This window comes from Streptomyces sp. NPDC054794, assembly GCF_053611585.1.
Genome location: NZ_JBSHAQ010000066.1, coordinates 1 through 54795 on the forward strand (window position 1 = coordinate 1; position 54795 = coordinate 54795).

Consider the following 54795-nt stretch of genomic DNA (forward strand, 5'->3'; position numbering starts at 1 on the left):
GCCACCGCCGCTACTCCCGCTACCAGCTGCGCATCGCCGCCCGCGCCCGCGAACTCGTCGACCAGGGCACCCCCATCGAGGCCGCCTGCCGCATCATCATCCTCGAAGACCAGCTCGAAGAAGCCCAGCGCATCAACGAGCAACTGCGCACCCAAAGCCGCGACTCGGAGCCGAAGACCTCGGCCTGATCAGGGCACCGGACGCGGACGCGAGCCGAACCCCGACCGCCGCCGGACAGGGCCGCCCTCAGCGGTCGGCGGGCTGGCCGCGTGTGATCATACTGCCGGTCTCGGTGCTCACTGCGGTGCTGGTAGGGATGCTTGCCTGAACACGGTTGCCCGGTGGACAGCAGGACCAGCCTCGGCACGGAGGTCGCCACGAGGACGCTGAGCACTGCCTTGGGTCACAGATCGGCCGCCCGGCCCAGCCGCAACACACCGCGCACCGGTAGCGGCCGCATATGGATGTTCGTTCTGGAGGGGAGCGGTTGCTCCCTGTGCGTCGCAGCGTCGCACCGCGGCCTGAACTCGCCCGACCACGGACGCGCCCAGGCCGCAACGCCTTGGGACTACGGACTCAGCGGCCGGCGCCCTGGCCGTTACGACCGGCGGCGAGCCGACCCTCCAGGCCCATGATGAGCGTGTCGATCACCAGCCGGAACATGTGGTCCTGATCAGGGGCAGGGCCTGCGTCCATGGACTCGTCCGCGCCGGCAGCGGCACCGGGGAACTCAAGGCTCGCCCACTGCTGGAGCGAGCCGTTGAGTTCGGCGCCGAGGACACCGACGACGACGGCGACCAGGAGAGCGGCGATCTCCGAGACCTCCGACTGCGACACCCCGGCAGCGGCCACGATAGCGGTGAGCGCGGTCCAGAACGGGTCGTCGGGCTGGATGAAGTCCGGCTGGCTGAACGAGTAGGCCATCAACTTCGGGTGACGGTGTGCCAGCGTCCGGAAATCCGTGGCGAGCAGGCGGATCCGCTCCTGCCAGGGAGCGTCCTGAAGCGTCACGGTGCGGAACTGGGCTCCGACCATTCTCGCCACGCCGCGCAGCACGGCTTCCTTGTTCGGCACGTGGTGGTACAGCGACATCGGGTTCGCATCGAGCACGGTGGCGAGTTTGCGCATAGTGAGCGCCTCGGCCCCGTCCTCGTCGATGAGCCGCAAGGCAGCGACATAGATCCCGGCCTCGGTCAGAGGCACGTCTCTCTTCCTCGTTCCCCGCGGGGGACGCCTCACCTTTTTTTCCATACCCCGTACGGTACCAGTTTCATACATTGTACGGAAATGACTTGCATCATGGCGACCGAGTGGGCGGTCTGGGGTTTGCGTCGAGTTTCCATACGCCGTACGGTACTAGTTCCATACGGCGTATGTTTCTGTGAGGCGCCACGGCATCGACCAGCGCTCCTCACCCTTGCCCGCCCCCTCACGCAGAGGAGCAAGTCATGACCACGCACTCCGCGAACGACCTTCGCCCCATCCGGTCCCCGCGCGGGATCCCCCTGCTCGGCCACACGCCGCAGATCCCCGACACCAACCCGGTGGAGTACTTCAACGAGCTGTCCAAGCGGTTCCCCGAGGGCATCTACGGCATGGACATCGCAGGCATCGAGCAGGTCTTCGTCTACGACCCTGACCTGGTGGCCGAGGTCTGCGACGAGACGCGGTTCTTCAAGCAGATCGAGAAGACCCCCCTGAGCCATGTCCGGGACTACACGGGGGCGGGTCTGTTCACGGCCCACCAGCACGAAGAGGAATGGGCCATGGCCCACCGGATTCTGCTGCCGGCCTTCAGCCAGCGGGCCATGAAGACCTACTTCGGTCAGATGCTGGAGATCGCCCAGAACCTCGCACGCAAGTGGGAGAGCCGGGAGGGTCAGCCGGTCGCCATCACCGACGACTACACCCGGCTCACCCTGGACACCATCGCCCTGTCCGGCTTCGGCTACCGCTTCCAGTCCTACGACAAGGAGGAACTGCACCCCTTCCTCAACTCGCTGCTGGAGGCGCTGATCGAGTCGATGCGGCGCTCTCAGGAGCTGCCGATGATGACCAAGCTCCGCAAGGCGGACGACAGGAAGTACCGCCAGAACATCCAGCTGATGCGCGACCTGGTCGACAGCGTGATCAAGGAGCGGCGCGAGGGGAAGGGCACCGGCGAGGAGGACCTGCTCGGCCTGATGCTGGAGGCCACCGACCCGGAGACCGGCAAGCTGCTGGCGGACGACAACGTCCGCGACCAGGTGGTGACCTTCCTGATCGCCGGTCACGAGACCACCAGTGGCCTGCTGTCGTTCGCCACGTACTCGCTGATGCGCAACCCGCACGTGCTGGCGCAGGCGTACGCCGAGGTCGACCGCCTGCTGCCCGGTGACACGGTCCCGGACTACGACACGATCATGCGGCTCGACGTGATCCCGCGGATCCTGGAGGAGACCCTGCGCCTGTGGGCTCCCATCCCGCTGATCGCCAAGGCGCCCATCGACGACACCGTCATCGGCGACCGGTACGAGCTGAAGAAGGGAACCAGGGCCAACATCCTCATGGGCGCGCTGCACTCCCACACCAAGGCGTGGGACCGGCCGGAGGAGTTCGACATCGACCGGTGGCTGCCGGAGAACCGTGTGGAACAGCACCCGCACGCCTACAAGCCGTTCGGCAACGGTGTGCGTGCCTGCATCGGCCGCCAGTTCGCGCTCACCGAGGCCCGCCTGGCGCTTGCGCTCGTGCTGCAGAAGTTCAGGTTCTCCGACACCACCGACTACAAGATGGACGTCCGCGAGGCGCTGACGCGCAAGCCCGGCGACTTCCAGTTGGTCGTCCGCAAGCGTCAGGACCACCAGCGGACCGACTTCGGCGCCGCCGACCTGCAGACCGGCGACACGCAGGCGCAGACAGCGGTCAGCGGCGTCGGTGTGAACCTGACCGTCGCCTACGGCTCCAGCCTCGGCTCCTGCGAGGACCTGGCGCGCACCATCGCCGACCGCGGTGAGCGTTCCGGGTTCGGCACCACGCTGATGAGCCTGGACGAGCTGGGCGACAACCTGCCCACCGAGGGTCTGCTCGTCGTCGTAGCCGCCAGCTACAACGGCAAGGCACCCGACAACGCCCAGCGCTTCGACGACCTGCTCGCCGCCGGCCTGCCCGAGGGCTCGCTGTCCAACGTGCGGTTCGCGCTCCTGGGCGCCGGCAACACCCAGTGGGTGGCCACCTACCAGGCATTCCCCAAGCGGATCACGGACGGTCTGCTGGCCGCCGGCGCCACGCCCGTCGTCGAGCGCGGCATCGCGGACGCCGCCGGTGACTTCGACGGCATGGCGAGTCGCTGGATGGACACCCTGTGGGCCACCCTGGCCGAGGAGTACGCCGCCGACACCTCCGAGGCGAGCGGCCCGCGTTACCAGGTCCAGCTGCTCACCGAGTCCGACGTGCGCCCCGCCATCGTCTCCGAGCAGGCGTACCCACTCACGGTGGTGGCCAACGAGGAGCTCGTGGGCGACGCGACCGGCCTGTGGGACTTCAGCATCGAGCCGCCGCGCCCGTCCGCGAAGTCCATCACCGTCGAGCTGCCCGAGGGTGTCACCTACGACACCGGCAACCACCTGGCCGTCTTCGCCAAGAACGAAGCGGCCCTGGTGGAGCGCGCACTGAGGCGGCTCGGTGTCGAGTACGGCCAGGTACTCCGGCTCGACCAGCCCGGCGGCGGACGGACGCACCTGCCGGTCGGCGTCCCCGTCACCGCCGGCATCCTGCTCACCGAGTTCCTGGAGCTGCAGGACGTGGCCACCCGCTCCCAGATCCAGACGCTGGCCGAGTACACCCAGTGCCCGTGGACCCGGCCGCAGCTCCAGGCGTACGCGGCCGCCACGGAGGAGGCCGAGGAGCACTACCAGAAGGAGATCCTCGGCAAGCGGGTCCCGGTGCTGGGCCTGCTGGAGCGCTTCCCGGCCGTGGAGCTGCCGCTGGCGGTGTTCCTGGAGATGATGGGCCCCATCCGCCCGCGCTTCTACTCCATCTCCTCCGCCCCGTCGGCCAGCCCGCGCCATGTGCGCCTGACCGTCGGCCTGCTGGAGGGTCCGGCCCTGTCCGGCGACGGCCAGTTCCGCGGCACCTGCTCCTCCTACATCGCCGGTCTTGAGCCCGGTGACGTCGTGTACGGCTACGTCCGCGTGCCCTCCCCGACGTTCGCGCCGCCCGCCGACCCCGCCACGCCGCTGATCCTGATCGGCCCCGGCACCGGGATCGCGCCGCTGCGCGGCTTCCTGGAGGAGCGGGCCCGGCAGCACGAGAACGGCACCGAGGTCGGCCTGTCGCAGGTCTTCGTCGGCTGCCGCCACCCGGAGCACGACTACTTCTACAAGCGGGAGATGCAGGACTGGGAGCAGGCCGGGATCGCGCAGGTGCACACCGCCTTCTCCGCGGTGACCGGCCACCCGGCCCGGTTCGTGCAGAACGCCATAGCCAATGCCGCCGACACGGTGTGGCAGGCCATCGAGGACGGCGCGTACATCTACGTCTGCGGTGACGGCCGCCGTATGGCCCCCGCCGTCCGCGAGGCCCTCGCCGCGATCTACCGCCAGAAGACCGGTAGCGACGACGAGGCCGCCCAGCAGTGGCTCGCCCAGCTGGAGGCGGACGAGCGCTACCAGCAGGACGTCTTCGCCTGACCGTCGCACGCCGCAAGGCGTTCTGCCCCCGACGCCGGGAGGCGTGCGGCCCCGTCTTGCCACTCCGCACGCCTCCCGGCCACCACAAGCCCTCCAGACCCCACACGGCACCCATGTCCCGAACCGCGGGCGGTGCCACTCACAGAAAGCAGATCTTCATGGACACCATGCTCGCCGGACGCTTCCACCTGGACAGCAAGAAGTTCGCCGTGGAGGAGGTCCCCATCCCCGTGCCCGGCCCGGGCGAGGTCCTCATCGAGGTCAAGGCCGCCGGCGTCTGCCTCTCCGACGTCCACCTGCTCGACGGCTCCCTCGTCCCGCTGTTCGCCACCTCCGACACGGTCACCGTTGGCCACGAGGTCTCCGGTGTGGTCCACACGCTCGGCCCCGACCTCAAGCGCGGCCTGACCGCCGGCACCCGCGTCACCCTGGAGGCCGGCAAGACCTGCGGCCGGTGCGCCGGCTGCGCGCGGCGGCGCCCCTGCACCCAGATGCTCACCGCCGGCATCGATTACAACGGCGGCTGGGCCGAGTACGTGATCGCCCGGGAGGACACCCTTGTCCCGATCCCCGACAGTCTCCCCTTCGACCAGGCGGCGATCATCCCCGACGCGGTCTCCACTCCCTACGCCGCCGTCGTCGCCACCGCGGGCGTCCGTGCCGCCCAGTCCGTCGGCGTCTGGGGGGTGGGCGGAGTCGGTGCGCACAACGTACGTCTCGCCCGCCTGGTCGGCGCCGCCCCGATCATCGCCGTCGACCCGCTGCCCAGCGCGCGCGAGCGCGCCCTGGCCTTCGGTGCGGACTACGCCCTGGACCCGGCCGCCCCCGACTTCGCCGACCAGGTACGCGTGGCCACCGATGGACGGGGCCTGGACTTCGCCTTCGACTGCGCCGGCGTACCCGCCGTGCGCGAGCAGGCCGCCTCTGTGCTCGGCCTGGGCGGCTCCCTGATCCTGGTGGGCATCACCCCCAGGCCGCTCACCATCACCGAGGGCCTGACCTTCAACTACCTGCAGAAGCAGGTGCGCGGTCACTACGGCGGCTTCCCGGAGTCGGTCTCCGAGCTGGTGCGGCTGACCGCGGCCGGCCGTCTCGACCTGGCCCCCTCCATCACGGACCACATCCCCCTCATCGACGCGGCCGACGCGGTCAGCCGTCTGGAGAACAAGATCGGCGACCCCATCCGCCTCATCCTGGTCCCCTGACGCCTGTCAGCGGGACATCGAAGCCACCTCGGGCAGGGGTGAGTGGGCGCCGGTGCTTGAGGGAGCACCGGCGTCCACGGATTTCCGGCAGCCAGAGCCCCCGGAGGGACGGAGCCATGCAGACGACCGACGCCCTGGGCCGCACTGCGCGGCGCAGCGATGCTCGCTCGAACCGCAGACTCATTCTGGCGATCGCTCGGCACAGACTGCGGGACGACCCCGACGCGGGTCTCGACAGCATCGCTCAGGGGGCCGGCGTCGCCCGGCGCGCCCTCTACGGACGCTTCTCCAGCCGGGAGGCGCTGGTCGCCGAGCTGACGCGAAGCGGACCAAGCGCTCCGGCAGGCGTTCGCCACAGCCGGTGCCCCGGGGGCCGATCCGCTCGAGGCGATGACGCGGATGGTCCTGTCGGGATGGGCGGTGCGCGACCAGTACCGCACGCTGATCTCCTTGGGGCGACGCCACCTCGGCGATGAGGCGATCCGCGCCACCCTGGCACCGGTCCGCGACGAGGCGGTCGCGACCCTACGACGCGGTCAGCGCCAAGGCGTGTTCGCGGACCATGTCCCGGCGCCCGTCCTGGTGGCACTGCCCCCGGTCACCACCCCCTGCAGGGTGGTCGCCCAGATGGTCAACTACCGCAGCCACGCCAAGGATTCCGGGTTCACCGGCGACATCCCGCCCACCTTCTTCCGTAAGGCATCCGGCTCGGTCAGCGGTCCGCACGCGGCGATCGTCCGCCCGGCGCACGTGAGGTTCCTCGACTACGAGGTGGAACTCGGCCTCGTCATAGGCGCAACCCTGCCGCTGGGCACCGACGTCGAGGAGACGGACCTGTCGCACTACGTCGCCGGGCTCGTCCTCACCAACGACGTCAGCGCCCGCGACGTCCAGCTGACCAAGACCCAGTTCTACGAGAGCAAGTCCTACCCGACCTTCACGCCGACCGGCCGTACCTGGCCCTGCTGGAGCCCGAGGACTTCGCCCGTCTGATCGACCTGCGGCTTCGGCTGTCGGTCAACGGCGTGCCGCGCCAGGACCGCACGCTCGCCGACATGATCGTGCGGCCCGCGCAGGCGCTCACCCTGCTGGCCCGCTTCCAGACCCTCGACCCGGGCGACCTGCTGCTCACCGGCACTCCTGGCGGCACGGCCCTGAAGGCCCCGCCCAAGCCGGTCGAGAAGATCGCCGCTCTGCTGCCGCCTGCCCTGAAGTGGAAGGCGTTCTTCAACGGCCAGGCCAAGAACCCCCGCTACCTGCGCGACGGTGACCTCGTCACCGCCACGATCGCCACCCCCGACGGGCGCATCGACCTGGGTGAACAGCGGACCGCCGTGGGGGACGCGACGTGAGCGACGCAGCGCGGAGACCGGTGGTGATCATCGGTGCGGGGCCCGTGGGAGTCACGGCCGCGCTCCTGCTCGCCCGGCACGGAGTGCGCAGCCTCGTCCTGGAACGCCACCGGGAACCGTTCCTGCCACCCGACCCAAACGGCCGTCGGCGGCCGCATCGCGGACTTCGCCCGCTGGGCCGCCCGGCACCAGGACGCCGAAGGTATCCAGGACCCCACCGACTACCAGGCACTGCACCGCTGGTCCGTCACCGACCTGGAAGGTTTCTGGGCCGCGGTATGGGCGTACTTCCACATCGACGCGACCACTTCCTACGAGCGGGTGCTGGCCGAGGAGACCATGCCCGGCGCCCGCTGGTTCCCCGGCGCCACCCTCAACTACGCCCACCATGCCCTGCGCAACCTGCAGCCGGACGTGCTCCTTGCCGATGTCGGCTCGTGACGTGGGCTGAGCGGTGCAGCGGCCACCTGTGACACGCAGGGCCGTCCCGCTCGTCTGCTGCTGCGCGCAGGCGACAGAGGTTCCTGAGTCCTGTCAGCGAGCCCACGCTGGGGCTGGCACACTGAATCTGTGGTTCCGCTGATGACCGCGACCGATCAAGCCGCGTCCTCATCTCTCACAGGCGCCGGCGTGGTGTCGGTCTGCGCACTACTCTTCACCGTCGCGTCGTTCTGGTGGCTCAACGCCAGGCAGGGGCGACTGAAGACGTGGGAGCCTCATGCCTTTGCAGCGATCATCCACTCTTCCACGGCCCGCCTGCGGCTCCCGCTCGTCCTTCACAACACCGGCCCCAAGCCGATCGTCGTACAGGACCTCATCCTGACCTTCCCCGACGAGCCCGCTTCTCACCTGCCGCTGCTGTGGGTGTCCTCACCGTCTCGCCTCCAGCCGGGGCCGGACGAGGATGCGAAGCTGCCGGCCGGCTTCGCTGTGCCCGGCAGAGGAGCACAACAACTCGTCATCGAGTTCGAGGCACCCTTCTCCGGGCTCATGCCCGAAGCCCGTGACTACAAGGTCCAGCTGCAAGCGAGGGTCGGCCACCGCAAGGGGTGGCGCCGCCTGCTGACGTTCACCCTGCGGGCCGCCAACATCATCGATCCGGATCGATACACCGTCTACAACAACGCACCGGTCGAGCTGACGAAAGAAGATCAAAAAAGAGCGGATGCCGCGCTCCTCGAGCTGCTGGAAGAGCAAGGCGACAGCTCCGCTCCGGGCGGCAGGAGGCAGCGGAATTCTCCGAATGACGATGGCGACGCCGACACGGGCCGCTAACGCAGCACCCGCCGGCCGACCGCGTGCCTGAGGCGAGCACGAGATCACGGTTGCTGCGGGTCCGCCCAGCCTGTGGACTCGTACTGGCCGGGCCCCTGGGGGGCGCCGTCCCCGACCACCGGGCAGGCGTCGCCGGCGGGTGTCTCCGCCGCCGCAGGTGGAGTACGCGGCAGTGCTGAGCCGGGTCCTCGAGTCGGGCACCCCGCCGTGGGACGAGACCTGGCAAATACCAGGGGCACGGGTGGAGCGGGCCTGGCAGCGGCTCATCAACAGCGTTCCCGGTGAGACTCGGGAAGCCCTGCTGTATCTGGCAACCAGCGTTTCAGCCGACGTCGCGGCGCTGGAACGGGTGCTGGACATGACCGGGCTGTTCCTGGGCGCGCTCGATGCCGCAGAGGAAGTGGGTCTGGTACGGGCTGTGGCAGGGACCTATGAGCTTGGGCACCCGGTGCTGCGACCGCTGCTCCTGGGGCGCTGCCCAACCTCCGAGCGTCTGCGCGCGTACCAGGCCTGGGCCAAGACCTCCTCGGGCGAGTTGCACACCTGGTACCTGGCAGCAGCCACGGCTGGACCGGACGCTTCCCTGGCCGTAGCCCTCGCCGACACGGCCTGCCGGGAGGAACAGCGCGGCGCCCTCGGGATGGCGGGCCGGGCGTGGCATCGAGCCGCGGAACTGTCGCCGGACGAGCCGGACAAGGCAGTGCGGTTGCTGCGCGCGGCCACGGACGCCTTCCACAGTGGTGACACCAGCGACGCAGCCCCTTGGTGCGACCAGGCGCTGCGTTGGAGCGCCGACCCCCGGCTCACCGCCGACATCGAGCTTCTCCGGGGACAGGCATGCGGATGGCTGGGGATGCCGGGCCGTGCGCACCAGCTGCTGCCCACTGCGGCAAGAGCAGTCGAATCCGTTGACCGGGCGCGGGCCTGCGCACTCTACGGAGCAGCCGCCGTGCCGGCGCTGATGGACGGGCGGATCACGTCGGCGACCGCCGCCGTCACACGCTGCACCGACCAGACCGTCCCGACCTCCCCCTTCCACCCGCGACAAGATCCGCACGCGACCTGGTCCGTGCGCTGGGCACACCTCAAACGCCACCCTCTGCACCTTCCCCTGATCGGTCACACCGGCGGGGTACGGGCGGTGGCAGCATTCACCCCGACGGCGGCCCCCTCCTCGCCTCCGGCAGCTGGGACGGATCCATACGCCTCTGGAACCCCACCGCCGCGCGGCAGATCGGCGAACCCCTGCGCGGTCACACGGACGTGATATCAGCGCTGACGACATTCACCGGCCCCGGCGGACACACCCACCTCGCCACCGGCAGCCGCGACGGGGCGTTGCGAGTGTGGGACCTGGCCTCCGCACGATCGGCAGGTCTGCCGATGTATGGCCACCGCGGCGTGGTCGGGGCTGTGGCGGCGTTCACGAGTCCCGACGGCCGCGCCTTCCTCGCCAGCGGCGGCGACGACGGCTCACTACGTCTGTGGGACCCGGCCATCGCACAAGAGGCCAGGCGACCGCTTCGCAATGACACGGAGGGGGTGTCGTTACTGGTGGCATTCGCCGGCCGCGACCGTCGCACCCTCCTGGCCATCGGCAGCCGGGACGGGTCAATACGGATCTGGGACCCGGCCACGGCACAACCAGTCGGCTCGGTGATGCGTGGGCACACCACCAGAGTGTCGGCGCTGACGGCGTTCACCGGTCCCCGCCGTCGTACCCTTCTCCCCAGCAGCGGCGACGACGGCTCAATACACCTGTGGGACCCAGCCACCACACAGCAGGTCGGCAGAGCCATGCACGGCCACGACGCAGGGGTCTCGGCGCTGACGGCGTTCACCCATCCCGACGGAGGCACCCTCCTCGCGATCGGCAGCTGGGACGGATCCATACGTCTCTGGGACCCGGCCACCAGGCGACCGGCCGGTCTGCCGCTTCAAGGTGCCACCGAGGCGGTGTCGGCGCTGACGGCGTTCACCGGTCCCGGCCGACGCGCCTTCCTGGCCATCGGCCGCGACGACGGGTCGCTGCAGGTCTGGGACACATCCACCGCTCAACCGGGCGACTCGGCAGTCCATGGCCACACGGGCACGGTGTCGGCGCTGGCGGCATTCCTCGGTCCCGACGGCCGCACCCTCCTCGCCTCCGGCGGCCGGGACAAGTCCGTACGGGTGTGGGACCCGTCCAGCGGACAAGCGGTCGGCCCGGGGATGCACGGCCACACCGGCCTGGTGACGACTGTGATCGCGTTCCCGGGTCCCGACGGCACCCCTCTGCTCGCCACCGGAAGCCGGGACGGGGTGGTGCGCGTGTGCCGCCCTGTCACCGGGGACGTCAGCCTTACGGTTCCCCTCGGCATTGAGGTGCTCGCCCTCGCGGCGGTCGGAACGGATCTGGCCCTCGTCACGGCCGAAGGTGTGGTGATGATCCGTATGGAACGCGGCCTGTGCCCGTGATGCGCGTCCTCGGCTCTGCCATCACCCACGTGCCCGGCGACGGCCTCACGGCCGGCTGGCCTCCGGGCGGCCTGCATCGGTCGGCGGCGACTCAACTGCCGCTCGGCTGGGCCCTGCGCGTCGGCGGGATCGGTCTGGGACTCGCCGTCGCCGATCGCCTGGGATCCGCCGACGCCGCGCTCGTCAAGGACCTCCTCGAAGACCCCACCCGATTCCGTTTGGAACTCGTAGAAAGCAGAAGCCGGGGTGTGGGCGGGGGCGGTTCGACGGCGTGCGGATCTTTTGCCTCGCCGGCTCGAGCTCAGTGCGCAGCGTGGTTGTGGGCGTCCTTGTCCATGATGCGCATCCGCTTCATGAAGTTGTTGAAGTTCCCGCCCATCGACTCGTGGTTGTGCATGCCGGAGATGGACGAGCGCCCACACACCTCGTAGAACGTCGGCATCTTGCCGTTGTCGATGTTGTACAGGTGCACCTTCGTCCCGTGCTTCCTGGCGAAGCTCTGCACGCATGCGCTCCCGTTCGGGATACCGGTGGTGCTGCCGGTGGGGACAGCCTCGTTCAGGCCGCCTCCGCTCTTCCTCATGCCACCGCTGTTGTAGGAAGAGGCGAAGGCGAACTCGTCACAGTTCAGTTTGTCCGTCGCATCGTCCAGCGCGCTGGCGTCGCCGTTTTCCGCAGCCCAGTTGGAGGGGCAGATGCGGTCTCGGTTCCTCGTGTTCTGTGCGCTGTCGCCCATGTAGTACAGGGGCTTGTCCTGTGGTTCGGAGTCGGCATGGTTCGGCAGCACGGTCTGGATCAGCCATGGGTGCGCCGCGGCCTGCGGGTACCTCTTGGCGTTGAACACATACGTCGGGGCCGAGTTGTCGAAGACATAGCCCGTGGACCCCCACTTCGTCTTGACGGTGTCGCAGCGGATCTGATCCAGGTCGGGGTGTTCTTCCAGTAGCCCTTGCTCCACTGGTAGTCGACCTTCTGCTCGATGCCGGGAGAATGGACCGTGCCCTCGATCTCGACGTCCGGCTTGTACCAGTACTTCATGTCGGCTGCGGTCGCATTCCACGTGTACTTCGTGGTCAGCGACGCCTTGTGCCTGTCGCCGGGCTTCCAGGTCGGCGTGGCTGTCCAGTCCCCGCCCTGGGGCTTGATCGGCTGCACGAGCCCTGGCATATGTGACCGTTGAAGGCAGACAGGCTGATGCCACCGTCGACATCGGGCGGAATGTTGACCCCCTCGATGGTGAGGCCCAGCCCCTCGTCGACCTGCTTCCAGGCCGGTCCGGCGGACGGCTTCTTGCCCGACACCGGGCGGGCTCCGGCCCTGGCTGCTTCCTCGGGGCCTGCAGCCGGCCGTGTGGACGGTGCGGCGTTGGGGTTGGGGTTGGGGTTCGGATCGAAGGTATCGGCGGATGCGGTGGTCGCAACGCCGGATCCCAGGAGCAGCACGATGGCGGCGCCGCAGGCCAAGCGGGACAGGATGCGACTTTCTCTGGAGGTCCCAGGCAAGAGATGCTTCCCCTCAGTGCTCAAAGGCATACATCCGGCGCCCCTGCAGCCGTCACCACCACGAGTACGAGGAGCGTGCACCGCTCTATAGCAAGGCGTTCAGTCGCCTGGCTGATCGACGATGTCGCGGTCCTCGACTCGAACGGCCCGGAAGTGCATCTGCCCCACCGGAACCGTTAGCAACGAATTAGGGAACCAACGAGACTCCTGTACCGGTGGGTTGAGACTTCGAACATCTCCCTCAACGGCACGGGAGCCTCGTGCATTGCGGGCCCCCTCACGGTCACTCGATCAGTGGCCACGTTGACATTGCTCAGTAAATACCAAGCTCAGTACCAGCCGATCCATGGGCCCTGAGATGGTGCGGTTTGACGCTTGAAGTGCTCGATTCCATCCGGCCCCCAGGCACCGACCCAAATGCGGCCGTCCGAGAAATAGCCGTTCCGTGGAGAGCTTACGAGGTTTCCGCCGAGGTCTTCCCAGCCGGACCAGCCCCCGCTCGCTGCAGAATCCTGCCACTTGTGGAACATCTCGTGGTAGATGCCGATCACGAATACATCCAGACGGCAGTCCGAGTTGCGTGCTGCCGAGGGGTTGTAGATTATTGCCCCGCCGAGGCTCACCCAACCACTCCATGAACTGGTGTCATAGGGGCGGTTTTCCCACCGGTGCCACAACGCGTTGTCGCTTCCGCGAGTGAACTCCTCCCGACGTCCGTCACAGTTGTTGATGCCGAACACCGGATTCGGGAGGGTGACACTGGCCAACGGTACAGCGCTGTGGCTCACCGGCGCGGTAGTGGCTTGCTGGCGGGACGCGCCCACGGATGCGGCTCCCGCGACATCGATCGACAACGGCGCGGCTGCCCGGGAGACGGGAGGCGGAGCAGCGGCGACCGCCGGGGATGAGGTACCGACCGTCAAGGCCGCGCCCACCATCGCCCCAGCCGCCAAGGGTGTAGCAAGTCGAGCGATGGGCCTCTTCCTGTTCATGCGATTCTCGCTTTCTGCCGTTGTCGCAGGGGCATGACATGGCCCCCGGTCCTGTGTACTCCGGGCGTGAGCGTTACTCGTGGGGCCCCGTCCCGGCCGGCTGTTACGGCTTGCTTTTGCTGAGGGTGACGGTTTTCAGATCAGATGCCCCCTAATTCAACGGACAGGACACCTGACTTCGATGCGCGCTGATTCAGACGGTCGGACAACCGTTGTCAGAACGCAGCGCACTCCAGGTGTGCGTTCCAACCCGGCCGTCGACGGTGAGCCTTATGCTGCACCCCCTGTTGTTGTCCCACGTCTGGAATCCCTTGACAGCCGCGAGGGTCTTGCCTCCGAAGTCCCCGTCCACGCCGTCACCGTCGGGGCCGGTGGAGCCGAGGTTCCAGCCCCAGACGTAGACCAGCAGGCACTGGACTTCGCGAACCCGGTCGTTGTTGTTGCCGTACACCGTTTCGACGGTCCCGCTGTAGAAGCCGCACGACCAGGACTTGACCTGCGTTTTGGAGGCACTCATGGACGTGGACGCCGGGGTGGCGGCCGCGGTCCCGGCGGCGGTCAGGCCGAGGCCTGCCGCGAGGGCGGTTGCGGCGCACGCTGCGGCGAACCTGGTGCTGACGGACATGCTGATCTCCTCGTGTCGTCCTCGACGGGGAAAAGATCTCTTCTTCGAATGATTGACGGCCAGGAATAAATGACCGAATTCGGTTCGTGAAGGATGTTGCCAGCGGTGCCGCGAACTGGCAATCATATGTCGCCTGGACTTAATAGCCGAGGCCGCACGGGGGGAACGGCATGCTCCGCATTCATTTCACCGACGCTGATTTAGCGCGCACGCGCGTGGCCGCCGCCCCGGACCCGCTGTGGGAGATCACGTTCAGCCTGCACCGCTTCCAAACCCGCCAGGGCCGCTGGGCATACGCCGACTGGCATCGCCGCGCACTCGCGGCTCTGAGCGAGAAAGGGCTCGGCCGGGCGCTGCCGACGAGACTTCTGCCGCTGTTCCCGAGAGCCGCCTACTTCCCCGACTTCCTCAATCCCGCCGAGGCCTCCCTCGGCCTCGCCGCCGGCCTTGCGGCGATCGTGGACACCCCACCGGACCGGGTCCGCAACGAAGTGGGCCGTCTGGCTGTCCAGCCGACGGGCGCACCGCCGTGGCTCGCCGGTCTCACCGAGAAGGAGAACCGCGAAGAACTCGCCGCGGCACTCAAGGACTACCACAACGCCGCGATCGCCCCGTACGACGACCAGATACGCGCCCGCCTCGACAGCGACCGGCACATCCGCTGCCGTGCCCTGCTGCACGGCGGGGTGGAGCGGCTGCTCGGCAGCTTCGGCACGATGATGCGCTGGCGGGCTCCAGTCCTGCACGTCGAGTACCCGGTGGAGGACCGCGATCTTCATCTCGGCGGGCGCGGCCTGCTACTGGTCCCCTCGTACTTCTGCTGGCGGATACCAGTCGCGCTCTCGGACCCCGAACTGCCACAGGTGCTGGTCTACCCGCTGCACCCCGTGTCCGCCCCCGAAGCCGTCGGGACCCGTAGCGAGCGGCCTCTCGCCGTCCTCCTGGGCCGTACCCGTGCCAACGTCCTGCGCTCCACCGCGACCGGTGCCACCACCGGCGAACTGGCGCGGGCCGCAGGCATCTCGGCGTCGGCCGCCAGTCAGCACACCACCGCCCTGCGCGACGCCGGCCTGATCAGCACCCGGCGCAACGCGGCCTCCGTGCTGCACACCCTCACCCCTCTCGGGGCATCCCTGCTGCGCATGGGCAGACCCGGAGGGCCGTAGCCGCCTCGCTCAACCCAGCGCCCAAGAACCAACCGCCCAGGGACCGGAAGGCTGTCTGGGTCAGTGGCCCGAACGCTGGTAAACGCCCGGAGTGATGCCGTACGTACGCTTGAACCAGCGGTTGCAATGCGACTGATCCGAGAAACCTGACGCCGCAGCATCCGTCGGCACCATGCCGCTCGTTGGCAAACGCCGCGCCCGACGAAGACGGATTTCCCAACGGAGTCCTTCAGGACGTGGAGGACGTCAAGTGGGCGCATTGCGTCCCGGCCGGGCGAGGGGTTGCCCGGCCGGGTCTTCGGCGTCAGCCGATCGTCAGTATCCGGGCCTTGCTCGGCACTCCCTGGGCGTCGAGCGCGAACAGCATGTATGTCCCTGGCAGGGCGACGCCCGGGTCGGCCGGGATGTCGACCTGGTACGAGGTACCGGCCGTGCCCCGGAACCGCAGTGGCACACGGCGCTGGTCGTTGTCGGTGGAGTGGGTCGCCGCACTGGCGCGTACGAGGGCGAAGGAGGTGACCGCCTTGTCGGTGGTTACCGACAGCTGGGCGCCGTTGTCTGCCCGGCCGGGCACCTGACCGGTGATGGCCGGACGGGGCCTTTCGCTGCCGTCCGCGTTGAGCAGATACGGCGGGGTGAAGATCGCGCCGTCCAGGTGGTTCGTGGCGCAGTCCCCGCACAGGCCCCCGCCGCCGGAGAAGATCCGGCCGTCCGGCAGCAGATTGGCGACGCTGTGGTAGTTGCGCGGCACGGCCATCGCCGCGGCGGGCGTGAACTTCCCGGTGGCCGGATCCCAGATCTCCGGGGTCATGACGGACGTCGCGTCGCTGAACGGAACGGGGTAGGACTGTCCGCCGAACACCGCGACCTTCCCGTCAGGCATGACGACGCTGTTGCTGAACGCGCGCGCGAAGCGCATGTCCCCGGTACGGGCACTCACCGGCTGTCCGCCGCCGCTCGCGTCGACGGTGTAGGCACGGCTCGTGGCCTTGGCCTTCTCGTAGGCGGTGGCGCCGCCGAGGGTGAGCAACTTGTCGATGTCATACGCGACCGCGTTGCCGTTCATGGCGTCCTGGCTGTCAGCACGGGTCCCGGCCGGCGCGATGGTCCCGGCGCCCGCCGTGGTGATCCAGTTCATCTGCTTGCTCGGGCCGAGCTGCAGCACCCGGCCGTCCGAAGTGGCGTGCAGCCACTCATGGTTGTCCGCCCGGTAGGGACCTGCCGGGTCCGCGGTCATGGTCGGGGCGGCGGGAACGCCGGGCAGGGTGCGCCAGGTTGCCGTGGCAGGCGACCACACTTCGGCGTTCTTGCCGCCCGCGCCGCCGCTCCAGGAACCGCCCAGGACGAAGGCGTCGCCGTTGGACAGCAGGGTCATCGCCTGGTAGCCCCGGGGTATGTGCATGTCCGCAGTCGACGTCCAGGCGTCCGTCGCCGGGTCGTAGATGCTGGCACGCTCCGCGTTGCTGCCGCCGGTGACCAGGACGCGCCCGTCGGACAGGATGGCGATCCCCGGGCAGAACATGTCGTGCCCGGTGTTGTCGATACGCCGCTGTGAGACCTGACCAGTCGTCAGGTCCATGATTGCGGTCTGGGTGTAGCCATTGCTGCCGCCGAACCGGTCGACGCCGTACGCCGACCAGGCGAGCAGTTTGTTGTTCGGCAGGACGGCCGTGGCCACCGGCACCAGGGGGAAGCCCTTCACCGGACCCCACGCACCCGCTTGGGCGGGATCCGCCGGCCCGGCCAGCCGGATTTCGGCCGCCGAGGACCAGGGGCCGCGGCCGCCCGCCTCGGAGGTGGCGGTCAGGCGTACATACCGGGCCGTCACCGGCCGAACGAACGAGGCCCCCTTGATCGTGTCGTCATCGGCCCAGGTGCCGGAGGCCACCGGCGCACCGAAGAACGCACCGTCCGAGCTGGTGGTGACAGTGAAGACGCCGATCCGGCCGTTCGCCGAGCCCTGACGCGGCTGATAGGTGAGCTGGGAGACCGTGTGGGGCGTCTTCATGTCGATGGTGATGCTGTGCGGCAGCGCAGCGGGGGTCCCCGACCACTTGCTGTGCCAGATGGTGTCGGCATCGCCGTCCAGTACGTTGGCGGCGCGTCCGTCCTCCGCGGCACTCTCCTCGTCGCTTGCGGTGGCGGTCCAACCCTCGCGCGACAGGTCGACGACACCGGCGGTGGAACCTGGATCGCCGAGCAGGTCCAGCTCCGCCGCGGACGTCCATGGGCCCCGTCCGCCCGCTTCGGTCAGTGCCGTCAGCCGCACATACCGGGTGCCCTGCGCGGCGAAGGACAGCGTCTTGACCGTGGCGTCGTCCGCAAGAGTGCCGGAGGCCACCGGCCCGCCCCATGCCCGGCCGTCGTTGCTCAGCCGGATCTCGTACTTGCCGATACGGCCGTTGGGGCTGACGGCCCGCGGCCGGTAGACGATCGCCGACACCACGGCGGTGCGGTGCATGTCGATGGTGATGCTGTGCGGCAGCGGAGCGGGGGTGCCCGACCACTTGCTGTGCCAGATGGTGTCGGTATCACCGTCCAGTACGTTGGTGGCGCGTCCGTTCTCCGCGGCGCTCTCCTCGTCGCTGGCGGTCACCGTCCACCCGTCCCGTGGCAGCACTGGTGCAGCGGGTTCCATGGCGGATGCGGGCGCCACCGCGTGGTGTGGCGCGAACCCCGCACCGGTAGGGCCGGGCACCCCTGAGGCGTCGGCCTTTGCGTCTCCCTGGCCGAAGCCCGCCAAGGGGAGCAGTGCGGTGGCCACGGCCAGCAGCGCGACGAGGATGAGAGCGCGGGAACCTATCAGGGAACGCCATGGCTTGCGGGATGAGCCGGATCTGCGAACACGCGGTATCGGCACGGTGATGGTCTCCGAAGATGAGAAGGCGCCTTGCGACGCAGCCAGATGATGACCATCAACGGCTGTGTGGTGCCAGGGCGTACAGACGGTTCTGAGCCAATGAAGGCAGGTGGGCGCACCTGGGTTGAGCCGGGGTCGGCCAGGGTCGGGACGGACGGCGCTCAGACGCGATTACGTAACCCGCTAGCGTGAGTGCGACAGCGCCTATGCACCTGATCCTCATAGGGCGGTGTCCTTCCGGTGGAAGCATGCGGGAATGCCGCTGACGGGCCGTGCGAGTCAGCGCGACGAGCTTGTCCACCACCGATCACTAGGACAATCAGGAGCCGCCGAAATACGGATACGTGAAGTTCCCACGTGATCTTGGACACTCGATCTCTGTGCCGCGAGGGCGTGCTGGTGGCGCTGCCTGGCCTCGGCCGGGGTGAAATAGCCCAAGACCTTGTGCTTGCGCAGCCGGCGCCGATGGAACGCCCTCTTCAGCTCGGCGACCTCCTTCTTCAGAGCGCCCACAAACAGCGCCAGGCTCTCCCGTCGCGGAAGCTGACGGCCCCGATGCCGGGCGGGATCAGGGCCGTCTGACGCGCACGCCCCGCGCTCGGCTGCGGGCGTGCGCGCGTCTCCCGTACAAGGCACCCCACGCGCCCAGGTCACGCACCCGTCGCACCAAACCAGTCCGCCGCCACCGGCTCCCCAACCGCAGCGCCTCCCGAGAAGACGACGGCTCCCCCTTCCCGGCGGCACACAACCGCCTGGAACGCCCCGACTTGTCGAGCCGCGGGACGCCTGCCCTCCCAGCGGCCCGGACCATACTGAGCACATGGGTCACGCTGAAGGAACCGGCGGCGCCGAAGGACAAGGAGCACCGCAGCATGCGGTGATCCAGTACGAGCAGAACAACGCCTGGATCATCGTCGTCCCGGGCACCCCGGACATCAGCTCCATCGCCCCGCTCGCCAATGCGATGGAGAACGCCGCCAGGAAGCACACCCTCCTCGTCGTGGACGCCTCCGCCGTCACCTTCGCGGACTCGTCGTTCCTGAACCTGCTGCTGCGCATCCACCATTCCGGCACGACCGCACTCCGCCTGGTCGGCCCCCCACCACAGCTGCAACGCGTCCTGCTGCTCACCGGAGCCGACACCGTCCTCGACGTACGCGCCACCGTCCACGACGCCACCCTCCCCTAGTAGCAGCTGGGGCGCCCGTGGGAAGCAGGCGAATCCGCTGCATCGCTGGGCCTGGTGTTCCCGGGGTGGGAGGGATGTGGTCTGGGAGAATTCCTCCATGCCGGGGATTCAACTGCGGGAGCTCCGGGTGGACGCGGTCGCGCGGACGTACTGCGCCGAGACGGCGGCGACCGGCTTGGATCCCTGGTGGCTCTACGCCTTCTCGTCCATGTTCGCCTCGGTCCGCGAGCAACGCTGGGATCGAGTCTGCAACGACCACACCCGGCTGACCGGCCGCCTCCCCCTCGCTCTCCGCGATGTCCTATCGGCACAAGTGAGAGAACCTGACACTGCGGAGCAGGCCAACTGAACCACAGCCACCGCCTGACGGCTTGGCCTGCGAGCACGGGCCGGATTCTGACACCCGCCCGCGTCCGCAGGGGGTTTCAGAAACCTGCACGCGAGGACCGGGACACCAGCCGGCGCACCGAAACCGTCCCGCCCCGGGCCCTTGGTCGGCCGCCGGGTTCGAAGCACCGCCGCCGAGCAGCCCGCCATGATGTGGGCAGAGTGCTTGCCACCGGCGAGGCGTTCAGCCGTCCCGCCCACCAGGCGGGCTTCACCCGGGTCTGGGCGGCGCCTTCGACGAACAGCCCATCCGGATCGGCCGCACGGCACGCCGCGTGCTCGCTCCACCCCTCGTCCGCGCCCATCCTGATCCCGCCCATCTCCCCGACCGACCGGCCCCGCTCCCCCAACACGCGGAACATGCATGCGAGACCGTACGGCAACCGCAGCCGGGCAGGAAAAATCGTCACCTGCGCCGCCGTGTCACCATGTCACCCTACGTAGTAGCCAGCTACCTTCAGTGACGGATAGTGATAGCGGCAAGACGGAAGAGACGGGTGGACGACGGATGCGTGGGACGCGACGCGTGATGTGGGTGCTCGGAGCTTGTGCGGCGACGCTGACACTGGCGCTGGCGACGCCGGGCACAGCGCAGGCGGCCAACGGCGTGCTGATCATTGACGGGGCGCTGCACACGAACCCGTCGGGCTGCCTCCCGCTCGGGGACTTCGCGCCCTCGAAGGTCACCAACCTCACAGACGAGGTGGCCTTCGTGTGGTCAAGGCCCAACTGCACCGGACAGGTGACGCGCGCCGTGCTGCCAGGTCAGGTCGTGCGCCCGGCCCCCGGCATGAGCCTGTTCATCGCCTGACGGCACGTGGCGTTCGCTCCGCACCCCCGCATCGCAGGCTACTCCTGACCCGACAGACCGGTGCGGAGCGAAGGGGCGAGCCGCTCGCGGAACGGAGCGATCCTGGGATTCGCCAGCTCGCTCCGCAGGGCCGCGAGGGGCAACGGAAGGCTCGACACACGGGACGGAGCCGACGGCACTGGGTGCCGCGGTGAAGGCGGCCGGGGGACGGTTGCGCGACGCGAGAATCCGTCACTTTGCGCCGATCATCATGGAACGCCAAGCGCACCACGCTGGAAACCTCAGGCGAACACGCTGATCCCCCGGGGCCCGCAAACCGACGGCGCCGCCGTACCGGACGCCATGTGCGCCTATCGAAGTGCGGCAACGCATCCCTCGTTCACAGCGCTGCGAGGACGAAGGTCAACAATCCAGGGAGAGGGTGGCACTGCCCGCGAAGGCCAGGGGACCCCGTAGCAGGGCGCTGGTGTAGGTGGCTCCCTCGATGGGCTGCACGCCTGGGTCCTCGCACGGGAGGCGATGGTCCCGCTCAACTACGGCGCACCGAAGGCAGCGGCAGACCTCGCCGGACCAGGCCTGGCTCACCGCCGGCACCCGGCCGACCGCCGCGCCGGCACCCGGCCGACCGCCGCGGCGACACTGGCGGTCGCCGTCGCCGCCCGCGCCTACGCCCTCAACCACCCCAGCGAGCAGGCCCGCACCGCACTCACCGCCGCAGACGCCCCATGAACCGGCTCCCCGAGTCCGAGCGGTCGGACACGTGGCTGACGTACGGCGAGCAGAAACACCACGTCCACCTCAGCCACGCCTTCACTGCCCTCGGGGACACCCGCCCCGCCCGGGAGAGCCAGCAGCGGGCGCCGGAACTATCCGCGCCGACCAGCATGATGACGCGCGCCCTGCGGGTGCCCAGCGTGCTGTCCGCTCCCCGCAGGCGGCTGTCGAGAATCATGAGGCGGCCGAGGATGCCGTACTTGCGGGCGATGAGGGTGCGGTAGCGGGCGCCGGCCGCATCGGTGATCTCGACGGTGGCCGGGACCTGGTCACCGGTGGGGTTGCCGCGCAGCTCGCAGGGGCCCAGGAGGATGTCGCTGCGGGCCGGATCCGCTTGTCCTTCCAGGAGTCGGCGGGGGTGCGCAGGCCCAGCGTGTCGCCGTCGCGTACCACCCACACCGGGGTGGCGACTGGGGGTGTCCGCCGCCGTCACCACGGTCAGAGAGGGACCCGCGAACACCGGCCCTGAGCGTTGAACGAGCAGCAAACAGAACCGCTGCCGCGATGAGGCGCCGTTAGTGCAGGATGCTGACAGCGCGGGCGATGACGAGGAGCGAGGTCACCAGCGCGGAAACGCTCTGGACGCTCATCATGACCTTGGCGCGGGTAGACAGCGGCATGGTGTCTGTCGGGCTGAAGGCAGTGGAATTGGTGACGGACACATACAGGTAGTCCATCAGAGTGGGGACCCAGTCGGAGGTGCCACTGGCACCATCGGCGACTTCCTGGACGGCGTCGTCGTTCTCGTCCTGCGAGAACCGGAAGTCCGCAAGAGGCAACTCGGTACGGGGCGCCTGGGTGCGGGATACCGGGCCGCCCCTGTCCAACTCCCAGTACGCCAGACCGAAGACGATGATGTTGGTGAGCCAGACCTGTAATGCGGCCAGCAGCAGCGAGCGGCCGTCCTTCACCCCGGCGTACACCAGCTCGTGGACCAAAATCCCGAGGGCGACGAGATTGCTCGTCGCAATGACGGCAACGAGGGTCAAGGACAGCACACGGAAGACTCTGGTCTGACGGGTGAGGCGCTTCGGGTTGATCGCAACGAGCGGTACGAGCAGAAGACACTCCAGGGCGGGCAGCACATACCGGGGAGCGATCAGCAGCCGCTGCGGCAGACCCAGATACAAGATGATCGCGGCAAGGGTCGCGACCACCCCGGGCAGCCGTGCTTCCCCTCTCCGTTCATGACGAGGATGCCTGGTCTGGGCCTCTCCGCGCGGACGCGCCATGTCCCCCCTTCCGGGCAACTTCACAACAGGCTTGCAGCCACGCCCCGCAGAACCGGCGAGTTCGTACTCGGTGCCGCACCAGCCGCCGGACGCGTGATGCTCCCGGGTGACCGTGCATCTACACCATATGGTCGGCGCCGCCCTCCGCGGCGCTTCTCACGTGGTCACTGTCTGAGTTCCGATGCAGTTGCGGCGACCCGCTCCTCCACCTGAAGTCCGGGCAGATGCAAAAATCGGATGCTCGGACGTGCGTCAACACCCCGAGATCGAGGGGAAGCTACCTGGTGGCATCTCGGGACGCCGCGACGGGAAGCCCCCTTCTGCGTGGGCCCTTTCCCCCATGCGCCTGAACGCCAGTGTGCTGGACAGGGGTGCGAGGTGGCCGGGGCGGACCTCCGTGCATCGCGGGCCAGTGTCAGAGCCCGGCCGTGAACCGGCCGGTCGCGGAAACGGCGGTCAGCGCCGGGACAGCCAGACGAAGGAAAACCTACGGAGCATGGAAGTGGGCCCGAACTCGTCAAGTCCGGGCCCACGCACCCACGGAGGTCAGACGGAGCGGCCGCCGAACGGGGCGTCCGGACCGTAGTAGGTGCCCAGTTCCTCGCGGTAGCCGGCGTCGCCGAGGTGCTTGTCGCGGTGGAACTCGGGAGCGTTCTTGATCTGTTCCCTGGTGCGGTCGACCAGGATCTTCTTGTCTTCCGGGTCGATCCGGACCACGGTGCTCGCAGGGAGGAGAACCTCCTTGCCGAAGATCCAGATCCCGGTGTCCACGACCAGGTAGGCGTCACCGACCTCGTCGGAGTGCTTGTCGACCTTGCCGATGCTGCCGTCGGTCGCCTCGACCTTGTAGCCGGTCAGATCGGCACCGGCCAGGTGGCCCGAAGTCGACCTGTAACTCCACACACCCTCAGTCACGCGAAAACAACTCCTCCGGTAAACAAAAGACAGCGAGCATTTCGCTGCGTGCCTCATGCAGGGCGGGTTTTTGCTCTGCACCCACTCCGATTGCCCCGCACTGGCCGCTCCATTCATCCGGTACACGCGCTGAATTCAGCCAGACCCGGATCCGCTCAGCGGCGCCATAGGCCGCTACCGGGCGTGGGCGGGGCCCACGAAGCCGATCAGCCACAGCACCCGTACGACGATCGCGACCCATCAGAAGATCTTCAACGCAAAACCTGCACCGAAGAGCGTCAGAACCAGCAGAATAACAAGCAGCAGGGGCACCCTGATTATCAACGCCGGAAGCCGCGTGCCCAGACCTCCCCCGCTCACACATACGGATTTAAGAACCGCGATCATGCCGACGCTGAAATAGCCGGTCGGCCCATAGCCCTGAAATGACCTCCGCTGCATCAGGCCCCGGCCCACGCCTGATTGCCACCGCAACAGACTTTGCCGCACCCCGCCGCTGCCGCCCGCGGCGGCCAGGGGCGCAGCAACGCCGCTGTGCCCAGACAGCCGGGCTCAAGGCGGAAGCGGGACCGAGGAACTCATGACCGAGACGCGGTCGGCGTCGACCCCATCTTCTTCCGGCCCTTGCCAGTGGACAGCAGCACCTTTGCGACGCCCGGACACCAGGCGGCGGCCGCCAGACTCGCGGCGGCCACGCCGGTGCCCTCCTGTACGAGAGCCGCGACCTCCGGGGTAGCCAGGGAGAGAGCTCACCGCCGTGCGGCGGGGCGGCGGGGCGGCGGCATGTACCTCCCATCCGAGAACAGCCGCCTGGGTGATCGGGCCACGGCTGTTCAGGGCCTCGCCCAGATGCGAGTCCATCACCAGGCTGACGGGCGCAGGACACGCGGGTGATGCTGGCCGCTCCCGGCCGCCTCGCAAGCCAGCCCGTCAAGCAGCCGAACGGTGACCAGGGTCCTAGCCGAAGCCGTTCCACGTGGCCACCGGCATGGGTGGTCGACCTTCCTCTAGAGTCGGCCGTATGACGCAGGCACTGGCCGAGGACCGCGGTGGGCGGTCCCGCGACGCGATTCTCGACACCGCCAGCGAGCTGATGTCGCAGCACGGCTACGCGGCCACCTCCATCTCGATGATCTCCACCGCATGTGGTCTGCCGACCAGCTCCATCTACTGGCATTTCGGCAGCAAAGAAGGGATCTACGTCGCGGTGCTGGAGCGCGCCAGGACCGCTCTGCTGGCGGCCCTGCCTCCGGTCGAGGTGCCGGGCGCCGACGTCGCGCGGCGCCTGGACACCTTCCTCCAAGAGGTCGAGGACGCGCACCAGCGTCATCCGCACGGCGTGAAGCTGCTGATGGGGCTGAGCATCGTGCAACAGGACGCCAGCGCGGCGGCCGTGGCCCAGGTCCACGACTATCGCGACGCGCTGGTGACCTGGGCCCAGGAATCGGTGAGCGCCGTCTTCGGGCTGCGTGACCGCCCGGAGGTTTCGGGCGAACTGGCCCGCTTCACCCTCCGGATGGCGAGCGGAGCCGCCGTTGCCCGCTGGTTCGACCCGGACGCCGTCCTGGAGACCGGACCATTGCGCGTCGCGTTGCTGGCGCTGGCGGCCCACCACGGTGTTCCGATGCCCGGCACCGAGAGCCAGGCCCAGCCCTCGCCTGGCGTCACGAACGGGGAATGACGACCCGGTATTTGCCGCCAGGGGTCTGCGCGGGCGGTTCACGGGCGCACTCGATGCCCACCGCGTCCACCTGGTGGGCGGTGAGCAGGCCGGCCAGCCGCCTGCGCACCGCCTCCCACAGCCGGTCCTGATCGGCTCCGGCGGCGGCCCGCAACCGCACCCGCACCCGCACCCGCACCCGCACCCGCACCCGCACGGTGGTTGCCGACGTCTGCACGATCTGGAACAGGTCGATGTCCGGGATGCTTTCCAGGAGCGTCTCGAACACCATGGGCACGTTACGGACCAGCCCGCCGCCACGGCGCGGGAAGGACAACAGATTGGCGGCCCGGCCTCGGACCTTGATCGCGGGCGGCGGGTCTCCGCACGGGCACGGGTCCTCCCGCGAAGGGCTCCTGACCTGGCTGAGTGGGGCGGTGGTCGGCATCGACCGGGTCCAGGACCAACCAGTTGTTGTGGATGTGCGGCCATCCGAAGGGGCAGCCGTATCCCAGAGCGAGGCTCTCGTTGCAGCCATAGGTGTTGACCCACTGCGCCAGGAAGGCGGAGCGGACACGCAGGTGCTCGCGGTCGCTGATGCCCTCGGCCATCAGCGACACCACGGCCGGGGCGATGTGCAGACGACCGGCCAGTTGCCCGCCCGCGAGCAACGCGATCACATTGGCGCAGCCGCCCAGGAACACCGGCTGGTCCCGGTTGAGCTGGTCCACCAGTGCGGGCAGCGGGCTGTGCACCGACAGGACCCGGCTGCGCCGTGCGTGCAGCCGGCCCGCGGGAGCGGGCCATAACGGCGCAAGCGGCGAGATGGCCACTCGTGGCGACGACGTGCGCCGACCGCGTCCGGCGGGCGAGCATCCGTGCCGTCGAGGAGGCGGTGAGGGTGCGGTAGGCGGCGCGCAGCGGCAGGGGCCTGACCACCGCCGCGGCTCGGTCCTCGAGCAGTAACACACCGCGGTGCCCGGTGGTTCCGGAGGTGATCAAGACCAGGTATCTGCCCGGGAAGCGCTCGCCGACCCATGCGGGATCGGCGACGAAGGCTCGTACACGGTCGATGGTCGCCTCCCGATCGGTGACCCAGTCGTCGAAGTGGGCCATGAGCGTCTGTTTGTGCGTCACCAGCAGCAGCGCCGGGTCCTGCACGCGATCCGGCACGGTCCGGCACAGCTGTCGCTGGTACGGGGAGTGGGTGTGGCCGAAGGCGACCATCGAGGCCAGGCGCTCTCGCTGCCGCATCGCCAGTGCGTCAGGCCCCTGCCGCCGGCCCCGGCGCCCGTCCCGCAGCAAACCGAACGGCGAGGTCATTGCATGGCTCCTCCTGGGGTGGGGGAAGGCTGCCAGAACGCGCAGTGGTGGTCGGCGGCGAAACCGGTCGTGGGGGCGATTCGGTCCGGTGCCAGCACCTGGATACGGTCCCCGGCGGCCGTATGGCGCGGCCACGCCGGTGCGCCGGGCCCGTTGGGATTGCCGGTGGCCGCGAACCGCGCCCAGTAGGCGGTCATCGTGGCGGACAGCCGCCGCTGGGCAGGCGTCAGGGGCCGTACGGCATCCATCGGGAAGAGGTAGGCCAGTTCGGAGGCGTGGAACGCGCCCTGCGGGGTGTGCGGCGCTGGGATGAAGGGCGGCGCCTCGGGGTCGTTGAACTCGTAGGCGTACACGGGCACCCGGCCGCTGTACAGGCGGCTGTCGGCTCGTGCCGGGCAGGCGAACCGCTGGTCGGTGCCGACGGCGGAATAGGCCAGGTCGGGGGACGGATATGCGGATGCGGGATACGTACCGAGAACCGCGGCCGCACGGTCGCCGTACTGGAGCCTGATCAGGGCGGCGTACGAGGCGGGGGTCAGCGGGCCGTCGCCGAGCAGATCCACGTACAGCGCGGTGAAGTAGCGGTATTCGTCGTGGGTGCTGCCGCTCAGCGTCGGGACCGCGTTCACCCGGCCCTCGGCCCACGCCGTGTGCGCGGGGCGCGGAAGGACGCGCGGACCGGTGTTCGCTCCCCACAGGGATGGGGAGCCGGTGCCGGTGGCGCGGATGAGCTCGGCGGTGGGTACGGCGCGCAGACAGGCCGCCGCGGTCGACGGATCGGCGCAGCCGACCGAGGACGCGAAGTCACTGCCCTTCCGTTCGGCCGCGTCGAGCGTGAGTGTGGTGAGCCCACCCTTCGAGGCGCAGCTTCCGCTCTGCTGGATGGCCCGGTGGAACAGGCCCTTGGCGGTCGGCGAGGCGATATGGAGACAGGTGTCCGCGGACCCGGCGGACTGGCCGCCGAGCGTCACCCGGTTCCGGTCGCCGCCGAACGCGCCGATGTTGCGCCGCACCCAGCGCAGGGCGGCCTGCTGGTCCATCAGGCCGTAGTCCCCGGAGGCGTGGTCCGCGCTCTCGTCCGACAGGGCGGGGTGGGCGAGGAACCCCAGGGCGCCGAGACGGTAGTTGACCGTCACGACGACCATGCCGCGGGCGGCTAGCGCGGTGCCGTTGTAGTCGCTGCCCGCGCCGTAGACGTTGCCGCCGCCGTGCAGCCACACCAGGACCGGGAGGTGTCGGCCGCTCGTGCGGGCGGGGGTCCACACATTGAGGTACAGGCAGTCCTCCGTGGTGCTGCCGGTGCGGTTGGACTCACCGGGCAGGATGGGGCCGCCGTCGGGTAGCAGCGTCAGTGGTGCCTGGGCGCAGGGGTGAGCCGGTGCGGTGGCATCCCGTACGCCGGACCACCGTGCGGCGGGCCGCGGCGGACGCCAGCGCCGCTCGCCCGTCGGCGGTGCGGCGAAGGGGATGCCCTGGAAGACCCGTCCGCCGTCACGGCCCATGGCGCCGCGCAGCCAACCGTGGGAGGTGCGCACGATCAGGGGGTCGCTCCCGTCCCCGGCCGAAGGCGACGACGGGAGCGGGATGAGTGATAACGACAGGGCCGCGACGGCGGTCATGGCCCGAACGAGAGTGTGGCCCAGGCGGGGGGACAGGAGGGTGCCCGGCCGGTCAGACCGGGTGCGGCGCAAGTGGTGGGACAGGATGCGGCGCAGGACCTGAGATCGCGTCACAGATGGCTCCTGATGGCGATGCGGGTGCGGGCAGGGACCGTCATGGCGTGTGCTCGTATGCGCCGATGTCGCAGGCGTTGCCCTGGGGACGGCCCACACCGCGCTGATCGGTGGCCGGGCAGCCGTCTGCCGCGTCCAGGGCGGGGCTGCCGGGCAGCAACGCGGCGGTGTCGGTGGGGCCGCCGTTGTCGGCGAGCGGTCCGGTCAGCGGGGCGCGGCTGGGCAGATCGCCCGCGCCGGTGAGCCGGCAGCTGCCGTCGCCGTCGAGGTTGTGGCCTTGCGACTCGATAGCGGCGAAGGCCTTCTTGCAGTTGGCGGGCGCGCCGGCAACGGTGTTGCCCGCGACGATGGAGTTGCGCAGGGTCATTCTCCCCAGGGGTAGATCGATGATGTCGGGGATGGGCGCGGGCAGACTGTCGAGGTAGGCAGGAGCGATGTTGATCCCGCCTCCGCCGTCGCTGGAACTGTTGCCGATGATGGTCGAGTTGAGAATCTCCACGGGCCCCCGGCCGCGGATGTCGATGCCTCCGCCGTACCCGGCGAGGCTGCCGGGGCGGTCGCCGGGGTTCGTCACCCGGTTGTCCGCGATGGTCGAGTTGGTCACCGTGCCGGTCTCGTCGAACCTGATGCCGCCGGCCTCCCCCGCGACGTTCCGGCTGACGGTGCTGTCGATCAGATCCAGGTGGGAGTCGGGGATGTTGAAGATGCCGCCGCCGTAACCGGCCGAGTTCCCGGTCACGGCGACCCGTCGCAGCGTCATGTGGTGTCCGTTGGCGATGGCGCCACCACCGGTGTCGGTGATGGGCAGTTCGCGCTCCTTGGCCACTCCCCCGGTGATCGTCAGATCGGACAGCTGGGAGTCTGCCTGCATGCGAAAGGCGCGGTCCACATGGTTGGCGTCGATGACGGTGGTCCGTGCCCCGGCGCCCTTGATCGTGATGGGGGCGGCAACGTTCAGGTCGCCCGTGGTCGGGTCGGGATGGTCGCCGTTGATCAGCCGGGGGTTGGGCGGGATGGTCAGCCGGTAACGGCCGGGAGGCAGAGTGATTTTACTGCCGGGCTGGGCGTTGGCGGCCATCACGGCGGCGCGCAGACTGCACGCGCCCGAGGCGGTGCGGCACCGGCCGTCCGACGCGTCCGCGTCCACCTCGTCTGATGTCGTGTTCACGGTGAACTCCGCCGGTCCGGTGGCCTCGGACGCGGCGGCGCTGGAGGCGGGAACGGCCAGGGGCGCCGCCATGGCGATGACGGCGGCGAGTGCCGCCGATGGGGTGCTGAACCTCATCCGGTGAACTCCTCTGGGCAAGGAATCTGGGCGTGCGAGGTCGCTGTCTTTTGCGAGGACTTCTTGCTTGTGTGCAATCGCTGGCTCGTACGAGGAAATCGGCCGTACCGGGCCGATGTGTTGCAAGGAGCAGCGAGGCAGGCCGGAGGGCAGCAGAGGGCCCAGCAGAGCGAGTGCGGCCCGCCGTCTGTAGTGAGCGTTCCATTCAGAGACACCCGTGTCCAGAGAGATGACGGCGCACTGACGCTCTGTCACCGGTTGACGACGGCCCGCGCCCGAATCGCGGGTGCCCCGAGCGGCACGCAACGTCCGCCCCGGGGGCACCCCACATGGTGATCCTTCAATTACCGCCTGCGAAGGGCACGTTCCCGCAAGCCAGATGCGCCCTGGCCGTGCCAGCGTGGCCGCGACGTTGTTGCGCTGCGAGGCGCGCGGTGCCGTGATGCCTCGGGGAGCGTCATGCCGAGGTCGAGCCGGTGACGAGGACCCCGAGCACCTTGGTGATCACGTCGACCCGCCGGGTGACTCCAGGGAGAGGGACGTGACGAGTTCAGCTCCTCAGGGGCCGGGGCTCTCGTCCATTTCCATGCGGTGCGCCCCGTCGCGGCGGCACCGAGCAGTGCCACACGTCATGTCTGCCCGTGCCCGGACCGGCCCGTCAGACCAGGCTCGACGGGACGATTCCGCAGCGGCGCATCTTGCGGTACGTCGTGGCGCGGGAGATTCCAAGTCGTGCGCCGTGCGCTGGACGTTGGAGTTGCGGTCGATCAGCCCAGGCAAAATGGCGCCACGTTCCGGCGCCTCGATGGTGGTCAGGGCCTTGTGCGAGGACACCCGGCATTCCGGCGGGAGGTCCTCCGCCTGGGCTCTCCGGCCGGAAGGCCGCCGCGCCGCTCCGCGGATCACCGACTCGAGCTGCCGGACGTTTTCCGGCCAGGGGCATCGCTGTAGCAGGGTCAGCGCTTCCGGGGAGAAAATGCTCTCACCGCTCGGCCGGTACTTGCGCAGGAAGTACCGCGCAAGGCACTCGAGATCCCATGGCGATGGCGCAGGGGCGGCACCTCAGGGGTGCACGCGGCCGATGCGTCCTTGGCGGCGAACAGTGCCTCCACGGTCTGTTCCGCGGCCCCCCGTTCGGCGGGCAGGTCGAACCGGCGTGCCACCTCGGCCAGGACGGGGGCGCCGCGCTGGACGACGCCGAGGTTGCGCATCTGCTCGCTGGGCCGGACCCCTCGGTCACTTGAACTCCTGTTGGTTCATGCCTGTTCGAGCCGGGCCCGGAACCGCCATTCCAGACGATAGCGAGCGTGCAGGGCCGGGTGGTCGGTCGACCAGGTGATGACGCGCATGCCGTTCTCCTCCCGCCCGCCGGGGGCACTGGGTAGCGGGGACGCCTCGGCGGTCGTCGAGGTCTCGGTTCCCCACACCACCGGTTTGAGCGCGGTGGGAAACGCCAAGTCGACCTCCAGCTGCTCGGTGGGCAACCGGACGGTCCGCTGAAACCAGCGGCCCCACTTGGTGTCGCTGACGGTGTAGGTGTACCCGATCCACACCGAATCGCCGGGGCAGAGCGGGAAACGGCCCTGGTCGTTGTCGAACAGCAGCCACACCGTCGACACCGGCCGGCCGTACGGCAGCGGCGCCCCGGCACAATCACATCCATGCGGTCACCAACTGACGACACACCGCGTGGGCGTTGCCAGGTCTTTTCGTAGGCGAGGCCGAACTGGGGTGGTTCAGCGGTGACCGGCGCGACATCGTGGAGAAGATCCAGCCCGGGTGGCCGCCTGCCGCTGCAGAGCCCGCCCGGGGCGGCGTAGGTCTGGGCGACGAAGTGGCGCCGCGAGCAAGGGGGTGCGCAGAGGGAGCGGGTGGGATGCCGCATCGTGGGACCGGTGACTTCGCCGAGCCCGCAATGAAGGGCGACGGCCCCATCACCGTCGCTCTCCACAACTGGTCGGACCCTGGTCCTGGTTCCCGCCGACGAGTGCGCGCAGGTCAGCGGGTCGAAGGGTCAGCGGCGGTCGTCACTGCCTGGACTGGTTGCTGTCGCTCGACAACGTCTTTACTCCGGCGGAGTTCATGTCTGGGGGAGCGGCAGCCATGGTGAGAATGTCAGCCATGTCATCGGCACCATCGTTGGGCTGCCGGTCCACCTCCCCCAGCCGGTCACGTTCGGGGTCTGCGGAGAAGTCCTGTTCACCCATGCTCAGTTCGAGCAGGCCAGGTCCTGGCGCACACCTGATCATTGTGTGCTGCTGGGACCCGAGCGGGTCCAGGAACTTCAGTGTGCTGGCAATGGAGGACGGGTCAACCATGTGGCTGGGCTGGCATGCTGACCCGATGACACCCCAGCAACCTAGGAGAATTGGCAGGGCGGCGTCGATGGGGAGGTCTTCTTCTCGCTCCCACGGGCGAAGGGGCCGCCGATCTGCCGGCCAGGCTGACTGGGCGCGGGCACACTCGCCGGGTTTCAGTCGTGAGGTGCCCGGGCGTGCCGCCGGGACGGTCCGAGGGCCAGGCCCCGCCCGACTCATGTACCCCGATCAGCGGGTGCACGGCGAGTAGGACACGGGCGTGTGCGGCCACCGGTCGGTGCGGGCTCACCGGAGCATGACGGCAGGTCACCGGCCCCTTGTCGGAGCTGCGTTGTCAGTGGTGGGAGATACGTTCGAGGTCTTGGAACCGCTGTTGCACGACAGGAGTGGACGATGACCGAGAGCAGTGTGCTGCCCGCGCTGAGGGTGGTGCTGACGGACGTCAACGAGCGTGTGGTGGAGGCGTGGCGCGCCGCGTTCGGCGACACCCCCGGCATCGAGATCCGCAAGGGCTCGATCCTCGACGAGGACGTCGACGCCTGGGTCACCCCCACGAACTCCCGGGGCCGGATGGACGGCGGGGTCGACGCCGTCATCAAGCGGTACCTGGGGTCCGGCATTCAGGTGCGCGTCCAGCGGGCGATCCGCGACCGGTTCGCCGGACCCATGCCAGTGGGCAGCGCGGTCTGCGTCCCGTCCGGCGCGACCGTCCCCCGGTACCTGATATCGACGCCGACGATGGTGCGGTCCTCGCAGGACGTGAGTGCCACGCTGAACGTGGCGCTGGCGTGCGCGGCCGCTTTCCAGGCCGTCCACCGGCAGAACCGGAAGAAGCCGGGCAGTATCCGGTCCGTGGCGCTGGTCGGGATGGGGGCGCAGACCGGCCAGGTGCCGGCCCGGGTGTGCGCCAATCTGATGTGGACCGGCTACACGCTCTTCCACGACCACTGGTTCGAGGACGACGACGAGCTGCGGTCCACGATCATCTCCCAGCTTCACGGGATCGAGAACGCGCCCGTCGACCAGCGGGTGCGCATCGTGCCGCCGGCGGCCGTCACGCCCGTCGCCCCCGCGTCGGCGCCCGAAACCGCCGCTCCCGCTCCCGGCGCCGACCCCTCCTCTCCTTCTGCCACGACGAACGAAAGCACCTGCGCGATGACCGGATCGACGACCGGCGTCCCGGCTCCGGGCCAGCCGCCGCAGCCCCAGCCCGACGCGAACGACCCACTCGCCCTGACCGAGCTCTTCGACGGCGGCGGGGAAGCCTGGCTCCCGCTGCTGAAGCCGGTCATCGAGGCGCAGTCGGACGCCGCACGGTTCATCGGGAAGGGCCGCAGCCACGAGGTGGTCCCGGTCCGCGAGCTGACGTTCCAGGCGCTCAAGCCGAACCCGCCGCACAAGTGGAAGGTCGTGGTCTTCGGTCAGAACCCGTACCCGCGGCCGGAGAGCGCCACCGGCATAGCCATGTTCGACAACACCTTCAGCGACTGGAAGGACAGCCAGTTCGGCCGGGTCGTCAGCATCCGGTGCCTCATCAAGGCGGCGGCGATGTGGAAGTACGGCATCGCCAAGAAGACCCCGATCGCCGACGTGCGGGCGCTGCTGAAGGAGCGGGACACGGTCCAGCCGCCGGAGTGGTTCCAGGCGATGCTGACGCAGGGCGTGCTCCTGCTGAACGCGTCGCTGACCGCGAGCGGCGACGGGGCGATGGGTGCCGACCAGCACACGGCGTTCTGGCGGCCGGTCGCCGAGCGGATCGTCGAGGAGATCCTCAAGGCCAAGCAGGACGCGAACGAGGAGGACCGCGGTGTCGTGTTCGCGTGGTGGGGGGCGCACGCCCGCAGCCTGAAGCGGGTCGTCCTGCGGCTCCAGCAGAAGTACCCGGACGTCGAGGTCCGGCACCTCGACCACGCGAACCCGGCGGCGCAGGGCGACATCTTCTGCGAGGGCGACCACTTCGCCCAGGTCAACGGGGCTCTGACCTCGCTGGGCGTCGACGGCATCGACTGGCTGCCGAGCAAGGGGTGGGACGGGCCGACAGCTGGCGTGGGCGGTGCGGACGGGGGTGTCGCGGCACGCATGGGCGCTTTCATCGAGTCGACCATGAACCTGCACCAGCTGTACCTGGAGCGCCTCACCAGCGTCAAGGACGAGGGCCTGGTCCTGCCCACGATCACCGGTGTCTTCGACACCCCGCTGATGGACTTCCAGGACGCCGTCGCCCCGGTCTCCACAGCGCTGTCCGGGCTCGCCGGGCACGTCCAGCGCTCCCGCGACTTCGGCAAGCAGCGTGCGGACCAGCCGGCTGGCGGCGGCCTGTCCGCCGACGCGATCGCCGCGCTCCACCTCTACACCTGCGAGTCGGCCTTCTACCGCGAGATCAACAGCGTTCTGCGCTCCCCCGACCGCACCAGGGTCACGCCCTATCTGCCGTACCTGCGGCTGCTGTTCTCGGCGGTCTCGGAGCTGCCGGCCTACACACAGCCGTTGTGGCGGGGGGTGTCGCTGGACCTTCGGGCGCAGTACCCGGTGGGCCGGACGGTGACCTGGTGGGGCGTCTCCTCATGTACCTCCGAGCTGAAGGTGGCCAGGGCGTTCTTGGGCAGTCGCGGCAAGCGGACCCTTTTCGAGGTGACGCCGGCCCGGGCGGTCGGGATCAAGAGCTTCTCCGCCTTCACCGGCGAGGAGGAGTACATCCTTACGCCGGGTACCCAGCTCAAGGTGACGGAGGTAAAGAGCGAGCCCCGCGGGCTGTGCACAGTCCGGCTGAGCGAGGTCACGGACGCCGCTCCCGTGGTGTCCTGAACCGCCCCCCGTTCCACGGTGGCCACGTCGTGGTTGCCGGACGCTCGCGCCCGGCAACCACGTGGCAGAGGCCAATACTGGTCCCGCCGCTGCCCCTGCTGCACCTAGCTAGTTGGGGCATCTCGGGGCAGGCCACCGTGAGCAGGGCCAGGAAGTCGTGATGCTCGGTCTTGAGGTTGTCGGGCCTGCTGAGCAGCATCCGGGCGAGGCGGCACGGAGAGATGTGGCCGCGAGCGGCGTCCGCAAGGCCTTGGTTGATCTACGAGTCTGGATTACCAACTCAGCGGACAACTGGTGAGCAGCGTGGCCGGATCCGCTCCGGCAGGGCGCGCAATGGTGTGGTCCGCGGGAGGCAGGCCGGCTCCGGCCAGCCACCGTTCGAGCGCCACGAAGGCGGAGCGATGGCAGGCAACCATCGGGCGGAGCTTGTCCGGGAAGGCGTCGACAAGCGAGTCGGTGTGCGTGCCGTTCTGGACGCGGTAGTAGCGCAGCAGCGCGCCCCGCCCGGCTTCGCGCACCATGCGAGCGTAGACGTCGGAGTCCTGGCTGATGGGAAGCAGCACGTCAAGCGTGCCCTGAAGGGTGATGAGCGGCTTGGCAATGCGTCCGGTCAGCCCGATGCGGTCGACGGCGCGGTGTACCGCGGGCGGCCGGGTGGCATAGTCGTAGTCACTGTCGCAGTTGGGGGTGCCCGAGGCGCAGAACGGCGTGCCCGCCTCGGTCGTCCCGTCGAAGCCGGGGTCCAGTTCCTCACGGTAGATGCGTTGGGTCAGGTCCCAGTAGACCTGGTAGTGGTACGGCCACAAAAACTCCGAGCCCGCCGGATAGCCGGCCTTGTGCATCGCCCTCAGGGCATCTTCGGCGCCGGGCCCGCCTGCGGCGTACACGGGATACTGGCGCAGCGCGGGCGGCAGGAAGGTCAGCGGATTGGGGCCATCAGAACGCCACAGTGTGCCCTCCCAGTCCACTCCGCCGTCGTAGAGCTCGGGGTTGTTCTCCAGTTGCCAGCGCACCAGGTAGCCTCCGTTGGACAGGCCGGTGGCGATGGTGCGGGCGGGCAGCCGGTGGTAGCGCTGCCGCACGACGGCGCGAGCGGCGCGGGTGAGCTGGGTGAAGCGCATGTTCCACTCCGCGATGGCGTTGCCGGGGCTGCGGCCGTCGCGGTAGAAGGCAAGTCCGGTGTTGCCCTTGTCGGTTGCGGCGAAGGCGTAGCCGCGTGAGAGCACCCAGTCGGCGATCGCGCGGTCATTGGCGTACTGCGCACGGTTACCCGGCGTTCCGGAGACCACAAGTCCACCGTTCCAGTGGTCAGGCAGCCGGATGACGAACTGCGCGTCGTGACTCCAGCCGTGGTGGGTGTTGGTCGCGGACGTGTCCGGGAAGTAGCCGTCGATCTGAATACCGGAAACACCGCTGGGCGTGGGCAGGTCCTTGGGCGTGAGTCCGGCCCAGTCGGCCGGGTCGGTATGGCCGGAGGCCACGGTTCCGGCAGTGGTCAACTCGTCGAGGCAGTCGGCCTGCTGATACGCCGCGCCCGGTACGTGCGGCACCTCGCGTGCGGCGCAGTGGCCGGCTGGTGTCCCGTCAGCCCCATGGGCGGGCGCCGCCGTGGCCGACGCGACGAGCGAACTGGCGGCCGCGAGCAACAGCGCACTGAGAAGGGCGGGCCGCCTGGCCCGTCTGCGGGGCGAGGCCATGACCGTTGCAGTGCGGAATGGGAGCATCCACTGTCTCCAAATCGAGTGGTGGAGTGATGGCGTGCCGGAGGCTAGGGGCAGGGTGACCGCCTGGGTAATGTGTGGGCCCGCCATGGCTGCGGTCCTAACAGCGTGGTCGGCCACCATGGCCGACCATTCACCTCGTCGGAGCGAGGGTCGCCGTGTCCTCGCACGGACCCAACCGGGGATCCCGAACCGCGCGAGTCTTCGGCAAGTTGTAGGCCATGCACGGCACCGTGCTCGTCGTGATCGACCAGCCGGCCTCCATCGGCGCCCTACCCATTGCGGTTGCCTGCGACATGGGCTGTCTGATCGCCCACCTGCCCGGCCGGACCATGCGGCGGATCGTCGATCTCTACCCCGGAGAGGCCAAGACCGACGCGCGGGAGGCGTTTGCGTCTTCCGCAGCGCCGGAAGTCTGTACGCCCCCGCCTGCCCGCCGACGAAACAGGCCTGGCCCGCCGCTACGCGGGAAAGCGACAGGCCAGGCCTGGCGGATCACTTTCACTGGTGCGCGTCTCTGCCGGACCGGCCGGCTCCATCGCGGATGGTCGCCCGATCAGACCGTCCTCATCAACGGCAACGCTCAGGCGCGTCGTCCTGGGAACCAGGCGGCCAACCGCGGTACGCCGGCCGCAGCACCACCCTGCTCAGGCCGCAGGACGCGCCTTGGCGGACCAGCTCGCCCCTGCCCGAGGTCATCACCCGTGGACAGGGGGACGTTCTCAGCCGGCTGCGGCCGCCGGGATGCCTCGACGTCACACTCGTCCAGCTGGCTTGTCGACGGTGTAACCCTGCCGGTAGTTGTCCCACTTGTGGCCCGAGTGCTCGGGGATCTGGCCCTTCGGATGGCGTGCTTGACCCTTGGGGGCCTCCCAGATCCGGCGACAGTGTGAGGCCTGAGTCAACTCGTCGTGGTCACTCCCTCTTGAGCAATCACCGCGCTGACCTGCCGCCGCTGCGTCGGTCTCGTACGGGTCGCAGCCGCGCTCTGTTGCGCCGCCATCCGTTGCTCACCCGTCAGTCTTGGCGCCGAACGTGCCGCGCCTCACCTCTTGCGCCACTCCTCGGCCAGCAACGCGTAGGACCGCACCCGGTCCGCGTGGCCGTGGGTGATCGTGGTGATCAGCAGCTCGTCGGCGCCGGTGGCCTCCTGGAGCTGTTCCAGCTGGTCGGCGACCCGGCCCGGGGAGCCGACGAACTGGGTGTCGAGGCGGTCCTGGACCAGCGCCCGGTCCTCGTCGGACCATGCGTGGGCGCGCGCCTCGTCCGGCGTGGGGAACTGGATCGCGCCCTCGGCCGTACGGATGCTGCGGACCCACAGGCCGTAGCCGGTGGCGAGTTCGCGGGCGGTCTCGTCGTCCTCGGCGACCACGACGTCCGCGGACACGCTGACGTACGGCTTGTCCAGGACGTCGGAAGGCTGGAACGCGGCGCGGTAGCCTTCCGCCGCCTCCAGCACCGTGGCCGGACTGACGTGGTAGTTCGCCGCGAACCGCAGGCCGTTGCGCCCCGCGACCTCGGCGCTCTGGCCGCCGCTGCTGCCCAGGATCCAGATCTCGACGTCGGCGCCCTCTCCCGGCACGACATGGGCCTCGACGCCGTCCGCGGAGCGGTACGTGCCCGCCAGCAACGCCAGGATGTCGTCGATCTGCCCGCCGTAGTCCTGCGACTCGGCGTTCGGCAGCAGGAGCAGCTCGCGCTGGAGGGCGATGCGCGGCGAGCCGAGCAGGTGCTCGAAGGAGAACCGGGGCGGGATGCGCAGGCCGTTGGGGGCGTGGCCGTCCTCCACCGGGGTCGCGGTCGGCAGCGCAGTGGCGGGCCCGCCGGGCGGGCGTCCGCCGGAGCGGCCGAGCCCCAGGTCGAGGCGTCCGGGGTGCAGTGCGTCGATCAGGCCGAACTCCTCGACCGTGGACAGGGCGGTGCGGTGGCCCAGCTGTACGGCACCGGAGCCGAGCCGGATGGTCGAGGTCGCGGAGGCGGTCAGGGCGAGGACGACCGCGGGCGAGGTGCCGGCCACGCCCGGGTTGAGGTGGTGTTCGGCGAACCAGTAACGGGCGTACCCGAAGCTCTCGGCCTGCCGGGCCAGGTCGATGGAGTTGCGCAGCGCCTCGGTGGCGGTGGAACCGGACGAGATCGGGACCAGGTCCAGGACGCCGAGGGGGATGTCGGACATGTTCGGAAGGCTCCTCAGTGGTCGGTGGGCACGGACGCGGGCACGGGCTCCGCGAGGACCGGGCCCCATGAGAACGGCGGATCGGGGATCTCGCGGCGCAGCACCGGCGCGATGTCCGACTGGAAGAGTGCGAGGGACTCTCGATGCTGACGGCTCGGCAATCCGCCTGCGTCCGCCTGCAGATGCAGCACGGTGTGCCCGAAACGTTCGTGGTAGCGGTGCACCTTCTCGACGATCTGCTGGGGGCTGCCGATCAGCGCCGAGCTGCGCTCCACGAAGTCCTTCAGTGTCGAGAAGACCGGCTCCAGGCCAAGCCGTTTCTGGAACGCAAGATTCCCCTCGAACACGGGCCGGTAGGCGGTGATCGCCTCCTGGGAGGTGCGGGCCGCGTAGAGGCCCGCCGTACCCGCGCCTACAGTGATGTCGGCCGGCTCGTGTCCGTAATGCTTCCAGCGCTCGCGGTAGTAGCGAATCAACTCGGCGTATGGCTCTAAGGGGTTGGTGACGTTGGCGGAGAAGAGCGGGTCGCCGTAGCGGGCGGCCAGGTCGACCGACTCCTTGCTGGTCGCGCTGCCGTGCCAGACCCGGATCGGCTGTTGGAAGGGCCGGGGCCACACCTCCGCGTCCTTGAGTTCCGGCCGGAAGCGGGTCTGGGCGGTCACCTTGTCCTGGCGCCAGATCTTGCGGAACACCTCGTAGCTCTCGGCGTTTCGGTCCCACTGGTCCTCGGGGGTGACCTGGAACAGGTCGCGCTGGGCGGCCCCGTTGCCCTTGCCGATGATCAGCTCGAGCCGTCCGCCGGAGAGATGGTCCAGGGTCGCGTAGTCCTCGTACGCCCGCACCGGGTCGAGGAGGCTGAGCGTGGTGACCGCCGTGAAGAGCCGGATCCGGGAAGTGAGGGCGGCGATGTGACTGAGGACGACGGGTGGCGAGGAGGAGATGAAGGGCCGCTCGTGCCGCTCCCCCACGCCGAAGCCGTCGAAGCCCAGTTCCTCGGCGAGGAGCGCGTTCTCGAGCACCTCGCGGAAGCGGTCCTGGGTGGGTTTTCGTACGCCCGTCACCGGGTGCGGGGCGTGCACGATCAGGGTGATGGCGAGAAACTTCATGACGCCGCGCGCTCGTCGCGCAGCTCGTCGACGGGGGTTCCCCCGCTCGAGCGGAGCCGGGAGTGGGGGTGCGCCAGACCGAGGTGGTCGCGCAGAGTGGTGCCCGCGTATTCCGTGCGGTACACGCCGCGTTCCTGCAGCAGCGGGACGACCTGGTCGGCGAAGGAGTCGAGGCCGCCCGGGGTGATGTGCGGGACGAGGATGAAGCCGTCGCCGGCGTCGGCCTGGACGAAATCGTTGATGGTCTCGGCGACGGTGGCCGGGGAGCCGACGAAGTTCTGCCGGTTGCCGGTCTCGATGACCAGGTCGCGGATCGACCACTTGTTGGCGGCGGCGAGCTCGCGCCACGCGCGGGCCGTGGCCAGCGGGTCGCGGTACATCCGTACCTGGGCGCGGCCCTGGGCGATGGTGTGTTCGCCGAGATCCGGGTCGATGTCGGGGAGCGGACCGTCCGGGTCGTACGCCGACAGGTCCCGGTTCCAGACGAACTCCAGGTGTTTGATGGCCGTGGCTCCGCTCACCTGCCGGCGGCGCACCTCGCGGGCCAGTTCCTCCGCCTCGGCGTCGGTGGCGCCGAGGACGAAGCTCGCGGCAGGCAGGATCAGCAACTGGTCACGACCACGGCCGTATCGAGCGAGGCGCCCCTTGACGTCGGCGTAGAACGCCTGGCCCTCCGTCAGGGTGGCGTACCGGCTGAAGATCGCGTCGGCGCTCGACGCGGCGAACTCGCGCCCCTCATCAGAGTCTCCGGCCTGGAAGATCACCGGTCGGCCTTGCGGGCTGCGCGGGACGTTGAACTGCCCCTGGATGTTGAAGTGTCGGCCCTGGTGCACGAAGGCTCCGGCCTGCGCGTCCCGCAGGAAGGTGCCGGTCTCCCGGTCGGCGATGATCTCGTCCCCCTCCCAGGAGTCGAAGAGTTCGTTCGCGGTGGAGAGGAACTCCTTCGCGCGGGAGTAGCGCTCCTCCTGCGGGAGGAAGCCGCCGCGGCGGAAGTTCTCGCCGGTGAAGGCGTCCCAGGAGGTGACGACGTTCCAGGCGGCGCGTCCGCCTGAGAGGTGATCGAGGCTGGCGAACTGGCGGGCCACCTCATAGGGCTCGTTGAAGGTGGAGTTGATGGTGCCGGTCAGGCCGAGCCGTTCGGTGACGGCGGCCAGCGCGGCGAGGACGGTGAAGGTGTCGGGGCGGCCCACGACGTCCAAGTCGTATATCCGGCCGCCCTGTTCGCGCAGCCGCAGCCCCTCGGCGAGGAACACAAAGTCGAACTTGGCGCGTTCGGCGGTCCGGGCGAAGTGCGCGAAGGAGCTGAACTCGATGTGGCTGCCGGCCTCCGGGTCGCTCCACACGGTGGTGTTGTTGACGCCGGGGAAATGGGCCGCGAGGTGGATCTGCTTGAGCGGCTTGCTCATGGTCGGGGTCCTTCCGGCTCAGGCGGTGGCGGCGTAGCGGTTGGCGGGGCGGGAGAGCCCGAGCAGTCCGCGCAGGGTGTCGGCCTCGTACGCGCGGCGGAAGGCGTCCCGGCGCTGAAGTTCAGGGACCAGGCCCTGCGTGATCGCCGGAAGGTCATGACCGGCGACGGCGGGGCGCAGCCGGAATCCGGACAGCCCCGACGACTGCAGTTCCTGCAGCAGATCGGCGAGTTGGGCGGGCGTGCCGGTGAAGATCCGGGCGTCGCTGGTGTACCGGTGTCCCGCGAGGGCGTCCAGGCGCTCCCGGCGGGCCGCGGCCTCGGCCGGATCGTCGTCGAGGAAGACCACCAGGTCGCCGAAGATGTGCAGCGTATCGCCGGCGCGGCCGGCCGCCGTCTGCTCGGCGTGGATCTCCTCGACGATGGCACGGGCCTGCCCGGCGTCGTGCGGGGTGACGTAACCGATGTCGGCAGCCCGGGCCACCAGCCGGTAGGGAACGGTCGCGTGGGCCAGGGCGCTGACGATCGGTTGGCCCTGGGGCGGGCGGGGCGTGATCGAGGGGCCCTTGACGCTGAAGTGCCGGCCCTCGAAGTCGATGTAGTGCAGCTTGTCCCGGTCGATGAAGCGGCCGGTGGCCACGTCCCGGATCTCCGCGTCGTCCTCCCAGCTGTCCCAGAGCCGGCGCACCACCTCGACGTAGTCGGCGGCCTCGTCGAAGGCGTCGGCCACCGCTTCCCGCACAGCAGGCGTGTCGTAGTCCTCTGTTGGGAACGGCGGGAGCGTACGGCGTCCGAAGTGCGCGGCCTCGTTCTGGCGTGCCGTGATCTGTACACGCAGGCCCGCGCGGCCGGTGCTCACATAATCGAGGGTGGCAATCGCCTTGGAGATGTGGAAGGGCTCCGTGTGGGTGGCCACAACCGTCGGCACCAGACCTATGTGGCGGGTCAGCGGGGCGACCCGCGCGGCGACGAGGACGGCGTCCAGGCGGCCGCGGACCTGGTCGGTGCGGCCGTCGGGTTCGGTGACGGACGAGGACTGGAGGCCGAGCCCGTCCTCGATGGTCACGAAGTCGAGCAGACCACGCTCGGCCTCGGTGACGAGGTCGGTCCAGTAGGCGGCAGTGAGCAGTTCGCGGGGGCGGGCGACGGGCTCGCGCCAGGCGGCCGGGTGCCAGCCTGCACCGTCGAGGGCGACGGCGAGGTGCAGAGAGGAGGGTGACGAGGACACGGGGTGACGCCTTCCTGATCAGCCGTACGGGAGAGCCGGCCCTCGTACGTAGGGTGCGGCTGCGCGGACAACGGGTCAGGAGCAACAGAGCGCGCCGGACACGCGCAGCAGGACTATGTGCGGCCGGGAGTACAGGTGCAGGGGGCGGGGCGGGGCGAGTTTCATGGCGTGGTGACGGCACACCGGACGCATGTGTCTCACCTCCGCTCGTCCGACTGTCCGGCTTCTTGTTCGTCCCGGCCTTGCGTTGCCGACCGTCCGCCCGGCGTGCGCACCAGCGTGAACCGCGTACGGCGGCGCAGCGTGAACCCGATCGACTCGTAGAGCCGGATCGCGTGGGTGTTGCTCGCGGCCGCGTGGAGGAAGGGGGTGTCGCCGCGTTGCCTGATGCTCGCCGCGACCGCGCGGACCAGCCGGGTGGCCAGGCCGCGGCCGCGATGGTCCGGGTGGGTGCAGACGGCGCTGATCTCGGTCCAGCCCGGTGGGCGCAGGCGTTCGCCGGCCAGGGCGATCAGCCGGCCGCGGTCCCGGATGCCGAGGTAGGTGCCGAGCTCGACGGTGCGGGGCAGGAAGGGGCCCGGCTGGGTGAGGGCGATCAGGCCGAGGATCTCGGGTACGTCGGCGGGTCCGAGCCGTACCGCTTCGGGTGCGGGTTCCGCGTGCAGCGCGGTGTCGACCATCTGGACGCCCTCCCCGCTGTCCACGATCTCCCAACCGTCGGGCACCGCCCGGACCGCGGTGACCGGGGTGACGGTACCGGGTCCCACCAGTGCGGCCAGGTCGTCCCAGGCGCGGGGATCGGCGGGGTCTTCCAGGGCGGTGAACGGAGAGACGTCCGCCGGGTAGCGGGCGGCCCGGCCGACGCGCTCGGCGAGATGGGCGTGGGGGCCTGTCAGCGCGGCCCAGGCGGCATTGTCGAGGATGTGCGCTTGCGTCGGGCTTGGGGACACGGCGTGGTGGACGCTGGTGGACATCGCGGTGGGGAGTCTCCGTATCGGGAACGCGGCTGGGCGCGGCCGGACTCCGCCGTGACACGGCGGAGTCCGGCGGACGGACAGCGGTCAGGAGTTGTCGAGCGGCAGACCGGCCGGGTTGACCTCGGACGTGGCGACGGCCTCGTTGGAGAGGTTGTAGGCGGTGAGCCACTTGGCGTACTGGCCGTTCTGGATCAGGTAGTTGATCGCGTCAGCGACCGGCTTGGCGAGCCCGCTGTCCTTCTTGGTGGTCGCCGCGATCAGGCCCTGCAGAGTGGCACCGGCGCCGGAGAACGTGCCCGCGCTGCGGGTCGGGTTGGGCGACTTGGCGGTCTGCGTGATGTGGTAGGCGATGCCCGGGTTGGCGGCGAAGTAGGCGTCGATCTTGCCGCCGGTGAGCGCCAGGTTGACGGTGTTCTTGCTGGCGTAGTTCTTGACGGTGAGGGTCTTGCCCTCCTTCTTCAGCTTCGTCTGCCACTCCAGGAGGATCTTCTCCTGGTTGGTGCCGTTGTCGACGGCGACGGTCTTCCCGGCGAGGCTCTCGTAGTTGCCGTCGAAGTTCCAGGTGCTCTTCTTGAGCACCTCGAAGCCGAGGTTGTCCTTGCGGTAGGAGGCGAAGTCGTACTTCTTCTTGCGCTCCTCGGTGTCGGTGACGTTGGAGAAGGCCACGTCGACCTTGCCGCTGTCGATACCGACGAACATGTTCTCCCAAGTGAAGTTCCGCGGCTCGGGCTTGAGTCCGAGGACGGCAGCGACCAGGCGGCCGAAGTCGGGCTCGGCGCCGGTGAGGGTCTTCTGGTCCGAGCCGATGTACGCCAGCGGCGGGAAGCCGTCCGGCAGGGCACCGACGCCAATCTTCAGCTTGCCGCTCTTTCGGATCGCCGCGGGCAGTTCGGCGCTGATCGACTTGACCTCGGAAACCTTGAGTGCGGTCTGCTTGGCGGCCCCGTTGGACAGTTGTCCCACGGTGACCGTGCCGGCGGCGTCGGTCGTGGTGGCGGCCTCGCTGCTGCCCCCGCAGGCGGCAGTTCCGGTGGCGAGCGTGGCGACGGCGGTGCCTGCGGTGAGACCGCGGAGAAGTCGGCTGCGGAAGCTGAGGGTGCGCATGGCTGTCCTTGGTGGTGAGCGGTGAGCGATGGGACTGAGGTGGGGCAGGTGGCGGAGGTCAGAGGACTTTGCTGAGGAAGTCCCTGGTCCGCTCGTGCTGGGGGTGGTCGAGGACTTCGGCCGGCGGGCCCTGTTCGACGATCTTTCCGCCGTCGATGAAGACGACGCGGTCGGCGATCTCGCGGGCGAAGCCGATCTCGTGGGTGACGATGACGAGGGTGGTACCGCTGGTCGCCAAGTCCTTGATGACGGCGAGGACTTCACCGACGAGTTCGGGGTCGAGAGCGGAGGTGGGTTCGTCGAAGAGGATGACGCCGGGGCGCAGGGCGAGTGCGCGTGCGATGGCCACCCGCTGCTGCTGGCCGCCGGACAACTGCCGTGGATAGGCGCCGGTCTTGGCGGCCAGGCCCACCCGGCCGAGGAGTTCGCGGGCGAGTTCCTGTGCCTCGGGCTTGCTGAGCTTCCCCGTGGCGACCGGGGCGGCGGCCACGTTGTCCAGCACGGTCAGGTGCGGGAAGAGGTTGAAGTTCTGGAAGACGAAGCCGATCCGGCTGCGCTGGGCGAGGATGGCCCGCTCGCTCAGCTCCTTCAGCCTTCCCCGGCCTTCGGTCGGGGGGACCCCCATCTTCCTTCGGTCGCCCTGACGTCGTACGCCGATCAGCTCGCCGTTGACGCTGACGTAGCCGACCTCGGGCTTCTCCAGGTGGTTGATGACCCGCAGCAGCGTGGACTTCCCGGAGCCGGACGGGCCGAGGATCACGGTGACCTCACCGGGCCGCACGATCAGGTCGATGCCGTCCAGCACGCGATGGGTGCCGTACCACTTGTGCACGTCGTGGACCTCGACGGCGGCGGGCGATGCAGCCAGGGTCCCGGCGGTGTCGGTGCTCATACGGCGGCCTCCCTGCGCGCACGTTCCCGCAGGTCTCGCAGGCCGGTGCGGAGCTTCTGCAACGGGGTCGGCGGCAGGGTGCGGGTGGCGCCCCGGGCGAAGTACCGCTCGACGTAGAACTGGACGACCGACACGGCACTCGTGAGGATCAGGTACCAGACGGTGGCGACCAGCAACAGCGGCACGATGTCGCCGGGATAGGTGCTGCCCATCGTCTGCACCGAGCCGAACAGGTCGAGCAGCGACACGTAGAACACCAGGGACGTGCCCTTGATCAGGCCGATCAGCTGGTTGACGTAGTTCGGGGTGATGGACCTGAGCGCCTGCGGGAAGACGATCCGCGTGAACTGGTAGCTCTGGGGCAGGCCGAGCGCGGCGGCGGCCTCGTGCTGGCCCTGGTCGACGGAGAGGATTCCGCCGCGCACCACTTCGGAGGCGTAGGCCGCCTCGTTGAGGCTGAGGCCGACGACGGCGACCGCCATATCGGTGGCGAGCCGCGACTCGTCGAAGGTGAAGAAGGCGGGCCCGAAGGGCACCCCGAGGCTCAACGTCTGGTACAGGGCGGAGAAGTTGTAGAGGAAGATCAGCACGACGATCAGCGGCACGGACCGGAACAGCCAGGTGTACACCCAGCTCACCGCACGCAGCACCGGACTCCCGGAGAGCCGCCCGAGCGCGATCAGGATCCCGCCGAGCAGCCCCAACACCGCGCTGAACGCGGTCACTTCGAGGGTGACGAGCAACCCGTCGAGGACGGTTGGGCGCAGGAACCAGTAGCGGAAACGGTCCCACTGGTAGAACGGGTTGGTCACCAACCCGTGGGTGATCTGAGCGACCAGCACGAGCACGACGGCCGTGATGATCCAGCGGCCGGGACGCCGGAGCGGAAGGACTCGCTGCGCCGCCAGGGGCTTGGGCACGGCGGGGGTGTCGGGGCGGGGGATCGTCTCGGCGGGCGGTGCTGATCCGGAGGACACAGCGACGCCGGCAGGTTCACTCATGGAGGGGCTCCATCGGTTTTGGACACCCAGGACCGCGGAAAGCGGCAGCACCGCACGGGCCGGGAACGGCTCGGCACGAGTCGGCGCACGGGTACACGCCGAACGAGGGGCTGGGCGGGGAGAGGGCACACCGCGACAGCGGTGGTCGTCAAAGACTCAGAAAGCCGTCAGCCTTGGCAGAGGGAACGGCAAGCGCCCGTACACAGCGCGCTGTTGACGCGCAGCAGGTCCACGGAGCGGTCCGCGCACAGCAGGACGCGGCCGAGGCGCCGCCATGCGGCCGTCCCGTCAGCTGCGTACATCGCTGTCACCCTCACTTCTCCGGCCCTGGGGCATCTCGGTATGCGCCGCAAGTTAGGCAGGTCGCGAAAAGAATGTCAATGCGCGTGACCACCAGGTGAGACCACATCCCCGGCCTTCTTGACGGCGTCACGGAGCTCACCGAAACTGACGTGGACGGTCACGATTGTCAGCGCCACGGCGCGGGTTCGCCCCGCTCACGTGGTCATCGGCCCCGGCTCGCTGACAGGCAACCCTTCCACCGCGACGGGGTGCCCCGGGTGACGACCGGGTCCCGCCGGTGCGGCGGGGCAAGCGTGGTCTCGCGTCTCGCGAGCCCCGGAGGTGGGACTGGTGGGAATGCCCTGGAACGGCTTGACGAGGCGCCTGCACATCGATCTGTCACGTGTCTCCAGCGCTTACTGATCCGCCCTCGGTCCGTACCGTCCGGACCAGTGCGACAAGCGCAGTCGCTCCGCATTCGGCCGCTGGTGCCCACAAGGCGGCGGTGGCTTCCTCGTTCCCAAAGGGAGAGTCATGCCCGAGACAGCTTCAGGCAGCAGCAGCACAGACAACCCCTGCGCTGGTGACCAGAGTTCGTTCGCTTCGGACCATCGCCCCAGAGCGGCCGTACCGTCCCCCGTCCCCCACCGCTTCCACAGCCGTATCGGCGTCGGTCTGGCCGGCGGCTTCTACCCGGCACCGCACCGCTACGAGCTGTTCCTGTCGGGGAGTTGTCCCCGCTCGCTGCGCATCTCCATCAGCCTCGACCTGCTCGGCGTGAAGGACTCGGTCGCCACCACACTCCTGGCTCATCCCGCCGAGACACCCGACGCCTACGCATCACTGCGCCGTGCGTACGAAGCCACGGTGCGCCACTACGACGGACCACTGACGGCGCCCGCGCTGTGCGACCGGTGGAGCGGGCGCATCGTCAGCAACCACACCCCCGACATCCTCCGCGACCTCGCGGGCCTGCTGTCCGGCCACGACGGAGCCTGCCCCTCCGTGCTGCGCCCGCCGGCCCTCGCCGCGGACATCGACGCGCTCCGTGACGTGCTGGACCGGGACGTCACCCCGGCCGCCAAGCCCTCAAGTCGATCGGCGGCACTGGACCGGTTGGAGCGTCGGCTCGCCGGACAGCCCTATGCGCTGGGCGAGGACCTGACGGCAGCGGACGTGGACCTGTGGGTGGCGCTCGTCCATCTCGGCCCGGCCGGCACCCTCAGCTCGCACCCCCGGCTCCGGGACTACGTGGGCCGCCTCGGCGACCACCCCGCCTTCCGGGGCAGCACCGGCGCGGTGCCCGACGCGGCGTGAGCCCCGGCACTGTGGTGCCCGTGGCGAGCGGCCGGGACGGATCCTGGGACCATTCCTCCAGCGAACTGTCGTACAGGGCACCAGGCGCCGGTGGGGGTCAGTGCGCCGGTGAAGCCGAGGTCCTCGGCGGCGCGGGCGATCTGCGTGAGGTGGCTGATGCTCGGCGGCCGTCACCGCGGGTCGCGGTGGCCGGGCTGCCGTGGCCGCCGCCGACGACATGACGGCTGTCACCGTTGGTGGGCAGGAACCAGTGGAAGGTGAGGCTCACGGGGGCTCACGCCTTGCGCTCGTCGTCGGCCACTCGTTCGTCGTCGGCAGTCACCGTGCTCATCCGGCGGCCGCCAAGAGGGCCGTACGGTCGCCGAGGGCGTCGGAGAACCGGTCGACGACCTGTGCGAGGGCCTCGGCGGGACCCGGTGCGAGGGTCAGCGTGCCGTCGTCGCCCACCGCGATGTCCTTGTCCAGCGTGAACCAGCCCTGGACGATGTGCGCGGCGCCCATGGAACTGAGCACCGGGCGCAGCGCGTAGTCGATCGCCAGGACGTGCGCCGTGGTCCCGCCGGTCGCGAGTGGCAGGACCGTCTTGCCGGTCAGGGCGTACTGCGGCAGCAGATCGAGCAACGACTTCAGCAGCCCGGAGTAGGCGGCCTTGTAGACGGGCGTGCCGATCACGAGGCCATCGGCGCGGGCGAACAGTCCGGTCGCCTCGATGACCGCCGGGTGCCGGAAGTCGGCGCCGAGCAACGCCTCGGCGGGAATGGTGCGGACGTCCAGGGGGATCACCTCGTGTCCCTGGGCCGTGAGCCACGCGTCCAGGTGGCGCAGCAGGCTGGCGGTACGAGAGGTGGCGGAGGGACTTCCGGAGACGGACAGGACGGTGGCCATGACGGACCCTTCGGGAGCGTGAGGTTGGTGTGGGATTCGCGGGGCAGGGCCGCGTGCCACGGCGTAGTGCGGCCCCGTAGCCCTGCGACGGCTGCTTGTTGGTCGTGGGCAGTCCGGATCTCGTCGAGTGCCGCTCGCCCTGAGCGCTGGGTCCTTCTTGTTGGGGGCCGCGATGAGGCCCTGGAGGGGAGCGCCGGCCCCGGAGTCGGTACCGACGACGTCCGTCTTCCCGGTGGCGGCCGTGTGTGTGGTGCGACCGGCACGTGCTTTTTGAAGGGGGGCCGAGTGTTTCCGGATCGGCCCCGGTGTCGAACAGCGGGATGTGGCCGGTCGTCAGGTACAGGTCCTGCGCGGACCGGTGGTCAGGTGGATCCGCCCGTAGCCGCCGGCGCTCGCCTCGTGCTCCGGCTCGGCGACGAGGCGTCGGGCCAGGCCGCGCCGCCGGTGGGCGGAGTGCGTCCAGATCCTCCCCCAGACTTCGTCCGAGGGGAGACCCCCATCAGCTCGGCCGTGATCGCGTCTTGTCTGCGGAAGGCTCCGCCCGCGACCGGCTAGCCGCGCTCCAGGAGCAGAGCAGTACCCCCGCCCTGCCTCGTGGTGAACTCCTCGTCGCGGTGGCGGGCGAGTTTGGCGTGGGCGCCCTTGCCGGTGGGGTCCCCTGCTCGATCGAAGCCGAGAGCTTGGCGGAGCGTCGAGTAGACATCGCCGAGTTTGCGCAGCATCGGTCTCACCCCGGCGTCGCACCCGGCCACTTGAACGGCCGTCAGCTCGGCCGCCGGCTTCGGTGGTCGTGCGACGGACGTCATCCACTCACCGCCGCCAGATTCTGCGTGCCGCGCGCCGCCCGCTCGGCGTCGCGCCTGGCGACCTCCCCGCGGACGATCGGAATCACGTACCGGCCGAAGTCGATCGCGTCGCCCAGCAGGTCGTAGCCGCGGGCGGAGAGGATGTCGACGCCCAGGTCGTAGTAGTCCAGCAGGGCCTGGGCGACCGTCTCCGGGGTTCCGACCAGGGCGTTGGAGTTGCCCGCGCCACCGGTCGCGGCGGCGGTCGGGGTCCACAGGGCGCGGTCGTAGCGCTCCCCCGCCTCGGCGATGGCGATCAGCCGCTGCGAGCCGGTGTTCTGCGGCTGTCCCTGCCCGCTGTGACGCTTGGAGACCGGCTCTCCCTTCTCCTTGCGGGCCTTGATCGCGCCGACGGTGCGGTGGGCCTTCTCCCAGGCCAACTCCTCGGTCGGGGCGATGATCGGGCGGAACGCCACCTGGATGCGCGGCACGTCGGTGCGCCCCGCGGCCTTCGCGGCGGCCGTCACGGCCTCGATCTGCTCGGCGGTCTTGGCCAGGGGTTCGCCCCACAGGCAGTAGATGTCGGCCTCCGCGCCCCCTGCGGCGTACGCGGCGGGCGACGAGCCGCCGAACGAAACGTTCGGGCGGGGTTGCTGGAGCGGGAAGACGTCGCTGACGAAGTCATGGAAGCGATAGTGCGCGCCTTCGTGGTCGAAGGGCTCGTGGGTGGTCCAGATCTTCTTGACGATCCGGATGTACTCGCGGGTGCGGGCGTAACGCTCGTCCTTCGTGAGAGTGTCGCCCTCGCGGCCCTGTTCGTGGTCGTTGCCGCCGGTGATGAAATGCACGGCCAGCCGGCCCTCGCTGATCTGGTCGAGGGTGGCGAAGGTCTTCGCGGCGAAGGTCGGGTACGAGACGTTCGGCCGGTGGGCGAGCAGGATCTGGAGACGGTCCAGCCTGCTCGCGATGTACGCGGCGGCCGGTGCCGGGTCCGGCGATCCGGAACCGTAGGCGAACAGCACCCGGTCCCAACCGTGGTCCTCGTGCGCCCGGGCGAGCCGGAGCGTGTACTCCTTGTCGAAGGCGGCGCCGGAGCGCGCGGTGGTTTCGGAGCCGTCGTTGGTGGCGGCGATGCCAAGGAACTCCACGGGCATGGGAGACGGCCTTTCTCAAGTCCTCTGGGGCCGTGCCCGAGCAGCACTCGGGCACGGCGGAGCAGCCCTCGGTGGGGCCGGGGCAACGGCGCTTCAGGCTGCTGGGAACCAGGTGGTGAGCAGATGCGATGCCGCCGGGACATGGGCCCCGGGCGAGGTCGGGCGGCGGCAGAGGAACTCGGCCCACGACGGGGTCACCGAGAAAGGGAAGGGCCGGTCAGACGGCCCGCTGCCGCGTCAGGCGCAACACGCGGCGGACCACACCCGACAGAAGTCGATGTGGTCACGGGTGACCAGGCGCTGTTCGGCATGCATGCAATTAATTGAGCAGTACATCTCGCTTCTCGTCAACTACAGCCCGGATGACGGACCGGCCTTGAGCAGTCCTGGGTGTAGTCGACGCATGCGCTCAGTGCACCCCTACGATCGCGACGCATAGGCGCCGCGAAGCCCAGCCACCGCCCCGCACGCGCGCTGTGTCCGCGCGGTATCCGTGAACGCGCACCGCCGGGTGGTCACCGACGCCCGCACCTCTCTCGCTTGGAGGGCCTGAAGGCCTCTGCCCACGCGGCGGACCGCCCGGTCCGCGAGGACGAAGTGCACTAACGGTGGCGCGCAGGCAAGCCGGCCGTCGGCTGACCGCTGCCCGGGGCTGCTGCTGCTCACTCTGTGACCGACCGGCGTGATGATGGTGGTCTTGCCTGGCTGAACCGGAGACCGCCGGGCGATCGACGGCGGCCGGTGTTGCGTTCCCTACATTCCCTATCGATTTACTAGGGAAGTATTGACGGTCCGCCCAACGGGTGCGCAGGATGATGCACATGTCCCACACGCAGCAACGACTCGTTCGTCGTCGGCATGTCGACTTTGGTCACGTCGTCAGCGCCGCCTGCTGTCGCGTGTAGGGCACGCCTCACCCCTCGCGCGTGCCACTCCGCTCCTTCTCCCTCATCCCAAGTGATCAGGCGAACCCACCCAGTACGCCTGATGGCCCGACGCGCTTCTGAAGGACGACCGCCATGACCACGGCACTTCCGGCCCAGTCCGCTCCATCTGATGCACCACTCCCCGACCTGCGCCATCTCCGCCTCGTGGGCGACACCGCGCAGGGCAGTATCGAGGGACACGGTTCCGTACCCCTGGTCGGCTACCTCGTACTCGTCCCCGAGGGCACCGATCCCGCCCAGCTCTTCGCCAAGGACGTGCCACGGCCCGAGATCCGACCGGTCGCCTACACGAACTCACCTCCCGTGCCGCAGACGGGAGGCGGTTTCATCCGCATCGATGCCGCGCGACGTGTCGCCGAACTGGATGGACGCGAACTCGACCTCACCTACCTGGAGTTCGGGCTGTTGGCCCACCTCGTTCTGCATCCCCACCAGGTGCATTCGCGCGAGCAGTTGATGACCGGCATCTGGGGATACGACCACATCGGCGACGGCCGCACCGTGGATGTCCACATCGCGCGGCTGCGCAGCAAGCTGGGCAGGGCTCACCGACACCGGATCGTCACCGTACGGCGCGTGGGCTACAAGTTCGTGCCCGACCAGCAAGAGAGCCCCAACACCGCACCCAGCCGCCGATCTTGAGGAGACCACCGCCATGGGCGTTGCCACTGCGCCGTCCGAACCCGCCTCGGAATCCGACCGGACCGGGCCCGGCCGTGCACACTGGCTTCGCGTGGCCCGCGAGACGGCGGACGACCTGGCCACGGACGCAGCGGCCAGGGAGCAGGCAGGCAAGGCCCCGTTCGACGAGGTGTCGGGGCTGCGTGAAGCGGGGCTGCTGACGCTCCTCATACCGGCCGAGCTCGGGGGAGGCGGTGCGGACTGGCCCACGGCCTACGCCGTCGTCCGGGAGATCGCCGCGGCCGACGGCGCGATCGGTCAACTGCTCGGCTGTCACTACTTCCTGTCGTGGAGCGCCCGGTTCTTCAGCGAGCCCGTCCTCGCCGCTCAGGTCGAGCGGCAGTCCGCGGCGGAGCAGTGGTGCTGGGGTGGTGGTTTCGCCCGTCAGGAACTGCCCCTGACGCTGGCCCGCACAGCGAGGGGCTATGTGCTCGACGGCCGTCACAGCTACGCCACGGGGGTCCTGGTCGCCGACCGCCTCGCCGTGCGAGCCGAGCGGGCCGACACCGGCGAACCACTTGCCGTCGTCCTCGATCCCACGTATCACGGCGTGCGGGTCGAGGGCGGTGCGGACACCTTCGGCCAGCGGCTCGCGGCGGGCGGCAGCGTGGAGTTCGACGCCGTGCCGGTCGCCGCCCACGAGGTACTCGGCTCCCTCTCCGCGGACGAGGATGTCCTGTCACCCCGGGCTGCTCTCACAGCGCCGGTCGGACGCCTCCTCTCCGTCCAGCTCCTTCTCGGCATGGCTGAGGGAGTGCTCGCCGAAGTCCGTGAGTACAGCAGGGCGGGTCACTCATCCTGGCATCCCACCTGGCCGGCCGATTCCCCCCAGGACCCGCAGGTGCTGACCGTCCACGGAGAACTCACCGTCCTGACCCGCTCCACCTCCGCACTCGCGGAGCAAGCGCTGGAAGCGGTGCACGGCGGCCTTGCACGCGGCGAGGACCTCACCTACGACGAGTACGCGGACATCTCGGTCCTGGTGACCATAGCCGAAGCCGCCGCTTCCAGGGCTGCACAGGAATCCACCACCCGCGCCCTCGACATCATCGGCGCTCGATCCGTTTCCTCGCGGCTGGGCTTCGACCGGTTCTGGCGCAATGCGCGGACCCACACCTTGTACGAGCCCGTCGCCCACCGACTCCGCCACGTCGGGGACTACTTCCTCAACGGTGCGCACCCTCCGTTCGTCCTGCCCGTCTGAACCGAAAAGCGCCCCGGAACGCCCGGCTCAATGACAAGACGCGCATGCTCCAGAATGCATTGGGCTGGGCAACTCCCAGCAGTCTCGGCATGCGGGACATTCACCGCGCGAACTTGGAGCGGCGCCCAGGTGGGCACGGTCGGCGAGCATCGTCCCCACCCATATCGACAGCACCCTCAGCGACGTCATCAAGGGCGGCTACGCTTCCCACCGGACGCCCGCCGCGACCGGAACTCCTCGACCGCCGGGCACGAGACGTCCGACCGAAGCGGTACGGGATAATGCGCACATGCGGATCTCAGCCAGGGCTGACTACGCGGTACGTGCCGCGCTGCAGCTCGCCGCGTCACGGGATGACGGGCCGCTGAAGGCCGAGGCCATCGCCGACGCCCAGGACATCCCGCGCAAATTCCTCGAAAGCATCCTCAACGACATGCGCCGGGGCGGTCTCGTACTCAGCCAGCGCGGCGGCAACGGCGGCTACCGGCTGGCCAGGCCCGCCGAGGCCATCAGCATCGCCGACGTCATCCGCACCGTGGACGGACCACTCGTCTCGGTGCGAGGGGTCCGCCCCCCGGACCTTTCCTACACCGGCCCCGCCAAGCCCTTACTCCCCCTGTGGATCGCACTACGGTCCAACGTGCGCGAAATCCTTGAGGGCGTGTCGCTCGCCGACGTCGCGTCGGCCCAACTACCCGTCGCCATATCCGCGTTGACCAACACCCCGGGCGCCTGGGTAAACCCCTGACACACTGGGACGCTCACGACTCATCTCGCAAAGCGAGATGGTCTTGTCCACCATGTGAGCACCCTCTTGGGATGGACGCCACCTTCTGCCACGATCCCCATCAGTCAGGTAGGAAAACTAGGGATCCATGGGGGTGGCCGTGAGAACGCTCGACCGCACAGGCCGGATACTGCCCCTTCTGACCTCGCGTCGCCACATCGACCTCGGCCGTACGTCCAGTGCCGTCTGTCGGTCCCTCTGACGCCACAGAACCCGACTCACTTCGCACCAGCGCTGCCTTGCCGCCCGCTTCGCCTCCGTCGCGGATCGGACACGCTCGGCCGACTACACCCCGACGCTGCCCTGCTCAGCCCGCGGTGACATGCCTGCCGCCGACGGCCCGCAAGCGGTGTGCCGGTGGGTGCCGACCAGCAGTCGCCTCGCATCTTCGTACCTTCCTGCTCACCCTTCCCTGAGAGGACAACTCCGTGTCTGCCGCAAGACCGCTCACCACCCTGCGCACCATCGCCGTCATAGCCGCACTCCCCCTCCTGCTCACCGCCTGCGGCTACGGCTCCAAGTCCACCGACGACGACAAGCAGGCCGCGCCCGCGGCAGGCGCCAAGAAGCTCTCCGCCGACGAGGTCAAGATCGGCTACTTCCCCAACCT

General features: G+C 69.4%; 49 protein-coding genes, 7 pseudogenes and 1 riboswitch. Of the genes and pseudogenes, 23 read left to right on the plus strand and 33 right to left on the minus strand.

What is annotated here, in order from left to right:
- Window positions 1-188: MerR family DNA-binding transcriptional regulator (locus ACWGKT_RS41945; RefSeq protein ID WP_453277822.1), on the plus strand; the 188-nt coding region annotated here is incomplete at its 5' end.
- Window positions 189-576: 388 nt separating this feature from the next.
- On the opposite strand, the gene ACWGKT_RS41950 is transcribed toward ACWGKT_RS41945, so the two are convergent.
- Window positions 577-1203, minus strand: a complete 627-nt coding sequence (locus ACWGKT_RS41950; RefSeq protein WP_453277823.1) for a TetR/AcrR family transcriptional regulator — start codon at window positions 1201-1203, stop codon at window positions 577-579.
- Window positions 1204-1448: 245 nt separating this feature from the next.
- Here ACWGKT_RS41950 and ACWGKT_RS41955 point away from each other — a divergent pair, with 245 nt between their 5' ends.
- From ACWGKT_RS41955 to ACWGKT_RS41990, 8 genes and pseudogenes are all read left to right on the plus strand, one after another.
- Window positions 1449-4670: a bifunctional cytochrome P450/NADPH--P450 reductase gene (locus tag ACWGKT_RS41955; protein ID WP_453277824.1), complete on the plus strand. Its 3222-nt coding sequence runs from the start codon at window positions 1449-1451 to the stop codon at window positions 4668-4670.
- 158 nt (window positions 4671-4828) lie between these two features.
- On the plus strand, window positions 4829-5875 hold the full coding sequence (locus ACWGKT_RS41960; protein ID WP_453277825.1) for a zinc-binding dehydrogenase: 1047 nt from the start codon (window positions 4829-4831) through the stop codon (window positions 5873-5875).
- 116 nt (window positions 5876-5991) lie between these two features.
- Window positions 5992-6351: a TetR family transcriptional regulator gene (locus tag ACWGKT_RS41965; RefSeq protein ID WP_453277826.1), complete on the plus strand. Its 360-nt coding sequence runs from the start codon at window positions 5992-5994 to the stop codon at window positions 6349-6351.
- Window positions 6266-7227 (plus strand): annotated as a pseudogene (locus ACWGKT_RS41970) (fumarylacetoacetate hydrolase family protein). Before ACWGKT_RS41965 ends, ACWGKT_RS41970 begins: the two are co-directional and overlap by 86 nt.
- Window positions 7224-7647: pseudogene (locus ACWGKT_RS41975) on the plus strand (acetyl-coenzyme A synthetase N-terminal domain-containing protein); the annotation flags it as partial. The pseudogenes ACWGKT_RS41970 and ACWGKT_RS41975, both read left to right, overlap by 4 nt.
- A 162-nt stretch (window positions 7648-7809) precedes the next feature.
- Window positions 7810-8502 carry a hypothetical protein gene (locus ACWGKT_RS41980; RefSeq protein WP_453277827.1) on the plus strand — a complete coding sequence of 231 codons (693 nt, stop codon included), beginning with the start codon at window positions 7810-7812 and terminating at the stop codon, window positions 8500-8502.
- A 157-nt stretch (window positions 8503-8659) separates the two neighbouring features.
- Window positions 8660-9769 (plus strand): hypothetical protein, encoded by a 1110-nt coding sequence (locus ACWGKT_RS41985; RefSeq protein ID WP_453277828.1) that lies wholly within the window; start codon window positions 8660-8662, stop codon window positions 9767-9769.
- Complete coding sequence (locus ACWGKT_RS41990) at window positions 9652-10959, plus strand: WD40 repeat domain-containing protein (RefSeq protein WP_453277861.1); 1308 nt, start codon at window positions 9652-9654, stop codon at window positions 10957-10959. Before ACWGKT_RS41985 ends, ACWGKT_RS41990 begins: the two co-directional genes overlap by 118 nt.
- Window positions 10960-11260: 301 nt before the next feature.
- Here the strand turns inward: ACWGKT_RS41990 and ACWGKT_RS41995 are convergent, their stop codons facing one another.
- From ACWGKT_RS41995 to ACWGKT_RS42005, 3 genes are all read right to left on the minus strand, one after another.
- A complete protein-coding gene (locus tag ACWGKT_RS41995) occupies window positions 11261-11917 on the minus strand; it encodes a hypothetical protein (RefSeq protein WP_453277829.1) in 657 nt (218 codons plus the stop codon).
- Window positions 11918-12790: 873 nt separating this feature from the next.
- A complete protein-coding gene (locus ACWGKT_RS42000) occupies window positions 12791-13285 on the minus strand; it encodes a hypothetical protein (RefSeq protein WP_356158607.1) in 495 nt (164 codons plus the stop codon).
- 361 nt (window positions 13286-13646) lie between these two features.
- Complete coding sequence (locus tag ACWGKT_RS42005) at window positions 13647-14078, minus strand: peptidoglycan-binding domain-containing protein (protein ID WP_453277830.1); 432 nt, start codon at window positions 14076-14078, stop codon at window positions 13647-13649.
- Window positions 14079-14248: 170 nt separating this feature from the next.
- On the opposite strand from ACWGKT_RS42005, the gene ACWGKT_RS42010 reads away from it, so the two are divergent.
- Window positions 14249-15244 (plus strand): helix-turn-helix domain-containing protein, encoded by a 996-nt coding sequence (locus ACWGKT_RS42010; RefSeq protein WP_453277831.1) that lies wholly within the window; start codon window positions 14249-14251, stop codon window positions 15242-15244.
- Between the two features lie 60 nt (window positions 15245-15304).
- Here the strand turns inward: ACWGKT_RS42010 and ACWGKT_RS42015 are convergent, their stop codons facing one another.
- Both ACWGKT_RS42015 and ACWGKT_RS42020 read right to left on the minus strand, forming a co-directional pair.
- Window positions 15305-15457, minus strand: a complete 153-nt coding sequence (locus ACWGKT_RS42015; protein WP_453277862.1) for a helix-turn-helix domain-containing protein — start codon at window positions 15455-15457, stop codon at window positions 15305-15307.
- Window positions 15458-15548: 91 nt separating this feature from the next.
- A complete protein-coding gene (locus tag ACWGKT_RS42020) occupies window positions 15549-17840 on the minus strand; it encodes a discoidin domain-containing protein (RefSeq protein WP_453277832.1) in 2292 nt (763 codons plus the stop codon).
- Between the two features lie 1084 nt (window positions 17841-18924).
- On the opposite strand from ACWGKT_RS42020, the gene ACWGKT_RS42025 reads away from it, so the two are divergent.
- The 4 genes from ACWGKT_RS42025 to ACWGKT_RS42040 all read left to right on the plus strand — a co-directional run bounded on the left by ACWGKT_RS42025 (window position 18925) and on the right by ACWGKT_RS42040 (window position 21220).
- Window positions 18925-19293 carry an STAS domain-containing protein gene (locus ACWGKT_RS42025; protein ID WP_453277833.1) on the plus strand — a complete coding sequence of 123 codons (369 nt, stop codon included), beginning with the start codon at window positions 18925-18927 and terminating at the stop codon, window positions 19291-19293.
- A 97-nt stretch (window positions 19294-19390) separates the two neighbouring features.
- The gene (locus ACWGKT_RS42030) at window positions 19391-19642 is read left to right on the plus strand and encodes a hypothetical protein (protein ID WP_453277834.1); all 252 of its coding nucleotides are present in this window, start codon (window positions 19391-19393) and stop codon (window positions 19640-19642) included.
- A gap of 564 nt (window positions 19643-20206) precedes the next feature.
- On the plus strand, window positions 20207-20491 hold the full coding sequence (locus ACWGKT_RS42035; RefSeq protein ID WP_453277835.1) for a hypothetical protein: 285 nt from the start codon (window positions 20207-20209) through the stop codon (window positions 20489-20491).
- A gap of 519 nt (window positions 20492-21010) precedes the next feature.
- Window positions 21011-21220: a hypothetical protein gene (locus ACWGKT_RS42040; protein ID WP_453277836.1), complete on the plus strand. Its 210-nt coding sequence runs from the start codon at window positions 21011-21013 to the stop codon at window positions 21218-21220.
- 172 nt (window positions 21221-21392) lie between these two features.
- Here the strand turns inward: ACWGKT_RS42040 and ACWGKT_RS42045 are convergent.
- From ACWGKT_RS42045 to ACWGKT_RS42060, 4 genes and pseudogenes are all read right to left on the minus strand, one after another.
- A pseudogene (locus ACWGKT_RS42045) lies at window positions 21393-21694 on the minus strand (PPOX class F420-dependent oxidoreductase); the annotation flags it as partial.
- Window positions 21695-21780: 86 nt separating this feature from the next.
- On the minus strand, window positions 21781-22422 hold the full coding sequence (locus tag ACWGKT_RS42050) for a hypothetical protein (RefSeq protein ID WP_453277837.1): 642 nt from the start codon (window positions 22420-22422) through the stop codon (window positions 21781-21783).
- Window positions 22423-23043: 621 nt separating this feature from the next.
- The gene (locus ACWGKT_RS42055) at window positions 23044-23412 is read right to left on the minus strand and encodes a PRC-barrel domain-containing protein (RefSeq protein WP_356158627.1); all 369 of its coding nucleotides are present in this window, start codon (window positions 23410-23412) and stop codon (window positions 23044-23046) included.
- Between the two features lie 240 nt (window positions 23413-23652).
- Window positions 23653-23868 (minus strand): hypothetical protein, encoded by a 216-nt coding sequence (locus ACWGKT_RS42060; RefSeq protein ID WP_453277838.1) that lies wholly within the window; start codon window positions 23866-23868, stop codon window positions 23653-23655.
- Between the two features lie 565 nt (window positions 23869-24433).
- On the opposite strand from ACWGKT_RS42060, the gene ACWGKT_RS42065 reads away from it, so the two are divergent.
- Window positions 24434-25093 (plus strand): TetR/AcrR family transcriptional regulator, encoded by a 660-nt coding sequence (locus ACWGKT_RS42065; RefSeq protein WP_453277839.1) that lies wholly within the window; start codon window positions 24434-24436, stop codon window positions 25091-25093.
- On the opposite strand, the gene ACWGKT_RS42070 is transcribed toward ACWGKT_RS42065, so the two are convergent.
- The 7 genes from ACWGKT_RS42070 to ACWGKT_RS42100 form a co-directional block, all read right to left on the minus strand.
- On the minus strand, window positions 25077-25364 hold the full coding sequence (locus tag ACWGKT_RS42070; protein ID WP_453277840.1) for a hypothetical protein: 288 nt from the start codon (window positions 25362-25364) through the stop codon (window positions 25077-25079). The genes ACWGKT_RS42065 and ACWGKT_RS42070 overlap by 17 nt on opposite strands.
- A gap of 7 nt (window positions 25365-25371) precedes the next feature.
- Window positions 25372-25827, minus strand: a complete 456-nt coding sequence (locus tag ACWGKT_RS42075; RefSeq protein ID WP_453277841.1) for a hypothetical protein — start codon at window positions 25825-25827, stop codon at window positions 25372-25374.
- 564 nt (window positions 25828-26391) lie between these two features.
- Window positions 26392-28128, minus strand: a complete 1737-nt coding sequence (locus ACWGKT_RS42080) for a carboxylesterase/lipase family protein (RefSeq protein ID WP_453277842.1) — start codon at window positions 28126-28128, stop codon at window positions 26392-26394.
- 40 nt (window positions 28129-28168) lie between these two features.
- Window positions 28169-29413, minus strand: coding sequence for a choice-of-anchor Q domain-containing protein (locus tag ACWGKT_RS42085; protein ID WP_453277843.1), 1245 nt, complete (start codon window positions 29411-29413; stop codon window positions 28169-28171).
- A 558-nt stretch (window positions 29414-29971) separates the two neighbouring features.
- Complete coding sequence (locus ACWGKT_RS42090) at window positions 29972-30421, minus strand: hypothetical protein (protein ID WP_453277863.1); 450 nt, start codon at window positions 30419-30421, stop codon at window positions 29972-29974.
- 248 nt (window positions 30422-30669) lie between these two features.
- Window positions 30670-31032 carry a hypothetical protein gene (locus tag ACWGKT_RS42095; protein WP_453277844.1) on the minus strand — a complete coding sequence of 121 codons (363 nt, stop codon included), beginning with the start codon at window positions 31030-31032 and terminating at the stop codon, window positions 30670-30672.
- Between the two features lie 408 nt (window positions 31033-31440).
- A complete protein-coding gene (locus ACWGKT_RS42100) occupies window positions 31441-31620 on the minus strand; it encodes a hypothetical protein (protein WP_453277845.1) in 180 nt (59 codons plus the stop codon).
- 504 nt (window positions 31621-32124) lie between these two features.
- On the opposite strand from ACWGKT_RS42100, the gene ACWGKT_RS42105 reads away from it, so the two are divergent.
- A complete protein-coding gene (locus ACWGKT_RS42105) occupies window positions 32125-34536 on the plus strand; it encodes an ADP-ribosyltransferase domain-containing protein (protein WP_453277846.1) in 2412 nt (803 codons plus the stop codon).
- Between the two features lie 94 nt (window positions 34537-34630).
- Here ACWGKT_RS42105 and ACWGKT_RS42110 read toward each other — a convergent pair.
- Together ACWGKT_RS42110 and ACWGKT_RS42115 are read right to left on the minus strand one after the other, a co-directional pair.
- Window positions 34631-34795, minus strand: a pseudogene (locus ACWGKT_RS42110) (ISL3 family transposase); the annotation flags it as partial.
- A gap of 13 nt (window positions 34796-34808) precedes the next feature.
- Window positions 34809-36260, minus strand: a complete 1452-nt coding sequence (locus ACWGKT_RS42115) for a 3-hydroxybutyrate oligomer hydrolase family protein (RefSeq protein ID WP_453277847.1) — start codon at window positions 36258-36260, stop codon at window positions 34809-34811.
- Window positions 36261-36481: 221 nt separating this feature from the next.
- On the opposite strand from ACWGKT_RS42115, the pseudogene ACWGKT_RS42120 reads away from it, so the two are divergent.
- Window positions 36482-36646: pseudogene (locus ACWGKT_RS42120) on the plus strand (IS110 family transposase); the annotation flags it as partial.
- A 656-nt stretch (window positions 36647-37302) separates the two neighbouring features.
- Here the strand turns inward: ACWGKT_RS42120 and ACWGKT_RS42125 are convergent.
- The 9 genes from ACWGKT_RS42125 to ACWGKT_RS42165 all read right to left on the minus strand — a co-directional run bounded on the left by ACWGKT_RS42125 (window position 37303) and on the right by ACWGKT_RS42165 (window position 46445).
- Window positions 37303-38430 (minus strand): LLM class flavin-dependent oxidoreductase, encoded by a 1128-nt coding sequence (locus ACWGKT_RS42125; protein WP_453277848.1) that lies wholly within the window; start codon window positions 38428-38430, stop codon window positions 37303-37305.
- A 14-nt stretch (window positions 38431-38444) separates the two neighbouring features.
- Window positions 38445-39536, minus strand: coding sequence for an LLM class flavin-dependent oxidoreductase (locus ACWGKT_RS42130; RefSeq protein ID WP_453277849.1), 1092 nt, complete (start codon window positions 39534-39536; stop codon window positions 38445-38447).
- A complete protein-coding gene (locus ACWGKT_RS42135) occupies window positions 39533-40942 on the minus strand; it encodes an NtaA/DmoA family FMN-dependent monooxygenase (RefSeq protein ID WP_453277850.1) in 1410 nt (469 codons plus the stop codon). The genes ACWGKT_RS42130 and ACWGKT_RS42135 overlap by 4 nt, the downstream gene beginning before the upstream one ends.
- Before the next feature lie 18 nt (window positions 40943-40960).
- The gene (locus ACWGKT_RS42140) at window positions 40961-42169 is read right to left on the minus strand and encodes an LLM class flavin-dependent oxidoreductase (RefSeq protein WP_453277851.1); all 1209 of its coding nucleotides are present in this window, start codon (window positions 42167-42169) and stop codon (window positions 40961-40963) included.
- A 197-nt stretch (window positions 42170-42366) separates the two neighbouring features.
- Window positions 42367-43143, minus strand: a complete 777-nt coding sequence (locus tag ACWGKT_RS42145; RefSeq protein WP_453277852.1) for a GNAT family N-acetyltransferase — start codon at window positions 43141-43143, stop codon at window positions 42367-42369.
- Window positions 43144-43230: 87 nt separating this feature from the next.
- Window positions 43231-44250, minus strand: coding sequence for a transporter substrate-binding domain-containing protein (locus ACWGKT_RS42150; RefSeq protein ID WP_453277853.1), 1020 nt, complete (start codon window positions 44248-44250; stop codon window positions 43231-43233).
- A 58-nt stretch (window positions 44251-44308) separates the two neighbouring features.
- A complete protein-coding gene (locus ACWGKT_RS42155; protein WP_453277854.1) occupies window positions 44309-45142 on the minus strand; it encodes an amino acid ABC transporter ATP-binding protein in 834 nt (277 codons plus the stop codon).
- Window positions 45139-46143, minus strand: a complete 1005-nt coding sequence (locus ACWGKT_RS42160) for an amino acid ABC transporter permease (RefSeq protein WP_356159004.1) — start codon at window positions 46141-46143, stop codon at window positions 45139-45141. Before ACWGKT_RS42160 ends, ACWGKT_RS42155 begins: the two co-directional genes overlap by 4 nt.
- A gap of 167 nt (window positions 46144-46310) precedes the next feature.
- Window positions 46311-46445 carry a hypothetical protein gene (locus ACWGKT_RS42165; RefSeq protein ID WP_268835537.1) on the minus strand — a complete coding sequence of 45 codons (135 nt, stop codon included), beginning with the start codon at window positions 46443-46445 and terminating at the stop codon, window positions 46311-46313.
- A 156-nt stretch (window positions 46446-46601) separates the two neighbouring features.
- Window positions 46602-46746, plus strand: a riboswitch (SAM riboswitch).
- A gap of 213 nt (window positions 46747-46959) precedes the next feature.
- Here ACWGKT_RS42165 and ACWGKT_RS42170 point away from each other — a divergent pair.
- Window positions 46960-47742, plus strand: a complete 783-nt coding sequence (locus ACWGKT_RS42170; RefSeq protein ID WP_453277855.1) for a glutathione S-transferase C-terminal domain-containing protein — start codon at window positions 46960-46962, stop codon at window positions 47740-47742.
- A gap of 77 nt (window positions 47743-47819) precedes the next feature.
- Here the strand turns inward: ACWGKT_RS42170 and ACWGKT_RS42175 are convergent.
- The 5 genes and pseudogenes from ACWGKT_RS42175 to ACWGKT_RS42195 all read right to left on the minus strand — a co-directional run.
- Window positions 47820-48010: pseudogene (locus ACWGKT_RS42175) on the minus strand (LLM class flavin-dependent oxidoreductase); the annotation flags it as partial.
- Between the two features lie 59 nt (window positions 48011-48069).
- The gene (gene ssuE, locus ACWGKT_RS42180; RefSeq protein WP_453277856.1) at window positions 48070-48627 is read right to left on the minus strand and encodes an NADPH-dependent FMN reductase; all 558 of its coding nucleotides are present in this window, start codon (window positions 48625-48627) and stop codon (window positions 48070-48072) included.
- A gap of 333 nt (window positions 48628-48960) precedes the next feature.
- On the minus strand, window positions 48961-49092 hold the full coding sequence (locus ACWGKT_RS42185; protein WP_453277864.1) for a GNAT family N-acetyltransferase: 132 nt from the start codon (window positions 49090-49092) through the stop codon (window positions 48961-48963).
- Window positions 49093-49178: 86 nt separating this feature from the next.
- Window positions 49179-49433, minus strand: coding sequence for a hypothetical protein (locus tag ACWGKT_RS42190; RefSeq protein ID WP_453277865.1), 255 nt, complete (start codon window positions 49431-49433; stop codon window positions 49179-49181).
- Window positions 49430-50566, minus strand: a complete 1137-nt coding sequence (locus ACWGKT_RS42195; RefSeq protein ID WP_453277857.1) for an LLM class flavin-dependent oxidoreductase — start codon at window positions 50564-50566, stop codon at window positions 49430-49432. Before ACWGKT_RS42195 ends, ACWGKT_RS42190 begins: the two co-directional genes overlap by 4 nt.
- A gap of 1019 nt (window positions 50567-51585) precedes the next feature.
- On the opposite strand from ACWGKT_RS42195, the gene ACWGKT_RS42200 reads away from it, so the two are divergent.
- From ACWGKT_RS42200 to ACWGKT_RS42220, 5 genes and pseudogenes are all read left to right on the plus strand, one after another.
- Entirely contained in the window at window positions 51586-52155 is a 570-nt protein-coding gene (locus ACWGKT_RS42200) for a winged helix-turn-helix domain-containing protein (protein ID WP_453277858.1), read from the plus strand.
- Between the two features lie 13 nt (window positions 52156-52168).
- Window positions 52169-53398, plus strand: a complete 1230-nt coding sequence (locus ACWGKT_RS42205) for an acyl-CoA dehydrogenase family protein (RefSeq protein ID WP_453277859.1) — start codon at window positions 52169-52171, stop codon at window positions 53396-53398.
- A gap of 289 nt (window positions 53399-53687) precedes the next feature.
- The gene (locus ACWGKT_RS42210; protein ID WP_453277860.1) at window positions 53688-54146 is read left to right on the plus strand and encodes an RrF2 family transcriptional regulator; all 459 of its coding nucleotides are present in this window, start codon (window positions 53688-53690) and stop codon (window positions 54144-54146) included.
- 127 nt (window positions 54147-54273) lie between these two features.
- The gene (locus tag ACWGKT_RS42215) at window positions 54274-54387 is read left to right on the plus strand and encodes a putative leader peptide (protein ID WP_374295199.1); all 114 of its coding nucleotides are present in this window, start codon (window positions 54274-54276) and stop codon (window positions 54385-54387) included.
- A 226-nt stretch (window positions 54388-54613) separates the two neighbouring features.
- Window positions 54614-54795, plus strand: a pseudogene (locus ACWGKT_RS42220) (sulfate ABC transporter substrate-binding protein); the annotation flags it as partial.

Coding starts and splice junctions, on each gene's coding strand:
- ACWGKT_RS41955 (WP_453277824.1), top strand. CDS start 1,449: ATGACCACGCACTCCGCGAACGACCTTCGCCCCATCCGGTCCCCGCGC.
- ACWGKT_RS41960 (WP_453277825.1), top strand. CDS start 4,829: ATGGACACCATGCTCGCCGGACGCTTCCACCTGGACAGCAAGAAGTTC.
- ACWGKT_RS41965 (WP_453277826.1), top strand. CDS start 5,992: ATGCAGACGACCGACGCCCTGGGCCGCACTGCGCGGCGCAGCGATGCT.
- ACWGKT_RS41980 (WP_453277827.1), top strand. CDS start 7,810: ATGACCGCGACCGATCAAGCCGCGTCCTCATCTCTCACAGGCGCCGGC.
- ACWGKT_RS42005 (WP_453277830.1), bottom strand. CDS start 14,078: ATGTCCGTCAGCACCAGGTTCGCCGCAGCGTGCGCCGCAACCGCCCTC.
- ACWGKT_RS42010 (WP_453277831.1), top strand. CDS start 14,249: ATGCTCCGCATTCATTTCACCGACGCTGATTTAGCGCGCACGCGCGTG.
- ACWGKT_RS42025 (WP_453277833.1), top strand. CDS start 18,925: ATGGGTCACGCTGAAGGAACCGGCGGCGCCGAAGGACAAGGAGCACCG.
- ACWGKT_RS42030 (WP_453277834.1), top strand. CDS start 19,391: ATGCCGGGGATTCAACTGCGGGAGCTCCGGGTGGACGCGGTCGCGCGG.
- ACWGKT_RS42040 (WP_453277836.1), top strand. CDS start 21,011: ATGGTCCCGCTCAACTACGGCGCACCGAAGGCAGCGGCAGACCTCGCC.
- ACWGKT_RS42065 (WP_453277839.1), top strand. CDS start 24,434: ATGACGCAGGCACTGGCCGAGGACCGCGGTGGGCGGTCCCGCGACGCG.
- ACWGKT_RS42070 (WP_453277840.1), bottom strand. CDS start 25,364: ATGGTGTTCGAGACGCTCCTGGAAAGCATCCCGGACATCGACCTGTTC.
- ACWGKT_RS42085 (WP_453277843.1), bottom strand. CDS start 29,413: ATGAGGTTCAGCACCCCATCGGCGGCACTCGCCGCCGTCATCGCCATG.
- ACWGKT_RS42100 (WP_453277845.1), bottom strand. CDS start 31,620: ATGGGTGAACAGGACTTCTCCGCAGACCCCGAACGTGACCGGCTGGGG.
- ACWGKT_RS42105 (WP_453277846.1), top strand. CDS start 32,125: ATGACCGAGAGCAGTGTGCTGCCCGCGCTGAGGGTGGTGCTGACGGAC.
- ACWGKT_RS42115 (WP_453277847.1), bottom strand. CDS start 36,260: ATGCTCCCATTCCGCACTGCAACGGTCATGGCCTCGCCCCGCAGACGG.
- ACWGKT_RS42125 (WP_453277848.1), bottom strand. CDS start 38,430: ATGTCCGACATCCCCCTCGGCGTCCTGGACCTGGTCCCGATCTCGTCC.
- ACWGKT_RS42130 (WP_453277849.1), bottom strand. CDS start 39,536: ATGAAGTTTCTCGCCATCACCCTGATCGTGCACGCCCCGCACCCGGTG.
- ACWGKT_RS42135 (WP_453277850.1), bottom strand. CDS start 40,942: ATGAGCAAGCCGCTCAAGCAGATCCACCTCGCGGCCCATTTCCCCGGC.
- ACWGKT_RS42145 (WP_453277852.1), bottom strand. CDS start 43,143: ATGTCCACCAGCGTCCACCACGCCGTGTCCCCAAGCCCGACGCAAGCG.
- ACWGKT_RS42150 (WP_453277853.1), bottom strand. CDS start 44,250: ATGCGCACCCTCAGCTTCCGCAGCCGACTTCTCCGCGGTCTCACCGCA.
- ACWGKT_RS42155 (WP_453277854.1), bottom strand. CDS start 45,142: ATGAGCACCGACACCGCCGGGACCCTGGCTGCATCGCCCGCCGCCGTC.
- ACWGKT_RS42160 (WP_356159004.1), bottom strand. CDS start 46,143: ATGAGTGAACCTGCCGGCGTCGCTGTGTCCTCCGGATCAGCACCGCCC.
- ACWGKT_RS42165 (WP_268835537.1), bottom strand. CDS start 46,445: ATGTACGCAGCTGACGGGACGGCCGCATGGCGGCGCCTCGGCCGCGTC.
- ACWGKT_RS42170 (WP_453277855.1), top strand. CDS start 46,960: ATGCCCGAGACAGCTTCAGGCAGCAGCAGCACAGACAACCCCTGCGCT.
- ssuE (WP_453277856.1), bottom strand. CDS start 48,627: ATGGCCACCGTCCTGTCCGTCTCCGGAAGTCCCTCCGCCACCTCTCGT.
- ACWGKT_RS42190 (WP_453277865.1), bottom strand. CDS start 49,433: ATGACGTCCGTCGCACGACCACCGAAGCCGGCGGCCGAGCTGACGGCC.
- ACWGKT_RS42195 (WP_453277857.1), bottom strand. CDS start 50,566: ATGCCCGTGGAGTTCCTTGGCATCGCCGCCACCAACGACGGCTCCGAA.
- ACWGKT_RS42200 (WP_453277858.1), top strand. CDS start 51,586: ATGACCACGGCACTTCCGGCCCAGTCCGCTCCATCTGATGCACCACTC.
- ACWGKT_RS42205 (WP_453277859.1), top strand. CDS start 52,169: ATGGGCGTTGCCACTGCGCCGTCCGAACCCGCCTCGGAATCCGACCGG.
- ACWGKT_RS42210 (WP_453277860.1), top strand. CDS start 53,688: ATGCGGATCTCAGCCAGGGCTGACTACGCGGTACGTGCCGCGCTGCAG.
- ACWGKT_RS42215 (WP_374295199.1), top strand. CDS start 54,274: ATGGGGGTGGCCGTGAGAACGCTCGACCGCACAGGCCGGATACTGCCC.